Consider the following 57,671-nt stretch of genomic DNA (forward strand, 5'->3'; position numbering starts at 1 on the left):
GGACAGAATTCCAAAGATCCAAGACGATGCCAGTGGTCGTCGTGCCCAGCCGCGTCCGAAGTCGATGCCGATGCGGCCCGGGCCGGTGAACTGCAAGCCAAGTGCCATGGCGGTCATCAACAGCTGTAGTTGGAGGTTACTGGAGTCCTGGCCAACGATATTCACGCCATTGGCAGAGGTAGCCACATCAAACATGCTGAGGTAGGCGGACAATGCCAGCGCCAACGCCGCGGCCAGCGGTGTCGCGAGACCCAAGATGAGCAGGGCACCCGCGATGAGCTGAACCGTTGGGATGGCAGTGGCCATCACAGGGCCGAGGGCGAAGTTGTTCTGGCTAAACTGTGTCTCCAGCGCAGTAGTGCCACCGGAGTTTCCCCAGCCGAGCAGCGTTGTCAGGCCATGGACCAGCAGCAGCGCACCCAATCCAAGACGCAACAGCAGAAGGCCGAAGTCGGTGGTACCGCGACGGAACTCCGGTTCGTTGTCGTCGTAGAAGTCCGTGTCTTCATCGTCTTCAGCAGCGGAGGTAGTCGTAGCAGAAGTTGCCCCGGTGGCTCCTACGCCTGCTCCTGCAACACCAGCGGCACCAGCGGCACCAGCGGTATCGCGGGACACAGCCGGTTCAGCGAAATCTGATTCATCGAAATACTGAGTCTCAACTGCGGAATTGCGTGAAGAGTCATAGGTTGACTCCGCCTCATCGTCGAATGCTGGCTGTGCTTCCGACCTATTTGCAGTAGCTCCTGCTGCGGACGCTGCTGCCGCTTCAGAAGCCGAGAAGGCTTGCGTCGGCTGGCTGAAATCCTCGTCTGAATCAACGCGCTCACTCCGAGCTGGCTGCTCAAAGATTTCGGTTGCCTCTGACTCCGGGGCTACCTCCGACTCTTTATCGGCCGCGGGCGCCAATTCAGTTTCAGCCTGTTCATCCCGCGGCGAAGGCTTACCGGCAGGGCTAATCACCTGAGGTGCCGTGCGGCCTGCAGCGGCGTAGGCGTCGTAGCGCTTCTTCGGAGCTTCCTGAACTTCAGGCTCCGGTTCCGAGCTCGGCTCGACCTCTGTCTCTGCCTCTGTCTCTGATGCAGCGGTGGATTCCGGCGGCAGGTTTTCCTGGTCTGCCTCCGACTCCTCCGCTACGCGCTTTTCCGGCACACCCGGAAAAATCTGCGTTGCGGTGTTGTCGCTGTCATCGCGGTTGGTTTCTTCGTTCATTGGCTCAGCGAGCTTGCGGTAGGTCGGGACGTCGAGATCGTCATCGAATCCGTCCTCCACATTCTCGAGGGCGCGGTCGTTCGGGTACTTCTCTGAGTCGCTCACATCGTCCACATTAAAACTACTGCCTCACTTTTGGTCGCAGGCGTGGCCGTGAAACGAGGCTGTATTGTGTATGCCTATGAGATTCCACCTCGTCCACACCAGCAGTGCACAGGCTCGCGCTCGCGGGCGGCGTCGTCGTGCTGCGCTCGCCGCTGGTGTCATCGGGATGGTCTCTCTTTCCGGCTGCATGAGTGCGTCGAACGCCCTTGAGTTGCCGTTTACTGAAGACAAGTCAGAACCGACAGGCATTGCCATGCCGAAGTTTTCCTCCCCTGATTTGCCCTCTACCCCGGTCCCAACCGCGGAAAGCAAAGCCAAAGACAAAGGTCCCTGCGACCCCGACGATGTCACTCTCGCGGCCTGCCTACCGCTTACCACCGCGCTAGCTGCAATCGGCCCTGGGGAGGCTCTCGTCGCCACCGACGACGGTGCGCTCACCGTTGTCGCACCGGGTAAGACACCGCGTGAGGTCGCACGGCTCGGCGCCCCTGCAAAACAATTGCTGCCCAGTCCCTCGGTTGAAGAGGACCGCCAGGTCTTTATTTTGCGTGACGACGACACCATCGCGCGCGTCACCCTCGTAGACGGCGGCACCGCTGATGTACGCGAACTTCCGGACCTCAGCGAGCCGGGCATTCTGGGAATCTATTTTGACCGAACTTCGGGCGCGCTGTCCCCACGCAAATTGCTCGTGGGAGATCCCGGCATTGAGTTTCAGCAGTTCTGCCATGGTCCTGACGGAATGCCGCCGTTGGCAACCGCCATTCTCGACGGCACCCCACAGCTGGTTCAGCTCACCGGCCCTGTGATTAACCCCCTTGGCGGTGTGGACCTGAACGATTCCATCGGTGGGTGCGCAGTGATGGGTGACCGCGTGGTCATTGCCATCCCAGACGCGCAGAAGGTCATCTCCATGCCGGTTGGTCCGCAGTACACTGGGCCCGACGCGGCGTGGGAGGTCAAGGGTTCCCCTGAGGTGCTTGTCGACGGCGACTTCGGCCACATCTCGCATGTGGCGGCTGTCGCAGCGAATCAGGGTATTGAAGTTTGGGGTGCCACGACAAACAAAACCGCCGGGGCACAACCGTCCGAGTCCGACGAGCGCGTCGTCAGACTGCCGAGCGATGGTGCCGCCGGCGGTTCCCCGGATTAACTTTCGGGGAGGCTAACTCGGTGTTGCTAGCTTAGTTTCTTCGCAATCAGCTGGTTGACCTGAGCCGGGTCCGCCTTACCGCGAGTGGCCTTCATGACCTGCCCCACGATGGCGCCGACAACCTTCTTGTTGCCGGCGCGGTACTTCTCGACGATGTCCGGGTTAGCAGCCAGTGCATCGTCAACGGCCTTCTCAATAGCACCGTCGTCGCGAACGACCTCCAGGCCACGGGCAGCGACGACCTCATCAACATCGCCCTCGCCTGCGAGCACGCCGTCGACGGCCTTACGGGCCAGCTTGTTGGTCAGCTTGCCCTCTTCAATCAATGCAATCACGCGGGCGACCTGTACCGGAGTAATTGCGAGCTCAGCCAGCTCCACGCCTGCCTCGTTGGCCTTCTGAGCCAGGTAAGCGACCCACCAGGAACGAGCCTCAGCAGGGCCGGCACCAGCCTCAACGGTGTCGACAATCAGGTCGAGTGCGCCGGCGTTGACCAGGTCGCGCATTTCCTCGTCCTTCAGACCCCACTCTTCCTGGATACGAGCGCGGCGCACCCACGGCAGCTCGGGCAGCGTTGCGCGAATTTCCTCCACCCACTCACGCGGAGCGATAACCGGGGGCAGGTCTGGGTCATTGAAGTAGCGGTAGTCCGACTGCGACTCCTTCGGGCGGCCTTTGGAGGTCGTGCCGTCGGTCTCCTGGTAGTGGCGGGTTTCCTGAACGATCTCCTCGCCATTGGTAATCGCAGCAGCCTGGCGCTGCATCTCGTAGCGAACAGCCTGTTCAACAGACTTCAGGGAGTTGATGTTCTTAGTCTCGGTACGAGTACCGAACTCCTCCTGGCCAATTGGGCGCAGGGAAACGTTGGAGTCCACACGCATCGAGCCCTGATCCATACGGGCATCGGAGACACCGAGGGACTTCACCAGGTCACGCAGTGCAGAAACGTACGCACGAGCAACCTCTGGGGCCCGCTCGCCCGCACCGAGAATCGGCTTGGTCACGATCTCAATCAGCGGAATACCTGCGCGGTTGCAGTCCACCAGCGAACGCGTGGCGCCGTGAATACGGCCGTCGGCACCGCCCAAGTGCGTCAGCTTGCCGGTGTCTTCTTCCATGTGAGCGCGCTCGATTTCGACACGGAACTCCGTGCCGTCGTCAAGCTGAACGTCAAGATATCCGTCGTAGGCGATTGGCTCGTCGTACTGCGAAATCTGGTAGTTCTTCGGCTGGTCCGGGTAGAAGTAGTTCTTGCGCGCGAAGCGGGAGGACTCAGCAATCTCGCAGTTCAGCGCGAGGCCAATCTTGATGGCCCATTCAACGCCCTGACGGTTAACCACGGGCAGCGCACCCGGAAGGCCGAGGCTGCAGGGATCAACGTTGCTATTCGGCTCGGCACCGAAGTTTGCCGAGGAGGAGGAGAACATCTTGGTATTCGTCGAGAGCTCGACGTGAACCTCCATGCCCATTACCGGGTCAAAACGTTCGAGGACCTCATCAAAGTCCATCAAGTCATCAGCGTATGCAGCGGTCATGTTTGTAGAGTCTACTAGCGATGGCCTCGCGTGCGTGCCCTAGGGTATAACTCGTGCCCGGAGTTAACGAACACCCACCGATTCCACCGACGTCAGCACGCGATACGCCAACGTTCCGCGACGCCGCTGACCGCCACCGCGCAGGCGCTACTTTCGACAACGACCTGCAGGAAAGCGCCGACGGCGCCTCGGGCTACCACCGCGTGCGTCCCGGATATCCTCCAGCGGTCATCGATACGTTGACCCGCCTTGCACCGCGCCCACAGGTAGTCGCCGATATCGGCGCCGGCACTGGAAAACTCACCGCCTCGCTTGCCGACGTCTACCGCGATGCCACCCTGCTGGCACTCGATCCCTCCACCGCGATGCGGCAAGCACTGATGCACAATGTGCCAGCGGCGGAATGCCTGGACGGTACTGCGGAGCGCATGAGACTGGAGTCCGACAGCGTCGATGTAGCAACATGTGCGCAGACGTGGCACTGGGTGGACCCGACAGCTGCAAGTAGAGAACTCGCTCGGGTGTTACGTGCGGATGGCGTGGCTATGTTGGTCTGGAACACCTTGGATGTCTCCGTACCGTGGGTGCATCGGCTCAGCCGCATCATGCACGCCGGCGACGTGTTGCGCCCCGGCTTCTACCCCGAGGTTGGTCCAGAGTTGGAGTTAGTCGATGAGGTACGCCTGGCCTGGGAACAGACTCTGACTATCGAGGACATCGTGTTGCTGGCACGGACACGTTCCTACTGGCTTCGTTCCAAGCCCGCCACACGCGCCAAGGTGGAGGCGAACTTGCACTGGTATCTCCACGAACACTTGGGGCACACATACGAAGAAGGCATCGCCCTTCCCTACCGGTGCGATGCCTTCTATTTTCGAGCTGCCTAAATCTTCAAGTTGCCTAGTCGCGCTAGTTAGTTTTCTTTCTTCGACTTAGGGTGAGCCACGCGCTTGAATGCATTCTTAGTCTGTCCTGCCAATTTCTTCGGAGCGGTGTCTACGGCCTCGCCTGGGAAGGAGTTCTTCGCAGTCTCGCGAGGATTGTCCGCGTCAGAGGCCTCTTCAATTTCGGAGAGCTTCTCCAGCCGCTCATTGTCCTTTTCTACGATGCGCTCGGCGTCATCCTCAGTGAAGTCCACGTTATCGTCGCTGACCAATTCCTCGACGATGTCATCGCGAACGCTTTCCTGAAGGTCGACGTTGGAAATGTTGGAGTTAGCCAAAGCGCGATCGAGCTTCTTCTGATCCGCGGTGGTGAACTTTTTGTTCGGATGCATCTTCCGGCGAGCGAGCTTGCGAATACGGCCGCGGCGCTTCGACTCCTCCATCAGCTTGTTACGTCCAGTCAAGTACGCACCACACAGAACAACGATGAGAGCAATACCGACGTATCCAAGGGCCGGGTAGATGGAGCCGACCAAAGCCTTGAACCCGAAGAAACTCAGGCCAAAACCAATCAGCACGGTCACGATAAACACCAAGCGGAAGCGGTGCGGAGTATTGCGCGTCAGGCGGCGGCCCAGCGCGTAGAACATGCCAATGGCCGTGTTGAAAATCATGGCGTAGATGATGATCGCCATCACGGTACCCAGGACCGGGTGGATTTCATTGACGATTGCCAGAGTCGGCATATCCTCATGGCCAACGTCCTTGACCTTGAAGAAGAGGGCAAAGGTCACCAGGGTCAGCAGACCTGCGTAGATGCTGCCACCCATGAGACCACCTATGCCAGCTTCGCGCGGGTTCAGGTAGCTACCGCCGATGACGATGGACATCGACACGGCCACCATCACGCAGAAACCAACATAGTTCAGGGCAGAAATAGACCAGTGCGGCAGCGATGTCGACAGTTCATTGGTGTACTGCGCAGCCTCCGACATCGACGTGTCGGTGGTGACCAAAGTGTAGATACCGGCACCAAGCAAGAACACGATGATGAACGGAGTGATCATGCCAATCACGCGGCTGACCTTGTCGGCATCCAGCATGCCGACACCCAATGTCAGGGCAACCATGATGACGGCACCAATCCACACCTCAAGTCCGAACTGCTGGTTCAAGTTCGCACCGGCACCGGCGAACATGACGAAGCCGGTACAGAACAGCGTGATCATCACGGCGATATCCAAAATCTTCGAGACCCAATTGCGGGTGATTACGTCGAAGACCTCGGAGTGTTCGTCAGCCTGCAAATAGCTGGCAATTGACAGCACCGCCAGACCACTGGCAATCATCACGACGGAGGCAAGTATCACACCCCACAGTCCGTTGGTGCCGAATGCCACGAAGTACTGCATCATTTCCTGGCCGGAGGCGAATCCGGCACCGACAGTTAGGCCGACAAAGGCCATTGCAATTGTTGTGGCTCTTTTCCACATAGCGAGAAAATCCTAAATATTCTTCTATTTTTCAAAAAACTGGAACCCTATAAAACATACTGCCCGGGCTGGTGATTGAAACACCAACCCGGGCCGTACGCCTATTTTGTTATGAAGATGTGCCGAAATGTTTAGCAAAGCGTGCTTAACCAACGCATTTAGCCAAACAGCGCAGCAGCTGCGCGGTAACGCCCCTCAGGTACAACCTTCAGCTCGGAGACCGCATCATCGATGTCGATACGCTGAATGTCCTCGCCGTGGAGAGCAACAATCTTGCCGAAATCGCCCTCGTGGACCGCACGGGTCGCGTGGATACCGTAGCGGGTAGCCAGCACGCGGTCGTACGCAGTAGGCGTACCGCCACGCTGAATGTGGCCAAGCACCGTGGTGCGCACGTCGTACCCGGTGCGCTTCTTAATCTCCGCACCAATAACCTGACCAATGCCGTTGAAGGTTTGGTGGCCGAACTGGTCGACACCGCCCTCTTCGTAATCCATGGTGCCCGGCTTCGGGGTGGCGCCCTCGGCGACGACGATGATGCCGTACTTCTCACCCATCTGGAAACGGCGTTCCATCGACTTCACAATCTCATTGATGTCGAATGGCTTTTCCGGAATGACAATGTGGTGAGCACCACCGGCCATACCCGCATGCAATGCAATCCAGCCCACGTGTCGGCCCATGACCTCAACAATCATGACGCGCTGGTGGGATTCCGCGGTGGTGTGCAGACGATCAACCGCGTCGGTGGCAACGGCCACTGCAGTGTCGAAACCGAAGGTGTAGTCCGTACCATTGACGTCATTATCAATGGTCTTCGGAACACCGACGACTGGCACCCCGTTGTCCGAAAGCCACTTGCCGGCCTTCAGCGTGCCTTCGCCACCGATTGGAATCAGGGCATCGATGCCCGCATCAGCGAGGTTTTCCTTGATGCGGTCGAGGTTGGACATGAGAATGTCCGGGTGCACGCGGCCGGTGCCCAGCATCGTGCCGCCACGCAGCAGCATGCGGTCAATCCGCTCGTCGTCGTAAAGCTGAACCCTACGGTCTTCCATAAGACCAATCCAACCGTCCTCAAAGCCGACAACGGTTGAGCCGTACTCGCTCGAGCTGGTACGGACAATTGCACGGATAACGGCATTCAGACCGGGACAATCTCCACCGGAGGTAAGGGTCGCAATTCGCATGATGCCCACCTTAGTCGCGTTAGTCAGTTCGTGCTTGACAGCCTTGGTCAAAACTACTTCTGTAGGTACTCTTGCCCCGGCAGCTCGGATGGCAGCTCCATTTTCGTTGTCACCTCCGACGTCGGCATTAGACCATATTCTTCGAGTGCCTTGCGCACATACTCTGCGGCATCGATATTCAGCGGAGACTCCGTCCACAATGCAATTGGCAGGTTAATGAAGCGATTTTCCTTGACCGCCTCTAGATCCTTCGTGGCTGGGTTCGTGCGCAAAACTTTGATTTTCTCTTCAAAGGTCTGACCTGGGTAATCCACAAGCGCGATGAAGTCTGGATTCATCTCCGCGACATGCTCCCAGGAGGTCGTAGTCCAGGTGTCCTTAATAGACTCGGCTGCATTCGTCGCGCCGGCCTTTTCCAGGATGCCTTGAGGTGCGCCAAAGGCCCCAGAGGTAAACGGTGCTTCACCGGCAGAGTCAAAGAGGAAGCCCACCGGCTTCTTGTCGCCCTTCGGCGCGGCATCCAAGGCTTGCAGACGGTTATCTATATCTGCAATAACCTTGTCGCCCTCGCCATCATGGCCTGTCAAGGTTGCAATGTTCTTCAAATCAATCTTGACGGCTTCCCACGGATCCACCAGCCCACGAGTGTGACCCGGGTCGCCGCTGCCACCCTGGTCTGTCTTGCCTTCGGCACTGCTCCGGCAGGACTCCGTCAGGGTGTAGGCACCTATACCGTGCTCGGAAAGCGATTCCGGGGTAATGCCCTTGTCCTCGCTAAATCCATAGCCCCATCCCGCCAGCATCACATCCGGCTCGGCCGCAATGACCTGCTCCAGATTCGGGTATTCCTTCGCAACTTCTGGCTTCTGCGCAATTTCATCGCCGTAAGCGGCGGTCAACACCGGCAGGTGCGAGGCCATAGAGCTCACTGCAGTGATCTCGTCCGCGGCCCCCACAGCTAGCGCCAGCGAGGCGACGTTGCCGTCGTTGATGAGCAACTTTTTAGCTACACCCGGGTAGCTGACTTCTTCACCGCAGTTGGTGAGGGTTAAGCCTGACGACGAAGCCTGCGTTCCCTCATCAGAGCCACAGGCGGCAGCTCCGAATGCCAGTGCAGCCACTGCGATACCAGCTGCTGAGGCACGCAGGGGATGTCGGAAAGCATGTGCGTTATTCAAGGGAGTACTCCTAGTTGATGGTGGCAGCATCCAGCTCGCTATCGATTGCGAGATGGCGGCGGCCAGAGGGAGAATTGAGCTGACAGGATTCAACCTGAAAGATTTTGGCGACGAAGTCGCGGGTCAGCACGTCTACGGGGATGCCGTCGGCCGCGATACCGCCGTCCGCGACCACGATAACGCGGTCGAAGTGGTTCATCACCAGGTCCAAGTCGTGGATGGCGGCAATGATACACGCTCCGCTGGAACGGGCCAGCCGGAGGACGGATTGTTGATGGCGCACGTCGAGGTGGTTGGTGGGCTCGTCGAGAAGCATAATCGGCGAGTCCTGGGCGATGGCGCGCGCCAGACACACGCGACGACGTTGCCCGCCCGAGAGCTGCCCACACAGGCGTTGCGCGACTGTTTCCAGACCTACGAGCGCTAGCGCACGGTCGACGTGGGAGTTGTCCTCGGCAGTGTTGCCACCTAAAAGGCGCTGGTAGGGCAACCGGCCGAGGGAGACAAAGTCGCGCACACGCATTTCGGCGGGCGGAACCTCGTTTTGTGCCACGAAAGCGAGATCGCGGGCGCGGTGCTTCGAACTAATTGAGCTCATCGATTTGCCGTTAATCTCAACCTCGCCCGCAGCCGGTTTCGTAATCCCACCGAGCGCACGCAGCAAAGTGGATTTGCCCGCGCCGTTAACACCGACGATGGCGGTCATGGGCTCCGCGCCGAAGCTGAGGTTGATTCCGCTGACGATGGTGCGTCCGGCGATGTCACAGCGCACATCCTTAGCGGAGAGGACAGATTTTTGCGGGGCGCTCATTTATTCGGCACCTCCGTAGCTGTAGTGCGAGCGGCTCATGAGGTAGAGGAAAAGAGGTGCTCCAACCAATCCGGTGACCACACCCAGCGGCATTTCCTGGCTTCCGCCCACTACGCGCGCGATGATGTCCACCCAGATGAGAAATAGTCCACCCATGAGCGCAGCGACCGGTAGGACAACGCGGTGCGTGGCGCCTACCAAGATGCGGGTCAAGTGCGGAATCACCAGGCCGACAAACCCGATGCCGCCCGATACCGCCACGAGCGTGCCGACGAGAACAGCCTGGAGCACAAATACCTGCGTGCGTAGCCGAGTAACGTCAATACCTACGGCTGCTGCGGTGCTCTCACCAGTTGCCAGTGCATCCAGTTGACGGGCTTTGACCAGGAAAAACAACAGTACTGCGATGAGGACGATGAGCGGGAAGAGCGTCTTCACCCAGGTCGCACCGGCAACAGAGCCCAGCATCCAAAACATCACGGACTGCGCGGCCCTCGGGTCTGGCCCGGCGAAGACCATGAAGCTACTCAGCGCGGAAAACGCAGCGGAGAGCACAACGCCAGAGAGCACCAAGCGCAGCGGAGTCAGCCCACCGCCTGCAGTGGCGAAAGCACCGACTGCGAGGGTGGCCATGACTGCACCGAGGAGTGCGCCGAATGTCAGCGGCGCGATAGGGCTTCCAGAGAAAGCACCAAAGATGATCACCGCGGTCGCACCGGCGCCGGCACCTGCGGAAATACCTAACAGATACGGGTCTGCCAACGGGTTACGGACCAGTGTCTGCATAGCCACACCGGAGACAGCTAGCCCCGCCCCTACAATCGCTGCGAGAATTCCCCGGGGAGCGCGGAGATTCCAGATGATGGTGTCCGAACTGGCGGGCACGGATTCATCGAGCTCAGTGCGGAAGAGGTGATGCGAAATGACCTGTGTCGTGGTGGACCAGGTGATATCCGCCGAGCCGAAGACCACCGCAGCGACCAGACTGACCGCAATGGCTATGACAATGACCAGCCCATAAATCCAAGGTATAAACCGCGGTGGGTTTTTAATTCTGACTCTCTCCATGTTTGCGTTCCTGCGCATGTATGAAATTTCCCCAGATACGACAACAACCGCCGCTCTCTCACTTCAGTGAGCAAAACGACGGTTGAAGAAAACCGACTAACGCTTATTGAGCGACATTATGCAATCGGGCCGCGGACCTTTTCATAGGCAGCGCCGACCTTGTACAGGCGATCATCACCGTGGCGCGGAGCCATAATCTGCAGGCCCACCGGCAGGCCGGTGTCTTCAGCCAGGCCCGACGGCACGGACATGCCACACATGCCAGCCAGGTTGAGCGGCAGAGTACACAGGTCGAACATGTACATGCTCAGCGGGTCGTCAACCTTTTCGCCCAACTTGAACGCAGTGGTCGGAGTGGTCGGCGAGATTAAGACATCCACCTTTTCGAAGGCCCGCTCAAAGTCCTGCTGAATCAGGGTACGGACGCGCTGCGCCTGGATGTAGTAAGCGTCGTAGTAACCGACCGATAGCGCGTAGGTACCGATGATGATGCGTCGCTTAACCTCATCGCCGAAACCAGCGGCACGGGTCATAGCCATGACCTCATCGGCGGAGTGCGTACCGTCATCGCCAACACGCTGGCCGTAACGCATGCCGTCGAAACGAGCCAGGTTGGAGCTGACCTCGCACGGCAGAATCAGGTAGTACGCGCTCAGTGCGTGGTCGAAGTTCGGGCAATCGACCTCGACAACCTCCGCGCCAGCTTCCTTAAGCTTGTCGACGGCCTCGTGGAAGCTGTCCAGTACGCCAGCCTGGTAACCCTCGGTGCGGTCGAACTGCTTGACGATGCCGACCTTAACCCCCGTGAGGTCACCGGTAGCTCCTTCCTTGGCAGCAGCAACGACATCGGCAATCGGCTGCTCCGTGGAGGTCGAGTCGTTCTCGTCGTGACCAGCAATGATTTCGTGCAGCAGCGCGGTATCCAGAACGGTACGAGCGGTCGGGCCACCCTGGTCCAACGAGGAGGCACAAGCGACCAGGCCGTAGCGGGATACCGTGCCATAGGTCGGCTTCACACCGACCGTTGCGGTCAGAGCTGCTGGCTGACGAATCGAGCCACCGGTGTCAGTACCGATAGCCAGCGGAGCCATACCGGAGGCCAGCGCCGCGGAAGAGCCACCACCGGAACCGCCTGCGGTGCGCTCGACATCCCACGGGTTGTGAGTCGGGCCATAAGCGGAGTTCTCAGTCGACGAGCCCATGGCGAACTCATCCATATTGGTCTTACCCAGGATTGGGATACCAGCTGCACGCAGCTTGGCAGTAACCGTTGCGTCGTAAGGGCTCATGTAGCCCTCGAGCATCTTGGAAGCGCAGGTGGTCGGCGCATCGGTGGTAGTGAAGACATCCTTCAGCGCCAGCGGAACACCGGCCAGCGCGGAGGCCGGCTCCTCGCCAGCATCCAGCGACTCATCGACCTTGCGAGCTGCAGCCAGGGCCTCTTCGGCACCGACGTGCAGGAATGCGTGAATGTCCTCATCAATTGCCGCGATACGGTCGAGGAACGCCTGGGTGACCTCTACCGAGGTCAGCTCACGAGCGTGAATCTTCTGTGCGAGCTCAAAAGCGCTGAGCCCCAGAATCGGATCCTCAGCAACAGCGGCATGCAGGTTCGGGTTAGCTGCAGTCATTTCTTCCACGTACTCCTACTCGCCGAGAATCTGGGGAACTTCGAAGCGCTGGCGGTCCTGCGACGGCGCCTGATCCAGCGCCTGCTCCGCAGTCAGCGTCGGCTTGACGACGTCCTCGCGCATCACACCGGATAGCGAAGAGGGGTGACTCATCGGTTCAACATCATCCGCAGCCACCTTTTGAACGGCCTGGACGTGGTTAATAATGCCGTCGATCTGACCGGCGAACTCGTCGAGTTCCGCGTCAGTCAGAGCCAGACGGGACAATCGCGCTAGGTGGGCGACCTCATCGCGTGAGATAGCTGGCACGCTAGTACCCCTTTCATTTCTTCGTACGAAGCTAGTGCACAGAAGTTTAGTTGAAACTGTTTTTGAACCGCGAGAGCGGGCTGTACTTGCCAACAGTAGTCGTTGTCGCCAAGCAGTTGTCCGCAGGGTCTTACATTTCAAAGGTTTACCCTGTAGCCTAAATCACTACTTCTATAGTTACACCGCAAGAATCACTATCAATTATTCGAAAGGTTGTGTACACAGCCATGAGTTACCTCCTTCGCATCCAGCTTCCCGACGAACCAGGCGCGCTTGGCTACGTCGCGGCTGCCCTGGGCGAAGTAGAAGGTGATATTCGCAGTGTCGATGTTGTAGATCACGGCGCTAGTGGCGTTGTTGTCGACGACATTGTGGTTGACCTGCCCATGGGCCTGCTACCAGACACACTGATTACAGCGGCTCAGTCCATTAGCGGAGTGGAAGTCGATTCAATTAGGCCTTTCTCCGGCTCGGTCGACCGCCGCGGACAGATTGCGCTGCTGGCCAAGTTCTCACAGCACACAAAAAACTTGGATCGTGCCCTCGGAGATGTCGTCGACGGCCTGCCTCAGACTATGACTGCCGGCTGGGCTATCGTCCTCGGCGAACAGAGCAATGGCCGGTGGGTACGTCGCGCTTCCTCTACCGCTGCTCCAGAGGATAACGGCCGGGCTCTGCCGGAAGCCCCGATTGACTCGCCGCGAAACCTGGATCCGGACGAGGAAACGTGGCTGCCGGAGGACTGGACGGTTATGGACTCCTCCATTGCCGCTACTCCAATGGGCAAGGGTCTCGTTTTAGTCATTGGCCGGCCCGGCGGGCCGGACTTCCTACCAAGTGAGGTTGAGCACTTGGGACGTATTGGCACGATTGTCGGCGCGATTATCGACTAGCAGCGGCTAATGGGCTGCCCCCCTGTGGGCTGCCATACTTCTGCACGAAGTTCTTACGCTATGGCTCCTCCCCTATGGAGCGCAGTGATTCACGCTTAGCGGTAAAGTCTGGAAATGATACCAGTCAATAAGGAGCTTCTTTGATGTCGAACTTGAGTGACCTCGTCGGATCCCACATTCGTGCCGAGTCCGGCCGTGTCCCCCAGTCGTCCACTGAGATGGAATTCTGGTCCGGTCTGTCACGGGTTGTTGTCGATGACCTAGCGGACAACTGGCAGCGCACCACGGAGGCATACGCTGCTACCCGCCAGCAGCACTATTTCTCCGCCGAGTTCCTCATGGGTCGCGCCCTGCTGAACAACCTGCTCAATGCAGGTCTGGTGGATGAGGCCTCTGCTGCCGTGGAAAAGTACGGCAAGAATCTGACAGACGTGCTCGAGGCTGAACACGACGCCGCTCTCGGTAACGGTGGCCTGGGTCGTCTGGCCGCCTGCTTCCTGGATTCCTGTGCCACGCAGAATCTGCCGGTGACGGGTTATGGCATTCTCTACCGCTACGGCCTGTTCAAGCAGACCTTTGAAGATGGCTTCCAGGATGAGCACCCGGATCCGTGGATGGAAGAGGGCTACCCCTTCGTCATTCGTCGCGAGGAACTGTCCAAGATTGTCACCTTTGATGACTTGGTGGTGCGCGCTGTTCCATATGACATGCCAATTACCGGCTACGGCACCGATAACGTCGGCACGCTGCGCCTGTGGCACTCGGAGCCGATGCGTGAGTTCGACTACGACGCCTTCAACTCGCAGCGCTTCACCGACGCCATTGTCGAACGGGAGCGCGTCCATGACCTGTGCCGCGTGCTCTACCCGAATGACTCGACCTATGACGGCAAGGTCCTGCGCGTTCGCCAGCAGTACTTCTTCGTCTCGGCTTCGTTGCAGACGATGATTGATTCTTACATCGAGAATCACGGCGAGGACCTGCGCGATTTCCACAAGTACAACTCCATTCAGCTCAATGACACCCACCCGGTGCTCGCTATCCCAGAGCTGATGCGTCTACTCCTGGATGAGCACGATATGAGCTGGGACGACGCCTGGAACGTCGTGTCCAACACCTTCGCCTACACCAACCACACCGTTCTGGCAGAGGCCCTGGAGACCTGGGAATACTCCATTTTTGACTGTCTCTTCGGCCGCGTTCTGGAGATCACCCGTGAGATCGACCGCCGCTTCCGCGAAGATCTGGCGGAGCGTGGCTTCGACCAGGGCAAGATTGACTACATGGCGCCGATTTCCCACGGTCGTATCCACATGGCGTGGATTGCCTGCTACGCCGCGTACTCCATCAACGGTGTGGCTGCCCTGCACACGGAAATCATTAAGCGCGAAACGTTGAAGGACTGGCATGATATCTGGCCGGAGCGCTTCAACAACAAGACCAATGGCGTCACCCCGCGCCGCTGGCTCAACCAGTGCAACCCGCGCCTGTCGGCACTGCTGACTCGCCTGTCGGGTTCGGACGCCTGGGTCACTGACTTGGACAAGCTCGCTGAGCTCGAAAAGTTTGCTGACGACGAGGCCGTGTTGCGTGAGATTCTCGACATCAAGCACGAGAACAAGAAGGACTTCGCCACCTGGCTGGAGCACCGCCAGGGTATTTCGGTGAACCCGGACGCCATCTTCGATACCCAGATTAAGCGTCTGCACGAGTACAAGCGCCAGCTTCTCAACGCGCTCTACATCCTGGATCTCTACTACCGCATCAAGGAGGATCCAGCGCTGGACGTGCCACCGCGCGTGTTCATTTTCGGTGCCAAGGCCGCCCCAGGCTACGTTCGCGCAAAGGCCATCATTAAGTTCATCAACGCTATCGCGGACAAGGTCAACAACGATCCGGACATGGAAGGCCGCCTGCAGGTCGCCTTCGTTGAGAATTACAACGTCACCCCGGCAGAGCACATCATCCCAGCCACCGACATCTCCGAGCAGATTTCCACTGCCGGTAAGGAGGCTTCGGGTACCTCGAACATGAAGTTCATGATGAACGGTGCACTGACGCTGGGCACCATGGACGGTGCAAACGTCGAAATCGTCGACGCCGCCGGCGAAGAAAACGCCTACATCTTCGGTGCGCTGGAAGAGGAACTGCCGGAGCTGCGCCGCACCTACAGCCCGCGTGGCACTTACGAAACGGTGCCGGGGCTCAAGCGCGCTGTCGATTCGCTTGTCGACGGCACTTTTGCTGACGGTGGCAGCGGAATGTTCCACGACCTGCACTTCTCGCTGCTGGAGTCCAACGGGTACGAGCCAGCCGATGTCTACTACGTCCTCGGCGACTTCGCTGACTACCGCGAAACCCGCGACCGCATGGCCGAGGACTACCGCGACGAGCTGGCGTGGGCCAAGAAGTGCTTCCTGAACATCATCCGTTCGGGCCGCTTCTCCTCCGACCGCACCATCCGCGATTACGCCAATGAGGTCTGGAAGCTGGAAGAGACCAAGATTTAGGCCCCGGCTGAGCTAGGCTCAGCTAGGCCTGACCAGTTTCCAGCAACCGCTTGAACCCATCCTCATCGAGGATGGGCAAGCCCAGTTCCTCGGCCTTTGTGGCCTTGGAGCCGGCGTTTTCGCCAACCACCACGTAGTCGGTCTTCTTCGACACCGACCCCGCGGCCTTACCGCCACGGGAGATAATGGCTTCCTTCGCGCTATCGCGCGTGAAGTCCTCCAAAGAGCCGGTGACTACCACGGTCAATCCCTCAAGCACCTGATCTGGGCGATCGGTAACTTCATCGGCCATGCGCACACCCGCGGCTTCCCAGCGCTCGACAACCTCGCGGTGCCAGTCCACTTCGAACCAGTCAGCCACGGAATCGCCGATGATTTCACCGATGCCATCGATGGCCGAAATCTCCTCGCGGCTGGCAGCCCGGAGCGCTTCCATCGAGCCGAACTTCTGTGCCAAGGTCCGCGCCACCGTTGGGCCCACATGACGAATGGACAGACTGACCAACACCCGCCACAGCTCTTTGTCCTTGGCTGCGTCGATATTGGCCAGCAGCTTCTTACCATTGGCATTTAGCGACTTGCGCGAAGCCGTGGTGTAGACCTCAGTGCCGAGCAAATCTTCCTCGGTGAGGTCGAAGAGGCGGGACTCGTCGTCAAGCACGCCGCGATGAATCAAATCGGCAGCACCCCTCTCCCCCAGGTTTTCGATATCAAACCCGGAGCGGGAGGCGAGGAATTCGATTCGGCGACGCAGCTGACCTGGGCAGTAGCGGGTATTGGGGCAACGCCAATCGGCATCGCTGTCCTTTGCCGGAGCCAAACGAGTACCACACTCGGGGCAGAGAGTCGGGTAAATGTACTTTCGCTCGCTGCCATCTCGGAGATCGGCCACGGGGCCGAGCACCTCTGGGATCACGTCACCGGCCTTGCGGATAGTCACGCGGTCACCGATGAGCACACCCTTTCGGTGCACCTCGGAAGGGTTGTGTAGCGTCGCCATCTCGACAGTTGACCCGGCCACGAAGACCGGCTTCATCACGGCATATGGCGTCGCACGACCAGTTCGGCCAATGGAGACTCGAATGTCCAGCAGGTCCGTGGTGACCTCTTCTGGCGGGTACTTATACGCGATCGCCCAACGCGGCGCCCGCGAGGTCGCGCCCAGCGCGCGCTGCTCAGAAAGGGAGTCAACCTTGACCACAAGCCCGTCCATCTCGTGGATGGCATCGTGGCGGTGCTCGCCCCAGTACTGCATCTGCTTGACGACGTCATCCGCGGAATGCACCTGATTTGTATACGGCGACACGTGGAAACCCCACTCGCCCAAGGCACGATAGGCCTCGTGCTGAGACTGTGGACGCCAGCCCTCGATATGACCAATTCCATGGCAGATCATGGACAAGCGACGCTTCGCCACTTCTGCAACATCCTTCTGTCGCAGGGAACCGGCGGCGGCGTTACGGGGGTTGGCAAACGGCTTCTGGCCTGCGTCGACGCGATCGGAGTTGATGCGTTCGAACTCCTCCAACGAGATAAAGACCTCACCACGTACCTCAAGCACGTCGGGGACGTTCTCGCCGCTGATTTCATGCGGAATATCTTCGATGGTGCGCGCATTGGCGGTGACGTTCTCCCCCACTCGGCCGTCTCCGCGGGTGGCCGCCCGGACAAGTCGGCCCTTCTCATAGACCAGGTCGATAGACAGGCCATCGATTTTCAGCTCGGTCAGATACGTGCTGGCCGGGGTGCGGGCCAGCCAGCCGCGCAACTCCTGCTCATCGAAAACATTGTCCAAGCTGTAGAGACGTTCGAGGTGCTCAACGGGCTCGAATACTTCCCCGTCGGCAGGCGCTTCGACCTGTGCGCCGACCTGCTGAGTGGGACTGTCCGGCACCACCAGATCGGGCCACTGTTCCTCTAACTGCTGCAGTTGACGGAACATCTCGTCGTACTCAGCATCGGAGATAACCGGCTGCGCGGTGTAATACAGCGCAGCGTTATCACGAATGCGAGTTGCTAGCTCTTGCCACTTCTCCCGGACGTCCGCCGGCGCCGGCTCGGAGGCGGGGGCGCTGGAAAACGAGGACAAATCAGAGGTTGACAGGTCGGAGTTCTCATCGGTCGAGGAAGTCACGTCGCTCATTCTATGTCATTGCCCGGATACGCCGGGAGACACGGAAATTCTCTTGACCTTGTTCCTGCCCCTCAGCGAATCCGCACTCTCCGCTACAGTTGAGACATGCATAATTTCGATCCGCGACGCATGCTCGCGTTTGATCTGGAGACTACCGGCACGGATCCTCGCACCTGTAAGATTGTCACTTCCGCACTGGTTCGACTGACTGAGCAGGGCAAAGATTCCACCATCATGCTCGCTGATCCCGGTGTCGAAATTCCGCAAGCTGCGTCTGATGTGCATGGCATCACCACTGAAAAAGCTCGCGCGGAGGGGCGTCCGCACGATGAAGTGCTAGCAGATACCATTGCGGGTCTTAAAGCTGCCTGGCGCGATGGGCTGACGGTAGTGGCCTATAACGCGGCCTATGATCTGACGGTACTGCGCTCACAGGATCCCAATTTTACTGTTGATGGTCTCGTCGTCGACCCCTTTGTGCTGGATAATTACTTCGACCCGGATCGTCGTGAAAAGCGCACTTTGACTGATGTCTCCCGCCATTATCAAGTGCGCCTGGACGGGGCACATGATGCCACCGAAGATGCCCTGGCGGCTGCGCGTATCGCATGGGTGATGGCGCGCCACTACCGGGAGCTGACCGAAAAATCGGGAGAAGAACTGATGGAGCTGCAGGCCGTCGCGTACTACCAGTACAAGAAGAACCTGCAGCTCTATCTGGCGGATAAAGGCCGTGACGTATCCGACTTTACTTTCGGATGGCCGACCGACGTCACCGACGCTTAGGGTCGTCCACCCACTGCCCTCTAACTCTCCGCGGAGGCTGCTTCCACCTCTGTCTGTGCCCCTGATTCGACGGGCAACGTGCTCGGCTTTGTCGGCCACAGTGCATTGTCGCCAATCAGTCGGACAATGGCCGGGACAATGAAGGGTCGAACCACGAAGGTATCCAGCAAAATGCCCAGCGCTAAGCCCAAACCGAACTGGTAGAGCTCACGGATTGGCTGAGTCATGAGCACCGCGAAGGTAGCCGCGAGAATCAGGCCAGCCGAAGAGACCACGCCACCTGTACGGGCAACAGCAATCTTCATTGCCTCACGCACATCGTGGTGCTTCAGCTCCTGCCGAAGTCTGCTCATCACAAAGATGGTGTAGTCCACGCCCAGCGCGATCAGGAACACCAGAATGTAGGCAGTAACGCGGTTACCGATGCCCTCATCTCCCTGCATATTGAGGGCAATTAGGACAGTCAGACCCATCGTCGCTGCAAACGACAACAACAGTGTTGCAGCCAAGTACAGCGGTGCTAGCAGGGATTTGAGTAGCACTGCCAACACGATTGCGACGATGGCAATCATCACTGGTACGAGCATCTTGATGTCGCGATCGAGGTCGGCGCGGACGTCGCTAAGCTCAGCGGTTTCGCCAGTCGCAGTCACTTCGGTGTCGGCGGAAGCACCAGCTGTCTTCAGTGCATCGCGCACATCATTGCTGATGGGTTCCAGTGCTTCCATGGATTCTGTGATGTATGGATCCTGATTGAGGACAACAGTCATGCGTGCTGTCTCACCGTCATCGGTGACATCACGGGAAGTCACGCTGATTCGGGCGATATTCGCAGAATCTTTCTTTGCCACTTCTTCAGCTGCTTGCTGCAGCTGTGGCAGGTTTAGCTCCTGGCCTTCGATAAGCAACGTGGTCGGAGCGATTTCGCCCGCTCCAATATCGCGGGCCGCAATCTCCTGCCCTGCAGCAGAGTCGGTGTCCACGCGGAAGCCAGTGAGGAAGTTGAAAGACTCCTTGTAATTCAACGCTCCCAGCGACATCACAATCAACAGCGCCAGACCTGCGGCCAAAACGGCCTTCGGCTTCTTATCGACGGTATTGGCGACCTTCGTCCACATCTTCGAGTCGACCCGCTGGAGTGCCTTGTCATATCCGCCCGGCCAGAATGCAGCCTTCCCCACAGCAATGAACAACGCTGGCAGGAACACGGCAGCGACGATGGCCATTGAGGCCACACCAATAGCGAGGTATGGACCGAAGCCTTGCAATGCTGGCGACTTGGTGAACAGCAGCGCCATCATTGCCAGGATGATGGTGCCTGCGGAGCTAGCGAGAACCTCGCCAGTACGGCCCATTGCGTCCACCATGGCAGCATTACGGTCTAGCTCTTGTCCCTTTTCTCGCTGGGCAGCCAGTGCTTCACGGTAACGGGCATTGATAATCAGCGCATAGTCAGTACCGACGCCGAAGAGCAGCACTGTCATAATCGATGCGGTCTGCGAGCTGATCTCAATGGCACCGGCATCTGCGAGCAACGCACCGACGCTCTGTGCCAGCCGCATTGCGACGCCAACGGCCAACAGAGGCAGGATTGCGAGTACTGGCGAGCGATAGACCAGCAGCAGAATAACCAGTACCAAGAGAATAGTTCCGAGCATGAGCACTCGGTCACCAGAGGAAAAGACCTTGACCGTATCGGTGACGATGCCCGCTGGGCCGGTTAGGTGCGTTTCCACGTTGCCGTTTTTGTCGGCATTATCAGCGATTGCGGCAATATCCTCGCGCAGTGCATCAATTTCATCGCGGTAGGACTTCTCAGTAGCGTCGCCCATGATGGGAACGACGATGGTTACAGTCTTTCCATCTTCGCTCCGGGTTCCTTCCGGTGAACCCGGGATGCACTTGCCTTCACGAAGCACCTGGCTTCCCAGGCTGGTACACACGGGACTAATCGGTGCCCGCGTAAAACCGTCGTCCCGCTCAGCCAAGTCAGCGAGGACGTCGTGCGCGGCCTTCTCAGTGGTCTTCGCAGAGTCTGACGTCAACACTACGACGGCAGGCAGAAGATTTGGTTCTGTGGGAAACGCCTCTTGGAGACGCTTCTTCGCTTCCACTGACTGCGCAGTTTCCGACGGACCGTCGCCGGAATTCGTCTTAACATCGTCTACGGAGGGCGCGATGGCTGACAGAAGCCCCACTACCAGCAACGAAACGACGATAGTGAGCCACATGCGTCGTTTAGTGCCAAATAAAGCGGCGTTAAATCGCCGATACATGACGCGGGTGTCCTTTCTAGGTGGATATCTGCATTTTTCTTGTGGATTCTCTCCAGTTCCTGAGATTATGAGAACACCGCGACTTATAAAATCAGCGGACCGAATGTTCCGTTCTTTCTCAGAATCCAAGGATTTCGCCATGCCTAGAATTTCTGCAGCCACCGTTGTCGAACACCGTCGACAAGTCAATGAAAAGCTGATGGATGCCGCTAGCAGCCTGCTCGCAAAACAAACAGTTAGCGACATCGAGGCACCCCTTAAGGTGGGTGAGATCGCAAAGGAGGCCGGAATTGCTCGGTCCAGTTTTTATCGCTACTACAACACCGTCGATGATCTGGTTGCAGCGCTCGTCCTACGTGACTTCCCCGAATGGAAAGTTACCGTCGCCACGTCGGTGAAAAAGGCAAAAGACCCTGTTTCTGCAGTTCGCGCATTCGTCCGCGCCAACATCAGCATGGCTAGCGACTCGAAGCACGCTTGGCGGACGGCTGTCTTTTCCTACCATTTTCACCAGGATGCACAGCGCGAAATCAGTGCGATTCACGCCGAACTGCACGACATTCTCGTCGTCGCAATCACGGAACTCGACAGCCTCGCCGAATCTCACGGATATCTCGTCGCACGCACGATTCAAAACATCGTCAACTCTGCCGTCACCGCCGTAGAGACACTTTCACTTAACGACGAACAGTTGGATACCTACATTGCGTGGCATGAAGAAGCTGTGGAAGCGATATTGGTCTCCGCCTCCACGCGGGCTACAAATCCCCCGCCGCGCGACGCATCAACTCAGCCGCTTCCCGACCCGCGCGAAGCTGGGCAATAGTTTCATCGACATCGCTGTGCTCGAATCCGGAAACAGGGGCAATAGAAAGCTTGCTTGCGCGGTCCTGATGGGAAAAGCCTAATTCCTCCCATAGCCGTGCAGCTTTCTCAGCTACTCCTCGCGGAGCGCTCCCGATAGCTGCTCCGGTAAACTCGTCCCGCTCGGCTACATGCACGGGCACGATGCCACAGAGGATGCACTGGCCACTGCCCGCATTGCGTGGGTCATGGCTCGTCACTACCCAGAGATTACGGCCAAGCCCGGTGAAGAGCTGATGGAGCTCCAGGCAGTCACGTACTACCGGTACAAGAAAAACTTGCAGCAGTACCTGGCCGAAAAGGGTAAGGATACGTCGGACTTCACCTTCGGGTGGCCGATGGACTAAGCAGCGGGTTCTCCCCCACCCTCCCCGGCCCTCCCAATATCCAGAGTTTTGTGATTATCCAATGGAAACCGAATATCCAAAATTCGGCGGAGTATCCAAGTTATCCAAGCCGATGTGGATTATCCATTGCTATGATTGATGCGTGACCACTCGCAGCGACAAGGCCATCACCATCCCGCGCAATCCTTTCCACCCCACATTCGGCCGATCCCCGGCCGTCATCGGTGGGCGCGATGTCGAGCTGGACTCGTTTGAGCTGGCTCTGGCGGAAGGCCCCGGTAATCCCTGGCGAACCGCGCTAATTTCCGGTACCCGCGGAATCGGCAAGACGGTACTTCTCAACGAGTTTGAAACCGCAGCAAAGCAACTGGGATGGATTGTGCTGCGTGCTCACATCGGCTCTGAAATGATTTCTGAGCTCACCGATGTCACCATTCCGCGCGCTTTCAGTGCCATTGACAGTGCACCGACGGGCAAGGGCCGTCACCTCACCGGCCTGTCCATCGCCGGCATTGGCGGGTTTAAGACGGAAGTCAGCACTTCTCAGCCCGAGCCCGGCAGGAATCTGCTCAGCCAACTTCAGGATCTCTCGGCTCTCCTCATGCCACAGGAATCCGGCATCTTGCTCACTCTCGACGAGGTGCAAAGTGCAGACCCCGCACAGCTCAACGAAATTGCCCATGCAATCCAGGACCTCAATCGCGACGATGCGGAGATTGCCTTTGTCGCAGCCGGGCTGCCCAGCGGTATCGAGGACTTGCTCCAGCTAGAGGGCGCAACATTCTTACGCCGTGCCGAGCGCGTGTCTCTGGGCCGATTGGACTTGGAGACCACCAAGGACATCATTCGCAGAACTGCAGAACTCGGCGAACGCGCGATGACCGAGGATGCCGTCGAGCTGGCCTCTGAACTCAGCCACGGCTACCCGTATCTCATACAGACCATTGGCTCAGTCGCTTGGGCTAAGGCCAGGTTGGCCCACTCGGACACCATTACCGCTCAGCATGTCTCGGATGCCGCAGCGGAATCCATCCGCCGCATCGGGCTGCAAGTTCATGCGCCCAGCCTGCGGAAAGTGCCACCTCGCCAGATTGTTTTTCTCAAAGCGATGGCTCGCCTCTCCCCCAATGGAAAGCCCGTGGCCACGAGCGCCATCGCAGAGACCATGGGACGCAAACTCTCTGGCATCTCACAGCTTCGCCATGACCTGATTTACCGCGAGTTGATTGTGTCAGCGTCGACGGGATACGTGGAATTCACACTTCCCTACTTCGCCGACTACCTCAATACGCTGGTGGAATAAGGTCGCTATTCGTCGCGAGCCAAGTCACCGGCTGCCCGACGAAGAAGTTCCGTGGCATTACGGCCTGCGCCGAGTTGCGCCTGTGCTTCTTCATTGGAGCTGGCAGCAAAGCCGCCCATCGGCGCCAGATTCAGGCTCTCAGCAATCTGTAGGCGCGAATAGCCCAGCTCATCCCAGAACAGCGCTGCTTGCTCAGCGAGTGCTCGAGCCGGTGTCGCCACCGGGACGCCCGTGTGCTCTTCTCGCTCCGTGACCGTAACTGGCACAATACCCAGCTCCAGGGACATATCGGCACCGACCACGGCAGCCGCAAAATCCAGTTGCTGCGTGGTGGTCAGTTCTTTGCGAGGTAGCCACACTCCGGCCGCACCGGAATCCGCCAAGGCCTGAACAGCCAGGCCATCGGGGATCGACAGCGCGATGGTCACTTCGATGTCGTCGTCACGCAGCGGCCCCGTGACCTCGCGGAAGATCTCCGCGATCTCGCGGTGCCCCTGGGCGGGGAGATAGCCCGCGTTGCCCATCAGCATGGACGGGGCCTTGATTTTGCCCTGTGCGACTGCACCGAGTGCGGGTTCTGCCAGAAGTACCTCGATGTCGCTGTCGAAACGCTGACGGACATCGGCGATGTGGGAAGCCAATCCCGTGGCTACCGACTGCGCGAAGTATTTCACGGCGCCGCGGTCAACGGCGATGAGATGGCCTGCGGCATTTTCCACCGAAGTCGCCATCGTCCATGGGCCGAGAGAGGTCAGGCGAATCTTCTGCGGGGTGCGTCCCCACGCTTCCTCGCACGCGTCGATGTCGCGGTGGAGATAATCAGTGGCCAAGGCACTCGCGCGACCACGACGGTCGGCGACTTTCCAGGAGCGCGCTCCCCTATCCACGACGAGGTCAGCCATGAGGGCGGCCGTGCGACCCACGGCATCGGCGCCGAGCCCACGGGCGGGCAACGTCGGTAGCGTGACGTGACCTTCCAGGCATTCGCCAATGACAATCTCTGCCGCCTCGTGTGGATTGTGGCCCGGCATCGGACCAAGGCCGACAAAGGAGGTCACGACAAGTCCTCTTCCCGGGCGGTCGAGACAATCGTGCCGGAGCCCAGCACGTAGTCGCCCGCAGTGTCAGTGTGGTACAAAACAGCGGCCTGGCCAGGAGCGACACCACGAAGCGGCTCGCTCAGGTGCAGCCGGAAGGTGCCACCGCGTCCGGTGACGTCATCGTCAGGTCCTGCCAGCACTTCAATGCGGCAGTCGATGGGGCGACCGTGCGCACGCACCTGCACCTGCAGCTTGCCGGCCTCCGAGGCAACGAGTACCTCATCCGGGTTGGCCAACCAGATGGCGCGGTCCGCCTGCAATACGTTGACGTTAAGGTCATCAGCGGTGCCAATGGTTACCGTTGCGGTATCCGCATCGATTCCAGTGACATAGCGTGGCTTGCCGTCAGCCATCGGCCCGGGCAGGCCAATGCCCTTGCGCTGGCCAATGGTAAACCCATAAACACCATCGTGCTCAGCGACGGTATCGCCAGTTTCCTTATCGACGATAAGGCCCGGCCGACGCCCAATTTTAGCGCCCAGAAAAGCCTGGGTATTCCCATCCGGAATGAAACAAATATCGTAAGAATCTGGCTTATTTGCAGTACCCAGCCCCATATCGCGTGCTTCTTCGCGAATCTCGGGCTTTTCGGTATCGCCGACCGGGAAAAGGGAGTGGCTGAGTTGCTCGCGGTCGAGCACTCCAAGGACGTAGGACTGATCCTTTTTCATATCGCGGCCACGGCGCAACAGACCATCGTCGCCAAGCAAAGCGTAGTGACCAGTCACCACCGCGTCGAAGCCGAGCGCCAGACCTCGTTCCAACAGGGCTGCGAACTTAATCCGTTCGTTGCAGCGCAGGCAGGGGTTGGGAGTTTCGCCGCGTTCGTATGAGTCATAGAAGTCGTCCATGACTTCTTCTTTGAAACGCTCGGAGAAATCCCACACATAGAAAGGAATTCCCAGTTCATCACATACCCGTCGTGCATCACCGGAGTCTTCCAGGGAACAGCACCCTCGGGAGCCTGCGCGGACGGACTGCGGATCCTTCGACAGCGCTAAGTGCACACCGACAACCTCGTGTCCTGCTGCCAATGCGCGAGCAGCTGCCACCGAAGAATCGACGCCACCGCTCATAGCCGCCAAAACACGCATAGTGAATCCTTTCTGTGATCTGTACACATAGCCTTGCCACTGATGGAAAGCTCGTGTCACCGTACCATCGTTGGGCGTTCCCTTAGTGGTCCGCGCCTGTAACTACGAATCACTAGCACTTTCCGCGGCCTGAATGCTAACAGTTACGCCATGCCAGCCTTGCGTGCTCGCATCACAGTATCTGGCAGTGCTGCGATAACTGCGTCGACGTCGTCCTGGGTCGACGTCCACCCCAAGGTAAAACGGATGGCAGAACGCGCCTCAGGCTCGCTCACGCCCATGGCAGAGAGCACATGAGAAGGACGATTAACACCCGCATTACATGCCGAACCAGTCGAGCAATCAATACCGGCGGCATCGAAAAGCATAATGAGGCTATCTGCTTCTGCACCGGGGAAACTGGCATATACGTGTCCAGCTAATGCCGGCTGAGTTGTGTGCACGATTGCCCTCTCAATACCCGCAATCGCATGAGTTAGCTGTTCAGTGAGATTCTTTACCCGGTCATGCTCGGCTTGCATCTCGGAGATTGCCGCACGTAAACCAGCCGCCATGCCCGCTGCCGATGCGACATCCTGGGTGCCGGACCGCAAACCGCGCTCCTGTCCGCCACCATTGTTGTGTGGACAAAGCGTAATGTCACGACGCACTAACAACGCCCCGATGCCGCGAGGTCCGCCAAACTTATGTGCCGAGATAGCCATCGTCGCAGCACCCGAGGCATGGAAATCAATCGGCACATGACCTGCGGCCTGCACCGCGTCGATATGGAAAGGAACCCGTGCCTTCCTAGCGAGTGCTGAAATTTCGCTAACTGGCTGTACAGCCCCCGTTTCGTTATTGGCCCACATACAAGTGACCAGTGCAGTGGAGCTCCTGTCCAGCGCGGGAAAGGCCTCTAAATCCACTCTTCCAGAGGCGTCCACCGGGGCTGAGACAATTCGCGCCCAGTGTTCCTTTTCCAAATGACGGCACGTTTTCAACACGGCGTCGTGTTCAATGGGCGGAACCACAATGTCTGAGCCTGCCGCCTTGAAGTACAAGCCGGAAACGGCCAGGTTGTCAGCCTCCGTGCCGCCAGAGGTAAAAACTACCTCGATGGGGTCAGCACCAAGCAGCTCCGCAATCTCTTCGCGAGACTCCTCCAGTACCTTCTTGGCAACGCGAGCGGTTGCGTACTGCCCCGAAGGATTGGCCAAATCTAGGTTGTCGACCATAGCTGCGCGTGCTTCTGGACGCAATGGCGTAGTCGCAGCATGATCCACAAAGTGGCGTGGCTTCGCGGAAGACTTCACGTCACTCTTTTTACGCGGAACGGCTACATTGCGGTCATTAGACATGCAGGCAGTATAACGCCGGGCACGCCTAAAACTCACTACGCATCATCACCGAGGTCCTCTTTCCACACGAGGTGAGATCAGTGGCGAATAATAACCGTCCCATACAAATATGCTCGGGGCGGGAACAGACGTGGAAGTCTGTGCCCACCCCGAGTAGGTAGTTACTAGCCGCCTAAAGGCAAGTGCGTATTACTTCAGGTTCTCGATAGCCTGCGGGACAACATCGAACAGGTCACCGACGACACCGAAGTCAGCAATCTCGAACAGCGGAGCCTCTTCGTCCTTGTTGACCACAACGATGGTCTTGGAGGTCTGCATACCTGCCTTGTGCTGGATAGCACCGGAAATACCGAGTGCCAGGTACAGATCCGGAGAAACGGTCTTGCCGGTCTGACCAACCTGGAACTGACCCGGGTAGTAGCCGGCATCAACAGCGGCACGGGAGGCACCAACAGCAGCACCGAGAACATCTGCCATCGGCTCAACAACGTTCTTGAAGCCGTCCTCAGAGGCGACTCCGCGACCGCCGGAAACAATCAGCTTAGCTTCGGTCAGCTCCGGACGATCACCGCCTTCAGCCGGCGCGAAGGAGACAATCTCAACTGCGTTGTTGCCAATCTCCGGGAACGAGATCTCGGTGACTTCAGCAGAGCCAGACTTTTCCTCTGGGTCAACGGAACCCGGGCGCAGAGCGTAGACCGGGGATGCACCGTAGCCGACACCGTCGACGATGTACTCGCCACCGAAGATGGAGTACTTAACGGATGCGTCGTCATTGATAGCAATGACATCGGACAACAGGCCAGAACCGGTCAGGGCTGCGACGCGGCCAGCAATTTCCTTGCCGGTTGCGGAAGCCGAAACCAGCACCGGAACCTCACGCTCGGAGGCCAGGCCGACGAGAACGTCAACCTCAGGGGTAATCAGGTACTTAGCGGCATCGTCGGACTCAGCAGCGAGAATCTCGCCAGCGCCGTAGGAAGCCAGGGTGTCTGCGAAGCCAGCAGCGGTGCCCGGGGCACCTACGACAACTGCAGCCGGGGTACCGAATGCGGAAGCGGCGGTCAGCAGTTCAGCGGTGGTGTTCTTCAGCTCGCCATTTGCGTGCTCGACGAGAACGAGGACGTCGGTCATAGTGATCTTTCTCCTACTTGTGTCTCTATTTGTCTTCTATTCGCGTCAAGCGCCTTAGATGAACTTCTGGGCCTTGAGGTACTCGGCCAGCTTGACGCCGCCGTCTCCCTCATCGTTAATGCGCTCACCAGCGGTCTTAGCCGGCTTCGGAGTGGAGCCAGTGACACCGGTAGCAGCGTTTTCGAGACCGACCTGCTCTGCCTCAGCAGCAACATCGTCCAGAGTCAGCTCGGTGACCGGCTTCTTCTTAGCGGCCATGATGCCCTTGAAGGATGCGAAGCGCGGGCTATTAGCCTTCTCAGTGACGGAAACGACTGCCGGCAGGGATGCCTTGAGCTGGTAGATGCCGTCTTCGACCTCACGCTCACCGGTGATGGAGTCACCGTCGATAGCGACAGAGCGCAGGTGAGTCAGAACCGGCAGGTCGCGGTAGACACCGAGGATAGCCGGAACGGAGCCGGTGCCACCGTCAGTGGAGGCGTTGCCGGTGACGATGAGGTCAACATCCTCGAGAGTGTCGATGACGTTGGACAGAGCCCATGCGGTCTGAACAGCGTCGGAGCCCTCAAGCGCGTCGTCCGAAAGAATGACGGCGTCGTCTGCACCCATGGACAGAGCCTTGCGCAGTGCCTCGATGGCACGATCCGGGCCAACAGTTGCGACGGTAACGTTTCCGCCGTGCTCTTCCTTCAGCTGCAGGGCAGCCTCAACAGCGTTCTCATTAATTTCGTCGAGAACTGCGTCTGCAGACTCACGATCGAGGACAAACTTGTCATCGGTGAGCTTACGCTCGGACCAGGTGTCCGGAACCTGCTTGACCAGAACCACGATGTTCGGCATTTTTCTGTCGTCCTTACTGGTTGATTACTGGTGAACGTTTATCTGACCTTACTTCGCAAGCCGCCTCACAATAAAGTGAACCAGACCACGCTCTAGGTCGTCTGTGTTGAAGATAACAGAACCCATCGCTAATGCGAAGGTGATCCAGATAACAATGTCGTTATTTTTTTAAATTTTTTTCTACACCACGAGCGCACCACACCCGCCAACATGCCATTTCCGCATGTCAGACGTTAATAGTACGCAATCAACTGCAGCTGCCTCCGCAGTATTCGCCAACAGCAAACACCGATCCCCAACGGGCTACCCCCACTAATTTTCCGTCGTAAAGCGGTCCTCAACCAATCTCCCTAGGCTGACAGATAAACGCCGTCGCGCTCCTTCCGATGCGCGTGACCACCACCGCCAATGCCCTGGAGCCCCTAAGCTTCCACTGCTTGCGTAACGCGTCGGGGTTGACGTCTACGCCGCGCACGAGAATCTCCACCGATCCGCAATCCAACGCTGCCAGTGCCTTGCGAACCAGTTTCAACCCCACTTGCTCAATAACTTCGAACCCGGCAATCCCCTGCGGCAAAACATCGCCACTGACGTGCGCAATCCGCTCATCGAGCTGCCACAGCCCATGCGCCGCCGCAAAATGCCGCACCAGCCCGGCGCGCACGATCGCCCCATCCGGATCAATGATGTACCGACCGGCAGCGCGCACATCGACGTCGTCAGGCATGGTGTCGTCGTAGGTCTGCACGTCCACAGCCGACAACTCCAACGGCCTGTGCTTATCGACGGTCTGGATAACCATCGCCGATCGCATTACGGGTTGCCCATCGGTAACTCCGACCAGCCCTGGCGTATATAAACACGCCTCCTTGACCGCACCGTCCACCGAAGTGACCGCCACTTCCCCGCTCCACTCGCTGAAGTCGAGCCCCGGCGCGCATTTGATAGCTAATTCTTTGCCGGGCCAAGCGGCTATGAGCGCCGGCAGCGACGGGAGCAAGTCCTCCGGATTGGTGATTCTACGACCACCGGCGCGGCGGGCAGGGTCAGCGACAATGACGGGTGCATCAAAGGCCGGTTGCAAGGCATCGGCCTGCGCGAAGATATTCTTGCCGACGTTATGCCGCGCCATGGCCAGGCGTGCAAGGTCGAGATCAGACCCGACAACGATCAGGCCCTCGTGGTCAATTGCCGCCACCTCAGTACCAATGGAGCAGGTCACATCGGCCACTGCTTCGACACCGAGATGTGCAAGCCTGCGTGCGCGAGCCAGAGCGACGACAAAGGGCGTGGCCTGTTGCGCTGCTTCGGAAGAGAAGAGCCAGTCCCCTGGCAGTTTGCTGACCGCCGAACGCCGGGCTGCTGCGACTTCAATGACCGCGCGACCAAACTCGCCACAGTGTTGGCGTAGATGCGCGGAGTCTGCGATCAGAGACTTTTTGGTGAGCGCGAGCTGGTCGGCCTCATCTAACCACTCCGGGTGAGCCGCAACAGCGGCCACCTCTGCAGCGGACAGGGACACTCGTTTTCTCCTTCCAGATAGGAGTTAGCCGGTTAACGGTGCGGGTAGCCGACTAACGGTTCATACCTTTGCGCAAATGCCCCATGTGGGTGGCAACGGCAAAGTACTCATCCATAAAAGGTTCCCCGAGGAAGTCACTACTGGTGCGTCGCACCGGAGTGTTTTTGGCTGCCTCGAGAGCCTCCGCCACAGTACTGACACCGTCCAAGCGAGTCAGTTGCGCCCAGGTCGGAGGCATGAGGCCAAGTAGCCCACGGCGCCATCCATCCAAAATCGTCGTCGGGCGGAACCAACCTGAAGATGATGCCTCAGAGGTGTCACCGTCGGCCCTTTGACCGTCGGGAAGCGCGGCGAGGAAGAAATAGGTGTCGTAGCGAATGGGGTTGGATTCGGGTGTCACCCAGTTAGCCCAAGGACTGACGAGTTCGGCATCGAGCGCCAGATTTTCATTGCTTAGGAAATCCGTCAATGACAACTCGTGGGCTTCCAGCTGTCGTCGCTGACGGTGGAAGCGGTGGCCATCTGCGACAATCTCACCGCCAGCATCGCGAACCAACAGAGTGCCTGTTTCCTCAAAGGTCTCACGCACGGCCGCGCAGGTGAGCGCGTGCGCCCGCGCGGGGTCGACGTTAAAAGCCTGCGCAATCCGCGACTCGGGGTCGGCTTCCGACGGCTCGGTCACGGTCAAGCCCTCATTCGCGACAGCGGGGAAATCACGTCGGTCTACTCCACCGCCGGGAAACACGGTCATATTGGCCGCAAAGCGCATTGAGGATACGCGTTCTTGAACGTAGACCTCGAGTCCGCAGTGGGTGTCACGGAGCAGCAACACAGTCGCTGCCAGTTTCGGTGACGCGGGCAAATTCGGGGTTTCAGGTGTCGGAACCGCCATGAGCGTTTACTTCTTCCGGTGCTTTCCAGCAGGCCGTGCCCGGCGCGCAAAGTAGCGATCATCGATGCGATCGACAACGATTTCCTGGTGGAACGCCTTGGTCAGGTTCTCACTGGTCAGGACGTCGTCAATAAGCCCCTGTGCGATGACATTGCCTTCGTCGAGGAGCATCGCATGGGTGAAGCCGTACGGAATTTCTTCCGGGTGGTGCGTAATCATCACCATCGCCGGCGCATCCGGGTCGAGCGCGAGTTCACCTAAGTAACCGACCAGGTCCTCGCGACCGCCGAGGTCGAGCCCAGCTCCCGGCTCGTCGAGAAGCAGCAATTCGGGGTTGACCATCATGGCTCGTGCGATGAGCACGCGCTTGCGCTCTCCCTCGCTGAGAGTGCCCCAGGTGCGGTCTGCAAGATGCTCAGCGCCCATGCGCTCAAGCATCTCGGAGAGCTGTTCGAAATCCATCTCTTCATAGGTCTCACGCCAGCGACCCAAGACGGAGTAACTGGCGGAAATAACAAGGTCCGCGACCTTTTCGTCATTGGGAATGCGGTGAGCAATCGACGATGACGTCAAACCAATCATGGTGCGCAGATCACGCATGTCTGTGCGCCCGATCTGCTCGCCCATCACATGGGCCACCCCTGAAGACGGGAACTCCTCCGCTGCAGCAATGCGCATCAAAGAAGTTTTGCCTGCACCGTTCGGACCCATAATGACCCAGCGCTCATCGAGTTCTACTTGCCAATCCACCGGCCCGACCAGCGTACGGCCACCACGGATGAGGTTTACGTCGCGAAAGTCGAGTAGCAGATCTTCGTTAAAGTCTTCTTCCAATTCAGCCACACATCCATGGTGCCCTAACTTTGCCCAAATGTGCGCTTGGACATTCTCATCTATCCTCGGTAGAGAGCAAATCGAGTTCACTCGAGATGGCTTTTGCTTCGATTTTCACACTTCGATTTTCACCTAGCTCGCCGACAATTAGGAGAACGTCTTTTATGACTGGTCGAATCGGTATTGATGACATCCGTCCTCAAATCAACGGTGGTGCAACTCCATCGAAGGCCGTAGTGGGTGAAGTCGTCCCAACCTTCGCCGTCATTTGGCGAGAAGGCCACGACGCGATGAACGCCACGCTCAACGTCAAGGGGCCGAAGGAATCAGCTTTTGCTTCCCGCTCACAGCGCATTCCAATGCACTTTTCTGACCATGATCCAAATCAGGTCAACGCCACCTTCGTTCCAGACGTTCCCGGACTGTGGACCATTCGCATTGATGCCTGGTCCGACCCGATGGCAACGTGGCGCAACGCTATCACCAAGAAGTTCGAGGCCGGTCAAAGCGAAGCTGAACTCGCTAATGATCTGGAAATTGGCGCCGCTCTCTTCGACCGCGCCGCCGCTGGTGCCGCTGCTATCCACCGCAACCACCTACGCTCCATCGCCGCAGGTCTGCGCGGCGACGGCGATCTTCGCGCCCGCATTGCAGCCGCGCTTTCCGACGAGACCCGCGCCATTTTGCAGGCGCACCCGGTGCGCGACCTTTTGACCCGCGGAAAGACCCGCAAGATCAAAGTTGACCGCCGCGAAGCCCTGTACTCCTCTTGGTATGAGTTCTTCCCCCGTTCCAACGGTGGTTACGGCGAAAATGGCGAGCTGCTGCACGGCACATTCAAGACTGCGGTTGCACAGCTTGATCGCGCTCAGCGCATGGGCTTCGACACGGTCTATCTGCCGCCGATTCATCCAATCGGTGAAATCAACCGCAAGGGTCGCAACAACACCCTTACCCCGGAACCGGGCGATGTCGGATCTCCGTGGGCGATCGGCTCCGCAGAAGGTGGCCACGACGCCATCCACCCGAGCCTCGGTGACGAAAAGGACTTCAAGGAGTTCATCAAGGCTGCTAAGGAGCGCGACCTAGAGGTCGCTATCGACCTTGCGCTCCAGTGCGCACCGGACCACCCGTGGGCTAAGGCTCACCCGGAGTGGTTCACCGTACTGCCGGACGGCACCATTGCCTACGCCGAGAATCCGCCGAAGAAGTACCAGGATATCTATCCGCTGAACTTCGACAACGATGCCAAGGGCCTGTACGCAGAGGTACTGCGTGTAGTGAAGTTTTGGGTCAAGCGTGGAGTCAAGGTCTTCCGCGTGGATAACCCTCACACCAAGCCGGGCAACTTCTGGGAATGGCTGATTGAAACCGTTCACGAAACTAACCCGGAGGTCATCTTCCTCGCCGAGGCCTTCACCGCCCCGGCCCGCCTCTACGGTCTGGCCAAGGCTGGCTTCACTCAGTCCTACATCTACTTCCCGTGGAAGACTACGAAGGAAGAGTTGACCGAATTCGGCGAGGAGATTACCCGCCATGCGGACATCGCTCGACCATCCCTTTGGGTTAATACCCCAGATATTCTGCATGACTTCCTGGTCAAGGGCGGCCGTGGTGCCTTCGCTATCCGCGCCGCGCTGGCTTCAACCCTATCTCCGCTGTGGGGCATGTACTCCGGCTTCGAGCTATTTGAAAGTGTCCCGGTCAAGGAGGGCTCCGAGGAGTACCTCGACAGCGAGAAGTACCAGCTCCGCAGCCGCGATTACGACCAGGCACTAGCCACCGGCAACTCGCTGGAACCGTTCATCGCCACACTGAACAAGATTCGTCGGGAGCACCCTGCTCTGCAGCAGCTGCGCAACCTGCACTTCCACGACATCGACAATGACAACCTGCTGGCTTACTCGAAGCTCGATCCGGTCACCGGCGATGCCATCCTCGTTGTTCTCAACCTCGATCCGTGGAATGCCCAGGAAGCTACCGTGCACCTCGACATGGATCGCATTGGGCTCCGCAACCACGACCGCATGGATGTCACTGACCTGATTACCGGCAACCAGTTCAACTGGGGCAAGGACAACTACGTCCGCCTGGCGCCGTGGGAAAACGTTGCGCACATCCTCAAGCTGCCGGAAATCGATGTCAAGCTCCGCCACAAGTTGGCTTGGCGCGACGTCCCCGACTACGAGGGCTAGAACGCTTGCTGGGAGCTTTCGGGGTTAGTGGGCCGCTGACCTGACCACTGTCGCAACGATTCGTCGTTAGGCTAGCGGGTGAGTTAGCAGCCCACTGTCCCCTACCTCCCTCTATTTCTTTAGAACTGAACTCAACAACTTCACATTCACCTACCTAGAAACGCTTCGGAAGGACCCTCCATGGGAGCCCACACAGATCCCCGCCTCGCAATTGATTCCGGCGATATGGATCGCCTGCGCTACTGCACCCATCACGATCCGCACAGTATCTACGGCGCACACGTCGTGGACGGTGACACGGTTATTCGCACGAGGGTCTTCGGCGCTCAGGCAGTTACTATCGTCAGCACTCGCGGCGAGTTTGAGGCGGAAAACCTGGGCGACGGTTTCTTTACCGCCCTCGTCCCAGGCGGCGATGACTTCGACTACCGCCTGCGCATTACGTGGGACTCCGGCGAAACCGTAGAGCGTGCCGACGGCTACCGTTTCCTCCCCACTATTGGCGCTGGTGACCTGCACCTCATCGGCGAGGGACGTCATGAGGAACTGTGGAAGGTTCTCGGTGCTCACCTTCGCAGTTACGACACCGAGTTGGGTACGGTCGAAGGCACCTCGTTTACGGTCTGGGCTCCGAACGCACGCGGCGTCGCCGTGGTCGGTGACTTCTGTATGTGGAACGGTGCGCAGTACCCAATGCGCTCTATGGGTGGCGCAGGTATCTGGGAACTGTTCATCCCGGGTGTGGGTGAGGGCGATGTCTACAAGTTCGCCATCACAACACCGGAGGGACAGCGCCGCGATAAGGCCGACCCGATGGCGCGTGCGGCTGAACTGCCACCGGCAACTGGGTCGATTGTTACGAGCTCCGACTACACCTGGGGTGACCAGGCGTGGATGGAAAAGCGTGCCAACACAGACTGGACCGAAGAGCCCATCTCTATCTACGAGGTCCACTTGGGTTCCTGGAAACAGGGCCTGAGCTACGAGGTTATGGCGGAGAAGCTGGTGCGCTACGTGGTCGACATGGGCTACACCCATGTGGAATTCATGCCAGTATCTGAGCACCCGTTCACCGGTTCCTGGGGTTATCAGGTTTCCGGCTACTACGCTCCGACCAGCCGCTACGGCACCCCAGATCAGTTCCGCGGTCTTGTTGATGCCTTCCACGCCGCTGGCATCGGTGTCATCATGGACTGGGTTCCGGGGCACTTCCCGAAGGACGAGTTCGCACTTGCCCGCTTCGACGGCACGGCTTGCTACGAGCACCCGGACTGGCGCCGCGGCGAGCAGCGCGACTGGGGCACCTACGTTTTCGACTTCGGCCGCAACGAGGTACGCAACTTCCTCTACGCCAACGCACTGTACTGGGCGGAAGAGTTCCACATCGACGGTCTGCGCGTCGACGCAGTGGCTTCCATGCTGTACCTGGACTACTCCCGCAATGAAGGCGAGTGGCTGCCGAACCAGTACGGTGGCCGTGAAAACCTCGATGCTGTTCAGTTCCTGCAGGAATTCAACGCCACTGTACACAAGCACAACCCGGGCTTCCTCACCGTGGCCGAAGAATCCACTTCTTGGCCGGGTGTGACCGCACCTACCGAACACGGTGGCTTGGGCTTCTCTATGAAGTGGAACATGGGCTGGATGAATGACACGCTGGAGTACTTCAGCAAGGAGCCGATTTACCGCTCCTACCACCACCATGAGCTCACCTTCGCTATGGTCTACGCCTACTCGGAAGAGTTCATTCTGCCGATTAGCCACGACGAGGTCGTGCACGGCAAGGGCTCGCTGTGGGAGCGCATGCCGGGCGGTGACTGGGATAAGGCCGCAGGCCTACGTACTTTCCTGACTTTCATGTGGGCGCACCCGGGCAAGCAGCTTCTATTCCAGGGTCAGGATCTTGGCCAGAACCACGAGTGGAACCATGATGAGTCCGTGGCTTGGGACAACCTCGAAGGTTGGGGCGGCGAATTCCACCGCGGCATTCAGCTACTGGTTAAGGACATCAACGCCATCTACAAAGAAAACCCGGCGTTCTACACCCAGGATGACCGCCCCGAGGGATTCCAGTGGATTAACGCGGATGATTCCACAAACAATGTCGTGTCCTTTGCCCGTTACGGCACAGATGGATCGGTCGTCGCCTGCGTCTATAACCTGTCGGGAACCACGCAGGAAATCTACAAGATTGGTGTACCGCGCGGTGGCCAATGGAGGGAGATTCTGAACACAAACGCATCGCGTTACGAGGGCTCCGGCTACGGTGAAAACGGTACTGTGACCGCAGTCGAGCACGGTTGGAACGGCCAGGCTCACTCGATTGATTTGGTGCTACCGGCCAACACCGCCGTTTGGCTGAAGTGGCAAGGCTAGTCTCGAATCCAGCCAAACAGAAAACAATCAAATAGGAATTGCCCGTGTTGCACGGTTTTCAGTGACCTGAGTTTCGGCCTGAAAACCTGAAACACGGGCAGTTTTGTCCTGGGGAGCGTATCCAGGTCCTATCCTCGGAACGGATTGAACCAGTCAGCTTCCAAAGATTCGTTGTAATTCGCAGGATCTGAATCATCGTTGTACGCGGATCCATCCATGCTGTCGGTTCCGATGCGATCCGGAATGCCGTCGCCATCCTCATCTGCGCTCCACGTCGCAGCCTGCTTAGCAGTCAGTGGCTTGCCATCCTTACCAAGGCGATTGTAATCCGGCAGAAGCGGGGCTATTTGGGAACCCAGCTGGCCGAGCAGGCCGTCGGTAAGCTCATTGAGCGGCACTTCATCAAAGCGCGTCGTAATTGCGTAAGCGATGGGTCCGGCCGCGGTGTACAAAATACCGTGGTCATTAACGCCCTCGGCAGTGTCTCCGGTCTTCTGTACCGCGGAGCCGACGTACATTACAAACTTCTGCGAACCACCGTAAGTGAGGTAGGTCAATGCAGTTTGTGCCGTGTCTTTGGTAATGAAGTTGTGCTTTGAGGTGCCATCGGCCACTTCCTGGAGACGTGCCATGAACAGCGCGGCCTGAGAGGGAGTAAACCAGGACCGATCACCGCTGGGATTGGGGATGTTGAACTTGTTGCCCAGGTGGTAGCGCTTGTCGTCAACACCGGCTTCCTTAATGGTTTTGTTGACCTCGTCGAAACCACCGACAGCGTCAATTAACCCGTTCGCCGCGGTGTTGTCCGAATACCGCATCACGTACTGTAACAGCCCGTCGAGCGTGTATTGCCCCGGACCAATCACGCTTCCGCCAACACCGTTGTCCCAATCGACCGTCACCGTCTTGTCTAGGTCATCGCCGAATTTCTTCAGCACAGTAACCACCAACGGAGCCTTGATGGTCGATGCGGAATACTCCTTCGTATCCTCGCCTACCGACGCCGTGAGCCCCTTGTACGGACCGTCAATGACGCGCAAATAGGCACCCAAATCAATGTCATAGTTGTCGGAGAAATTCTTAGCCGCAGTTTCGAGGACATCCTGTGCATCAGACCAGGCGACTTCCTCAGAAGCATCCCAACCGTTATCTGGAACATTTGGTTTTGTGGTAGCAGTGGTGGCCTTGGACCCGGTAGTGCTTGGGCCATCGATGGTGCACCCCGCCAACAGAGTCGAGGCTGAAAGCACAACAATGGCCAAGGCGGAAATAGCGCGAAGGGCATTGGGGCGAAGTCGCATGCATAGCTCCTGGTTGCAGAAAACTAAAGACCAAAGGCACCTAGCGCAGTATGGACTGTCCAAGGTGTACAGGGCTGAGAGGCAGTGGTAACTGCTGTAAACCACTAAGAACTTTTGGAAGATTACCACCTTCCGAAAAATCTCGTTGCACTGGGGCGCAACTTTTGTGCAACAATGGATTAAATATAGACATGATTAAAAGAGTCAATGTCCAACGGTGCACCCAGGCAGTTGAGCTGCACATTTGATGCTTAATGCTTCGACAATGCCTCGTTCGAGACCGCTACTAGGAGTACTGCACGGCACCGAAAATCGGAGGAAGTGAATCGTAATGGAGGAAAAGGTGCATCGCTTGATGGACCGCATGCAGATTCGCCATGCCCATATGCGCAACACCTGGTACGGGCCGGTACTCTCCCCGGTTCTTCTCGTCGTAGGCTTCGCACTGCTCATTGTTGGCATTATCATTTTGCCAACTCCTGCTCCCGGATGGCTCTGCATTTTTGTTGCACTGGGAATTCTCTCGTTGGTGCACCCGCCGACACGTCGCCTGAACATCTGGTTGGCAGCAAAATTAGACGCCTTTTACGCCTGGTATGCGGAGCGTCATGTGGCGATGAAAGCAACGCTTTTCCTGTTGCTGATGGCGTTTATGGCCGCTGTAATGGGCAGCGTCTACTACTTCATGGCTCCGGATGCCTGGCCATACACCGACGCTTCAAGCTAGGAGCCTGTGCTTTCAAGGCTCCTAGTACAGTGCTCCTAGTACAGTGCGCTAGCCATCCTCCGGCGCGCATCCAATGCCACTGGATCTGCGGTATCGAATAGCACAAGCAGCTCTAGTAGACGCGACTTGATGGCCTCACGATCATCGCCAAACACCTGCGGGAGCAACTTCAACAAACGATCGAGCGCCTTCGCCGGGTCGTCGACAAGCATCGTGACATCCGCGGCATCGAGGGCGAGCGCGACGTCCTTCGGCGCTGCGTCGGCTTTTGCAATTGGATCTGCACTGCGATCAATTTTGGCAGCGCGGGCGAAGAAGGACACATTCGCGTGAGCGCGCTTCAGACCCTGATTTGCGGGCTCGGACTGCAGCATAGCGTCATACAGCTCCAACGCCCCGTCGAAATTGCCCTCCTCGAGCAACTCTTCAGCCTGCTCCAAACGCGGGTCATCGGTGGGTACGGGATTGCCGAAGAAGTCAGTCGGCTCGGGAGCCTCCGGCTCGCTGCCCTCCCCAGCCATACGAGTTCCCGCCGGCAACCCCTTGAGACGCCCCCGAGTAGCCTCCATAACCTGCGCCAGCCACTGTTCCAGCCAATCCCTGGTTTTCTCGCCTACAAACATGCCAATGGGACTGCCCATAGCCACGGCCGTGACTGTCGGCACTGCCTGCACACCGAATGCCTGGGCCAGCTGCGGATGCTCCTCAGCATCTGCCCACGCCAGAATCCAGTTCAAATTGGCCTCACGGGCCATGCCTTCTAGCTCAGCCCGAAGACGCAGTGAATCAGCTGCTCCAGCCATACCGATCAAGACAATAACCGGTACCTGCTCCGAGCGCAGAACGACTTCTGCCTCAAGGGTCTGCGGGGCAATCTCAACTACAGGAGGAAGCCCTTCTCCCTGATCACTGGTTGCCCGCTCGATCTCCTCTCGGCGCTTACGTTCGGCTTCGGCGCGCTGGTGGAGCTGCTCCAAATCAACCGTGCCGGGCGGTGGTGGCGGAGTCGAGCACTCGCGGTGACCGTGTGCTCCATGCGAGTGACCATGAGAATGGCCGTGTGTGTGACCATGTCCAGCTGGCATCGTAAAAGGGTTCCTCTCCAGTGTCGTCGTAAAGCCTATGTAGAAACCTATGTAGAGCCTACGTGTCCGAGCCGAACAAGAGACTAGTCGGTGGCTTTTAGCGCATTCTCGACCGCATCTACTTTCGCTCGCAGCTGCCCAGTGTATCCGTTGCGAATGTCCGCCTTGATGACCAGAGAAGTACGCGGACTGACACGGCTGACTGCTTCCGTAGCTCGCTTAACGACGTCCATCACCTCATCCCATTCGCCTTCAACAAGGGTGAACATGGCATTGGTCTCGTTGGGCAGGCCAGATTCACGTACAACACGCACGGCTTCAGCAACGGCCTCAGCCATTCCCTGCTCAGGATCGGAGAATGTGGGGGCAACAGAAAATGCGACAATCATGGCGCCGATAATAGCGAGTACCCTGGAAACTATGAGTGAGACACAGATTCCCGTTCCCCATAAGTACGTAGTCGCGGTTGATCACGTCGGCGTCGCAGTCCCGGATTTTGATGCCGCTATTGAGTGGTACCGCGCAAACCTTGGTTTCATCAACTACCACGATGAAGTCAATGAAGAGCAGGGTGTCCACGAGGCCATGGTCGGCCCGGCTGACAAGGTTGAAGGTGGCACTCTCGTGCAGATTCTCGCGCCACTGAATGACCAGTCCACGATTGCAAAGTACCTGGACAAGAAGGGACCAGGAATTCAGCAGTACGCAGTTCGCGTCACTGACCTGGAGGCACTGATGGCGCACCTGAAGGAACAGGGCACCCGCGTGCTGTACCCGGAGCCGAAGATCGGTACCGCAGGTTCGCGCATCAACTTCATCCACCCGAAGGATGCCGGTGGCGTCCTGCTGGAGCTCGTTGAGCCGGCTAAGTAAAACTATCCCCAGCGGCGCGTAATAGTGCGGTGAGCTCTATTGCGCCAGCAGTTGGTGTGCCAATGGCGCCGGTCATCGGCGCCTGCACCATAATCCTGCGGCCAAGCCACGATGTGCGAGGTCCCGGGCATGATTTCCTGGTCACACCCAGGACAGCGATAGACCTTGTTCGACTGGCCAGCGCTGATGTTACGCACCGCAAAGTCCACGTCCTGCCAACCGGCAGGCCCGGATTCAGTGCGGGTGTTTTGAAAAGAACTGCCAAATGCGGGCAGGCTGCCGCGATTCTGGGCGTGGTTATTACGCCCGCCGCGTTGATTGCCGCGTCGCTTGTGGTTTCGCCTTGGCATGGCTAGAACAACCGCAATTCGTTGGACTCCAGGCCACGCAGGGCGTCGTAATCCACGGTCACACAGCGAATCCCGCGATCCTCTGCCAGAGTCTTGGCCTGTGGCTTAATCTCTTGGGCAGCAAAAATCCCTTCCACCGGTGCCAGCAGCTCATCGCGGTTCAGCATCTCCAAGTAACGCGTTAGCTGCTCAACACCATCGATACCGCCCCGACGCTTAACCTCTACTGCAACGGTGGCGCCGTTTTCATCGCGCCCAAGCAGATCTACTGGCCCGATCGGGGTGGGGTATTCGCGCCTAATCAGGGTGTAGCCCTCGCCAAACGTCGTGAACTGATCTGCAAGTAGCTCCTGTAGATGCGCTTCTACCCCGTCCTTCTCCAGGCCAGGGTCCTCTCCCAGTTCGTAGGTGCTATCAGCCAGCACCTTGCCGATAGTGATACGAAGCTGTTCGCCCTTCTTATTCTCAACGACCCAAAGCTTTTCACCAGTATCTTCACCCGACTCGTCGAGAATATCCTTCTCCGTCAGCGTACACGGCGGTGTCATCCAGTTCAGGGGCTTATATGCACGGTCGTCGGCATGCACAGAAACTGACCCATCTGCTTTCACCAACAGCAAGCGCGGAGCATGAGGCAAATGGGCATTCAAGCGACCGACATAGTCAACGGTGCATTCAGCAATCACAAGGCGCATTCCCCTACCCTAACGTGACTGCCGCGCGGGAGAAAACAATACCCACTAGAGCCTTAGCAATAGCCTGTCGTAAGAGCCTAGTACTGACTTCCCCGGCCACGGTAATGAGCCGAACGGAAACGTCGCTCAATGTCAGTAGGAAACTCACGAGTCTGGCGTGACGACGGCTTCGACTCCACCCACGCCACCAGCGCGGTGTCCGAGGACGAGTCCACAGCAAACTCCCATTCGGTATTTTCCCCCGTTCTAATCCTGACTACCCGAAGCCCGGGCGCGAAAAAACCCGCCTCGATGTCAGTCGGATCTCGGCGATCCACAATAGAGACATCGTGACGGGCAATTTCGGCATCACTGCCAGGACGCAGCGAACGTAGCTTGTACATCTTCAACGTCGACTCTGAATAAACCATGACCCCATGGCGCCAATGACTGCCATCACCGGCAGGAAGACGACGAGCAATAACAGGGGTACCTTTTGCATGCAGGCTGGCGAAACGCCACAGGGCAAGGACCCCGCCGACGATCAACATCGCACCGATAATCATGAACGTGATTGACATCATGGTTACGCTTGAAAACACTATCTGCCAGCCTCGCATCCGGGTGAATAGACGACGAACCTCGATTCAAAAGCGCATTAGAGGCTTTTTACAAACCCTACCCGATTGTTGCACTGACATGAAAAATAACTAAGAAAAACGGGGCGGGGAGCTGGCAAGATTTCTCTTGCCAGCTCCCCGCCCCGTTTAAAGAAGCAGGAAGAATACGGTCGTGCGACCGGATGTTCAGGCGAACAGACTAGTTGGTGGAAGCGCGACGAGCCGCGCGGACCTCCGACTCAGCCTGAGCCTTTACTGCAGGGTCATCCGAAGTCAGGTTGGACTCGGCCTCGGAGAGGTTAACCTCGTCAGCCCAGATTGCCTTATCCGCGAGGATCGAAACCTTCGAGGTAGACACGGAAATGAACCCACCCTGTACCGAAGCGACAAGAACCTTGCCGTCTGCGGTGTTGATGGTCACCGTACCGTTGTTGACCAGCTGGCCAAGCAACGGCTGGTGTCCGGGCAGCACGCCGATCTCACCCTCGGTGGTCTGGGCAGAGACCAAAGTGGCCTTGCCCTTCCAGAGCGGTCGCTCAACGGCAACCAGTTCAGCGGTGATTTCAGCCATGAGGATGCCCCTTACTTCTTCTGCATTTCAGCGTACTTCTTCTCGACATCGTCGAGGCCACCCAGGCCGTCGAAGGCCATCTCCGGGTAGTTGTCGAAGTCGCCCTTGCAGATGCGGTCGAAGGCAACGATGGTGTCCTTCAGCGGTACGTACGAACCAGGCAGACCCGTGAACTTCTCAGCAACGAAGAAGTTCTGACCCAAGAATCGCTGGATACGACGTGCACGCTGCACGGTCACCTTGTCCTCCTCAGACAGCTCGTCCATACCGAGGATGGCGATGATGTCCTGGAGTTCCTTGTTCTTCTGCAGGATGTTAATAACCTGCTGAGCAACGCGGTAGTGCTCCTCACCGACGATCGACGGCTCGAGGATACGAGAAGTCGAAGTCAGCGGGTTCACTGCCGGGTAAATACCCTTCGATGCGATCGAGCGGTCGAGCTCGGTGGTTGCATCGAGGTGGGCGAAGGTCGTTGCCGGAGCCGGGTCGGTGTAGTCGTCGGCAGGCACGTAGACGGCCTGCAGAGAGGTAATCGAACGGCCCTTGGTGGACGTAATGCGCTCCTGCAGAACACCCATCTCGTCAGCCAGGGTCGGCTGGTAACCCACAGCGGAAGGCATACGACCCAGCAGGGTCGAAACCTCAGAACCGGCCTGGGTGAAACGGAAGATGTTGTCAATGAAGAGCAGCACGTCCTGGTGCTGAACATCGCGGAAGTACTCCGCCATGGTCAGACCCGACAGCGCGACGCGCATACGGACTCCCGGAGGCTCGTCCATCTGGCCGAAGACGAGGGCGGTGTCCTGGAGAACGCCCATCTCTTCCATTTCCAGGAAGAGGTCGGTGCCCTCACGGGTACGCTCACCAACACCGGCGAAGACCGAAGTACCGGAGAACTCGCGTGCAATACGAGTAATCATCTCCTGGATCAGAACGGTCTTACCGACACCGGCACCACCGAACAGACCAATCTTGCCGCCCTTAACGTACGGGGTCAGCAGGTCGATGACCTTAATACCGGTTTCCAGAATCTCGGTCTTACCCTCGAGCTGGTCGAAGGCCGGTGGCTCACGGTGGATGCCCCACTGCTCACCATCACGACCCAAGCCCGGCTCATCCAGGCAGTCGCCCATTGCGTTAAAGACGTGACCCTTGACGACGTCACCAACCGGAACCGAAATCGGCTTACCGGTGTCCTTGACCTCTGCACCGCGGACAAGTCCGTCGGTCGGGGCCATAGCAATGGTACGAACCATGTTGTCACCGAGGTGCTGTGCAGTCTCGAGGACAATGGTCTTAGCGACCGAAGGAAGGGTAACTTCCACGGTCAGCGCGTTGTAAAGTGCCGGCAGTTCGTTACGCGGGAACTCCACGTCGACGACGGCACCGATGACACGCACAACACGGCCCACAGCCGTGGTGGTGTTCTGCTCACTTAGAGCTGTGCTCATATCTAGTCACTCTCTCCGCTGTCGTCGAGCGCACCGGCGCCACCGACGATTTCTGTGATTTCCTGGGTAATCTGTGCCTGACGTGCCTGGTTAGCAACACGCGAGAGGTCCTTGACCAACTCGGTAGCGTTGTCCGTCGCAGACTTCATAGCGTTACGACGGGCAGCGGACTCAGAGGCAGCGGCCTCGAGCATCACTGCGAACAGGGTGCGGGACACGTACTGGGGCAGAAGCTCTGCCAACAGGGTGTCTGCATCAGGCTCGAATTCATAGTCCGGCTTGAGGTCATCTGATCCATCGGACAGCATGTCCTCGCCCTGAGCAATCTCGACATCCTCGTACACAGGCTCAATCGGGAGCATCTGGTGTGCACGCGGAATCTGAGAAAGCATGGACACGAATTCCGTGTAGACAACGTGGACCTGGTCGAAGCCCTGAACGGCCTCGCCGTTGGTGCCACGCAGGCCTTCGCGGTACTTGGCAGTGCCCTCGGCCGTAGCGTTGAAACCATCAATGAGGTGACGACGCACGTCGTGGGTTGCGGCGTAGTCCGGATCCTGGGAGAAGCCCTCCCACGTACCGGCGAGCTCGACACCACGGAAGTCGTAGTAGTCGGTGCCCTTACGGCCAGTCACGTAGAGAACGACCTCATGCCCCTGCTCTTCCAGAGCGGTACGCAGCTCTGCAGCCTTCTTCAGGACGTTGTGGTTGTAGCCGCCACACATGCCGCGGTCACTGGTGACAACCAGGACTGCAACACGCTGGTTACCCTCACGCTTTACGAGCATCGGGTGATCCAACGACGAAGCCGATGCGAGACGTCCGATGACCTTCTCGATTTCGTCGGCGTACGGCTGGGAGTCTGCTACGCGACGCTGCGCCTTAGTAATGCGCGAGGTTGCGATAAGCTCCTGGGCCTTGGTGATCTTCTTTGTCGAGTTCACCGACTTGATTCGGGCTCGAAGTTCACGAAGATTCGCCATGTCCTATTCCCTCCCTTCAATTGCGAAAACGGTCATTGAGTAGCTCAACCTGCCTAGTTCTGGGCAGTCTTGCGGGAGACCGTAATCTGCTGCTTCTTGAGCTCGCCCTCGTCGAGTGCCTCGACCGGAGCCTCGGAAGCCAGCGGTGCACCCTCAGAAGTCTGGAAGGACTTCTTGAAGTTAGCGGTAGCGGACTTCAGAGCAGCCTTGGACTCGTCAGAGAAGGCAACGCCGCCGTCAATCTGCTCGAAGACTGCAGGCTGAGTGTCCTGCAGGTGCTCAAGCAGCTCGGCCTCGAAGCGACGGACATCCTCAACGGGGACATCGTCGAATTCGCCCTCACCAGCGAGGTAGATGGAGGTCATCTGGTACTCGACCGGCTGCGGGTGGTTTTCCTTCTGCTTCAGCAGCTCGACCAGACGCTGACCGCGCTCCAGCTGACGCTTGGAGGCATCGTCCAGGTCGGATGCGAACATTGCGAATGCTTCCAGGTCGCGGTAGGACGCGAGGTCCAGACGCAGGTTACCGGAAACCTTCTTCATGCCCTTGGTCTGAGCGGCACCACCAACACGGGAAACCGACACACCGACGTTAATAGCCGGGCGGACACCCTGGTTGAAGAGGTCGGACTCGAGGAAGACCTGGCCGTCGGTAATGGAAATGACGTTGGTCGGAATGAAGGCCGACACGTCGTTTGCCTTGGTCTCGATGATCGGCAGTGCGGTCAGCGAGCCTGCACCCATGTCGTCGGAGAGCTTTGCAGCACGCTCCAGCAGACGGGAGTGGAGGTAGAAGACGTCACCCGGGTAAGCCTCGCGTCCCGGCGGGCGACGCAGCAGCAGCGAGATGGCACGGTATGCCTCTGCCTGCTTAGTCAGATCATCGTAGATAACCAGGACGTGCTTGCCCTGGTACATCCAGTGCTGACCCAGTGCGGCGCCCGCGAATGGTGCAAGCCACTTGAAGCCTGCGGCATCCGACGCCGGGGCAGCAACGATGGTGGTGTACTCGAGTGCGCCCTGCTCCTCGAGGGTCTGGCGCACACCAGCAATGGTGGAGCCCTTCTGACCGATAGCAACGTAGATGCATCGCACCTGCTTGCTCGGGTCACCGGACTCCCAGTTAGCCTTCTGGTTCAAGATGGTGTCCAGGCAGACCGCGGTCTTACCGGTCTTACGGTCACCAATGATCAGCTGACGCTGACCACGACCAATTGGGGTCATTGCGTCGATGGCCTTAATACCAGTAGCCATCGGCTCTTCAACCGGCTGACGCTGCAGCACGGTCGGTGCCTGCAGCTCGAGGACGCGGTCCTCTTCAGCCTCAATGTCGCCCAGGCCGTCAATCGGCTGGCCCAGGGGGTTAATTACGCGACCGAGGAACTTGTCCCCGACCGGAATCGAAAGGACGTCACCCGTCCGCTTTACCTCGTCACCCTCTTTAAGCGACTCGAAGTTACCCAGCACCACAACGCCGACCTTGTCGGTGTCGAGGTTCTGAGCGACGCCAATAACGCCGCCCGGGAACTCCAGAAGCTCATTCGTCATGACCGACGGCATTCCCGAAACCTGGGCGATACCATCAGCTGCACTGATAACAACGCCAACCTCCTCACGGGAGGCCTCCGGGGAGTAGCTCGAGGTGTAGTTCGCAATCGCGCTACGGATCTCGTCGGAGGAGATCGTCAGCTCCGCCATGTTCTTCCTGCTCTCGGTAATATTCTTCCAGTGATTAATCGTCTAAACCATCCGTCAGCCGAGGCCGACGCGCAGCTTCTCAAGCTTTGTTGAAAGGCTACCGTCGATGACCTCGTCGCCAACCCGGATGACCAGTCCACCGAGAATCGACTTATCGATCACGGTGTGGATGGACATCGCCTTGCCGTAGACTCGGCCGAGCTTGTCCGCCAGTGCTCGCTCTTGCTCGTCAGAGACGACCGTGGCACTGGTCACGCGAGCGACGACGTGGTTCCGCAGGCCGGCGGCTAGCCGGGACAGGGAGTCAATGTCGTCCGCGGGGCGCTTGGATGGGCGACCAACAGCCTGCAGTGCCAGGGTCTCGGTCACGGAAGTGACCTTGCCGTACAGCACAGAGGCGAGGAGCCCACGCTTGGCTTCGGGGGTTGCGGCCTTGTCGGCCAGCAGCTGTTCAAGCTGCGACTGCTCAGCCAGGATGTGTCCCAGTTGGAACAGCTCAGACTCAACAGTCTCAAGCTGTCCCTGGCCTTCGGCAGAGCGAAGTAGGGCTCGACGGCCCAGCTCTACCAAACCCTCACGCATTTCACGCGGAGTGGACCATACCTGCGCGGCAGCATCCACGACGAGGTTAAGAGTCGTCTCAGATACCTTGCCCGCGAACAGGCTCCGGACAAGGCCGGAACGCTGTTCCGCAGTCGCCGAGGTGTCGGCGACAGCGACACGCAGGCCGCGGTCGGAGTCCAGGACCTCGACGATGTCGAAAAGCTCGGAACCAGTCTGAGCAGCCTGAGCAACAGCGACATTGTCGCCACCGATAGCGGCGTCCAGACGCTGGCTAAGGGCTGCCAAGGATTCGCGGCTTGCTGCGTGCATGTCGCCTACTTTCCGGCCGGGGCCACGGTGTCAAGGTTGGACAAGAAGTTGTCAATCGTCGACGAGTTACGAACGTCGTCGGAAAGCTGCTCGCCCAGAAGGCGCTCAGCGAGATTGATGGAGTTCTGGCCCATTTCCTTGCGCAGCTCTGCGACTACCTGCTCACGCTGGGCAGCGAGCTGCTTTTCACCGGACTCGATGATTCGTGCGCTCTCGTCATTGGCCTTAGTCGTAGCGTCTGCAATGATGCGCTGACCCTGTGCACGGGCTTCGTCGCGAATCTTTGCTGCTTCAGTACGGGCCTCTGCGAGCTGACTGTTGTACTTTTCCAGAGCGGCCTTCGCCTCGGCCTGTGCAGCCTCAGCGCGCTCAATGCCGCCCTCAATCCGGTCCTCCCGCTCGGTCAGGACCTCCTGGAACTTCGGAAGAACGAGCTTCCAGAAGAGAACCAGGATAACTACCAGCGGGACAACGGACCAGACGATGTCATAGGTCTTTGGCAGCAGCGGGTTAATGGACTCTCCCATCGGGAGGTCACCCGCAGCTAGCAAAAAGGTGAAATCTGTCATGGTTTACGTGTTCTCCGCCTGAGGTCCGGACTTAAACAAAAACGAAGCCTGCGACCAGGCCGATCAGGGCGAGAGCCTCAGTGAAGGCGATACCCAGGAACATGGTGGTACGCAGCTGGCCGGCCATCTCAGGCTGGCGTGCCATACCCTCAACGGTCTTACCGGCGACGATACCGATACCGAGGCCCGGGCCCAGGGTGGACAGACCGTAACCGATGGTCTTCAGGCCAGCGTTGGTGTCGACAGCCTGGACAGCGTCCTGGGCGGAGAGGATGACGTCGTTCATTATGAACCGTTCCCTTTCTTAAAGGATGGCCCCGGATTAAAGATTGTTCTAAGTAGGCCCGGGGCTTTGTGGGTCAAGTGGGTCTTGATATTAAATTTGCGAGGCCTTGTTGCCGAATTTGCGGCCTCTTTAGTTATGGGTTAGTGCTCGTCTGCGTGCAGCGACAGTTCGATGTAGACGGCGCTCAGCAGGGCAAAGATGTATGCCTGCAGGAAAATCACCAGCATCTCGAACAGCGTGAATGCTACCGCAGCGACAAGGGTCAACCCGGACAAGGCGGTCCAACCATTCAGCTGCCAGAAGAAGAAGTTCGTGGCACCGAACAGTAGGACTAGAACCATGTGGCCCGCCAGCATGTTGGCCATCAGACGGATGGTCAGCGTAACTGGGCGGAGAACGAAGTTGGAGAAAATCTCGATCGGCACCACGATGAGGTGGAGTACCGGTGGCAAGTTCGGAATAACGACTGCCGACTTCACAAACTTGAAGAAGCCCATCTTCTTCGAGCCCGCGTAAATGAAGGCAACGTAAGCGAACAGGGCCAGAACCAGTGGCATACCGATTCGGGCGTTCGGCGAAATATTGAGGCCAGGAATAATAGCCGCAATATTCATCGAGATAACAAGGAAGAAGATGGTGGCCAGAACCGGAAGGAAACGACGCCCCTCCTTCTTACCCAGAATCTCCTCCGCGATGTGGATGCGGACGAAGTCCAGCATCAACTCCGCAACGTTCTGCAGACCAGTCGGCACGAGCTTCGGACGACGCATTGCGACGACGAAGAACACGGCGACGATCACGGCCATCAAAAGACGAACAATCATCAGGCGGTCCATGGCGTACCAGTCGCCACTGTCACCTAGGATGAAGCCATATTTGCCGATTTGTTCGCCAAGTTCACCCGGGAAATACTCCTCCTGCAAGTTGGGTGAGTGAAACTCACCCCGCATCTCGGCAAGTGTTGTAACGCTCAGCGTTCTCTCCCGTGATTGGGCCGCTAGAACTATTGTCAAGCGGTGCGAAGGACGTCATTTAACGTGTCGCGCCGCGGATTCCATTCGCTCATCAGCACGGCGCTCACGGGGACCGTACCTGTGGAAATGATAGTTATTTCGATACAGGCCGTCTTACCCGAAACTCAGGATAACAGTTCTGACTCATTTTCCCCACCCGGTACACCCCCGCGTTTCCGACCCCGAAACCAACAAAAAGGCCGACCCCCGCTGTGGGTTTCGGCCTCTATCTGTGGCATCTTCTGCACAAACTCGGCAATATGCTTATTACCTGCGGTTTTAGAGGCGCATTACAGCCTCTCAGCAGGTCAACAAGTTATTAACGAGCTATTCGTCCTTCATTGGTTGCACATAAGTGAGGTTAGATTGCGACATTCCCCACACTTCTGCACCCAGCGTCACCATCAGCGTGAGTACAACAGTGACGAAGAAAGTCATGTTGTCATAAAACTCAAGATTTCTAATAACAACAAGGACACCGATTAGTACGACAATCTTCAACAACCAGCCACCCAATACAACGGCAAGCGTGACGGACGGCGAAGTTCGAGCAGTAAAGAGGATGCCTAGAACGGTAAGCAATACGAAGCTTCCGCTAATGCCCGCTCCAAGAAGTACGCCCCAGACGCCGGGCATACCGTTTTTGCCACCCCAGACCAGCAGCGAAAGCACGGTAATCACAGCGAGCGCGATTGCGCCCGAGCGAGCAGCAGCCAGCAGCGGTCGCCGCGAATCGTCGTATTTAGACTCGGGCTCCGGAGTTGTTTTTTCAGTCACGGTCGAAGATTGTACCTTCTGCGTCCACGTCGACGTCTTATAACCTGCCGGACCCCACTACGACTTCTGGGACGCGCTCCCCTTGAACGGTCGTCGGCAAGCGCATTACGACGACGGAGGGTGAATACAACCGCGATGATAAGCAGGATCCCGAAGGTGAGAGCGACAAATTCAAACGGGAAAATTGTAGTGGCGACGGCGGCGTATGCGACGACCGACACCCATAGGTAAAGCACTAGCACCACACGGCGATGACTGTGCCCCATCGACAGGAGGCGGTGGTGAATATGCATTTTGTCGGGTGAGAAGGGTGACTTACCCTGGCTGACGCGGCGAACAACAGCGAGAAGTAGGTCGAGCATTGGCACGCTAATTGCTGCGATGACGACCACAATCGGCGAGATCAGAGCGATGACGTCGGCAGTGCCGTACATGGAGGGCGCGATGCGACCCGACGCCGACACCGATGCAGCAGCGAGCAGCAAACCGATCATCATGGCGCCGGAATCGCCCATGAAAATGCGTGCGGGTTCGAAGTTGTGTGGCAAGAAGCCCAGACAAGCGCCGAGGAGACACGCGGAAATCATCGCGGGTGGATAGGCAGAGACAGTACCGCCTTGGTCATGGAGCATGACCATCGAATAGACAAGGATTGCAGCTGCGGCAATCATGCCGAGTCCAGCTGCGAGACCGTCGATGCCGTCAACAAAGTTGAAGGCGTTAATCAATGCCACAGTAAATAGGACAGTCAAGACTGTGGACATGATTGGGTCGAGAATGAGCGTAGTACCGCCACTAAAAGGGATATAGAGCAGATACCAATTGACACCCATAAATGACATCAAAAGTGCCGCCGCGACCTGCCCCACCAACTTCGTGAGGGCATCTAAGTCAAAGAGGTCATCCCAAATACCGACGATTAGCAAGAGCGACGCGGCCGCCACAACTGCCCTCATATCTGGAGTCATGGGCGGAAAACCACGGTTGAGGGCCGGCATCACCGAGGCAAGGGCGATAGCTGCGACCACCCCGGAGTACATCGCCACACCTCCGAGCCTGGGCTTCGGAATATCGTGGACATCGCGCGTGCGGGGCGCATCTAACCAGCCCGAGCGAACCAGCACATAACGCACTACTCCAGTGAGCAAATAGCTGACAGCAGCGGAAACTAAAACGAGCATGGCGAGCTCGCGGATGGGCACACCTGCCCCACCCGACTGGGCTGCCAATAAGCTCATGTCCGCCACTAGGTACTACTCACCCACACAATCGCTGCAGATACTAAACAGGAAAGACTTTAAGTAGCCAAGACTACTGTCCCAGCAGTCGCTCGGGCGTAGTACTCAATACCTCGGCAACCGCCGCTGCTGACACAGCGCCTTCGCGCAGAATCCGCGGCACTGGAGTCGAGATATCGACAATCGTCGATGGGGTGCCAATCGTTGCTTCGCCGCCGTCGACGTAGACAGCCGCTTCCCCACCGAGCATCTGCTTGGCACGCACGGCATTGGTGGCCGGTGCCTGGCCGGAGATGTTCGCACTGGACACTGCCATCGGACCGGTGCGGCGCAGAATCTCGATGGCGATTGGGTGCAGCGGCATGCGCAGCATGACCGTACCCGCAGTATCACCAAGGTTCCACGGCAAGCTCGGCGCTTGGTTCACAACCAGCGACAGTCCGCCCGGCCAGAAAGCCTCCACCAGCGTGCGAGCAGCTGGTGAGTATTCGCGGACGAGCCCCTCAATCGTGTTCCAGGAACCCACCAGCACCGGTACCGGCATATCCGGGCCGCGGTGCTTGGCACGCAGCAAGGAGGCAACGGCCTGGTTATCGAAGGCATCACAGCCAAGGCCGTAGACGGTATCGGTAGGCATAACGACCAGCCGTCCTGCCTTCACAGCATCTACTGCTGCTGCAATTGCGCGTTCGCGGTTTTCATCTGTGCTGCAGTCCATAATCCTGCTCATCAGATTTTTGCTCCTGCTTCAAAGTTTGCTTTTAAGATCAATTCTTGCGTCCCACCGTAAAACGATCACGGCCTGCAAAGTCACGGCGGACCTCTACATCAGCGTAATCCCAGGTGTCCTTCAGCAGTGAACTGACATCGTCTCCCGAAGAGTCATCGTGCTCAATGCCGATGACTCCACCCGACCGCACCAGCGCATCCACTAGGTTCATCATAGGTCGAATGACATCTAGCCCATCGTCGCCGCCAAAAACCGCAGAGTGCGGATCAGCTCTCACCTCGGGGGTAACCTCGGTGTCTTCGGGCACATATGGAGGGTTGGACACAACAATGTCGGTCTCGCCTACCCAATCTGCGAGCTCACCACCATCATCAATCAGCTGATCATCCGTAACATCGCCAGCAATCAGACGCACACGCCCATCGCCGTACGTCTCGATATTCTTCGCAGCCCACGCCCGTGCCCGCTCAGAGAGCTCCACAGCCACCACGTCCGCTTCGGGTACGGCATCGGCAATCGCCAACGCCAACGCACCGGATCCAGTACACAAGTCAACGATTTTCGGCTTGACGACGCCACTTGCGACCAGTTCACGGGCTCGATCGATCGCCCACTGCGCAAGCAGTTCCGTCTCCGGCCGGGGCACAAAAACACCGGGCCCAACCTGTAGTTCCAAGCTCATCATCGGCGCCGTACCGAGGATGTGCTGCAGTGGCTCACGAGCCACTCTGCGGACCAGCATCTCGGCCAGATGCTTGCGACCGGCCTCATCGGTGTACGGTTCGTCTCCACGGAAGATGATGTCTGCCGGTCCCGCATTGACTGCGGCTGCGAATAGCGCCCGTGCGTCGGCATCCGGAGAAGCCAGCGCCGCGTCGTCAAGCGTGCGACGCGCATAGCGAAACAGCTCGCCGAGAGTACGGACGGAATCCGGTAACGTCGGCGAGCTATTTTCTGCGGGCGTGGGATTACTCGGCTTCAAGACGCTCAGCGCGCTCCGCGTCGTGGAGGGCCTTGAGCAGGTCATCCATGTCGCCGCCCAGCACCGAGTCCAGGTTGTGAGCCTTGTAGCCGATGCGGTGATCGGAAACGCGGTTCTCAGGGAAGTTGTAAGTGCGGATGCGCTCGGAGCGATCCATGTTGCGTACCTGAGACTTACGCTGGTCAGAGGCGGCCTCGGCAATCTCCTCTTCCTTCATCTGCTGCAGTCGAGCAGCAAGGACCTGCATAGCACGGGCCTTGTTCTGAATCTGAGAGCGTTCCTTCTGACAGGTAACGACGAGACCAGTCGGCAGGTGCGTGAGGCGAACGGCGGAGTCAGTGGTGTTAACACCCTGACCGCCCTTACCGGAGGAGCGGTAGACGTCGACACGCAGATCCTTTTCGTCGATCTGGATGTCTTCGACTTCGTCGGGCTCCGGGTAGACCAGAACACCAGCGGCGGACGTCTGAATACGCCCCTGCGATTCGGTGACCGGCACGCGCTGCACGCGGTGGACACCACCTTCAAACTTGAACACGCTCCACGCACCGTCGCGGGACGGAGTCTTAGCTCGGATGGACATAGTCATGTCCTTCACGCCGCCGAGATCAGACTCGGACAGCCCGAGGATTTCGGTGGTAAAGCCGTGCTTTTCGGCATAGCGCTGGTACATGCGAGCGAGCTCACCTGCGAAGAGCGCTGCCTCCTCACCGCCGGCACCGGACTTGAGCTCCATAACGATGTCATCGCTATCATGCGGATCGCGCGGAGCCAGCAGGTCGGCGAGCTTCTCCTCGAGTTCCTCTGCCTCGGCGGCGAGGCGCTCAGCCTCTGCTGCGAATTCGGAGTCCTCGTATGCCATTTCGCGAGCTGCCTCCAGATCATCCTGGACTTCGGTCAGCTTTTTGTGAGTCTGAATGACCGGCTGCAACTCATTGAAGCGCTTGCCGACCTTTCGGGCAGCCTTCGGGTCGTTGTGCAGTTCGGGGTCAGCCAGCTGCGCCTCGAGCCCGTGATATTCGGAGAGGATATCGTCAACTGCGGAAACCTGATTAGCCATTGAATATTCCTTCAGATTGTGATGGGGAAATGCTAGTTGGTGTTGTGGTTTGCGGCTAACCCCAGCTAAAGCATGTCGTCCACATCAACGTCGGCGGCCATCGGCGCGGAGGAAGCCACCTGCATCAGGAATTCCTTATTGTTCCGAGTCTTCTTCAGCTGCTTAATCAGCAGGTCGATAGCAGCCTGCGACTCCAGCGCAGAGAGGATGCGGCGCAACTTGTGCATAATGCGAGCCTCCTCCGTGCTGAGCAGCAGCTCATCCTTACGAGTACCCGACGGGTTGACATCCACTGCCGGGAATACGCGGCGCTCGGAGATCTTACGGTCGAGCTTCAGCTCGGCGTTACCGGTGCCCTTGAACTCCTCGAAGATGACGGTGTCGCCTGCGGAACCGGTCTCCACCATCGCAGTGGCGATGATGGTGAGGCTGCCGCCTTCTTCGATGTTTCGGGCAGCACCCAAGAAGCGCTTCGGTGGGTACAGAGCGTTGGAGTCCACACCACCGGAGAGGATTCGTCCCGATGCCGGCGACGAGTTGTTGTACGCACGGCCAAGGCGAGTGATGGAGTCGAGCAGTACGACGACATCCTGCCCCTGTTCCACCAGACGCTTTGCGCGCTCAATAGCCAACTCGGCCACTGCCGTGTGATCTGACGGCGGGCGGTCGAAGGTAGAAGCAATAACCTCGCCACGGACACTGCGCTGCATGTCGGTGACTTCCTCCGGGCGCTCGTCGACAAGCACGACCATCATGTAGCACTCGGGGTTGTTCGTCGCGATAGCGTTCGCAATGTTCTGCAGAATCGTGGTCTTACCGGCCTTCGGCGGCGAAACGATGAGCGCACGCTGACCCTTACCAATCGGCATAATCAGGTCGATGACGCGAGTGGTGAGAATCTTCTGCTCGGTCTCCAGACGCAGGCGACGGTTCGGGTACAGCGGGGTGAGCTTAGCGAAGTTCGGGCGCTGCTTTGCCTGCTCCGGATCGAGGCCGTTTACGGTTTCGACCTTGACCAGCGGGTTGTACTTGCGCCGATTACGGCCGTTGCCATGAGTGACCTGGCCTGAGCCATTCTCGCGCGGCATGCGGACCTGCCCCGTGACGGCATCGCCCTTGCGCAGGCCGTACTTACGAACCATTTGCGCGGACACCAGCACATCGTTAGAGCCCGGCAGGTAGCCGGACGTGCGCACGAATGCGGTCTTGTTATCCAGCACATCGACGATGCCAGCCACCGGCTGGAGAACGTCGTCCTCGCGGATCTCATCCTGACCGCCGTGTCCCCCACCGTTGTTATCGCGTCCGCGACGGTCGCGGCGATTGCGACGGTTGCGGCGGTTGCGGTTGCCACGACCGTCATCGTCATGGTTGTTTCGGTCGTTATTGCGATTGTTGTTGCGACCGCGACGGTTGTTGCGGTTGCCGCGGCCGTCATCGTCATTGTCTCGATCGCGGTTGTTGCGATCGTTGCGGTTATTACGGTCGTTGCGGTTGTCGCGGTTGTCGCGGTTGTCGTTACGCTCACCGCGGTCATTGCCGTTATCGGAATCGTCGCGGCTATCGTTGCTGCGATCGTCCTGATTCTCCTGCTCGCGCTGGCGAGCACGGTTACGACGATTTCGACGCTGCTGAGAGCGGGACATCTCCTCGCGGCCTTCCGCGTTGGCGTCGTCACGCTTGTCGTTGCCCTTGGCGCTCTTGTCGGCGTCCTTACCGGAACCCTTATCCGCGCTTTCCGACGGCGATTCCTTGGCATCCTTCGCTTTGGAGCCGGTATCCGCAGCCCCAGCCGCAGCCTTCTTCGCGCGGGATTTCCGAGCTGGAGCGGAACCAGCAGCCGGGGCACCATTCTTAATGGCCTCAATCAACTCATGCTTGCGCATGGCGGAGATGCCGCGAATGCCCTTGCTGGAAGCGATTTCACGCAGTTCTGCCATTCGGAGGGCCGCTAGATTCCCTGGGCCGCCTGCCGTGGCAGTGGTGTCCGTATCGGTCACGGATGTCCTTTCATCGACCTTCCCTGCAGTCACTCTCTACAGGGGTCTATGTCATTGACACTTTTTCGTTCTTACTGCCCGCCACCGTGTGTGCTCCGTCGTCGAACCTTTACCACGGGCGGAAAAGTATCCGCTGCTGACGGGAAATTATCGAAAAAGCCAGGCAAAAGACCTCGACGTTGAAACTAAACCGAGGCATCTTGCCTACATTATTTCCGCATCTCAAACCCGAGCGTCCGGGCTGAAGATGGTTAGGAAATTTTAGGTCCACAGCACCGCAAGACTATGTAGTCGCACTACTGATTTATGTGTTTTCAATGTCACGTTGCGCCATCGCGTTGTGTGAGCAACAGCGAAGGTCAACGGCATGCGGAGTACATGAAGAAGTACGTATCTAGCCGCGTATTGAAAACGACCTATTGACCAAGGATAGTCACCAAATAGTCAGGTGGCAACACTAGTTCTCACCTGCGTTTCGCTAGGTCGCGGGGCTGCGAGTCGGTACTGTAGAGCTCATGCGCAGTACGATGCCTCATATTGCTCTCAATATCGCTCAGATCGTGGAATATGGTCGCACCATTCACGGTCGGACTCCGGTGACCTCCTGGAACAGTGACGGACCCGAGACCACCACTTTTTCCGCCATCGCTGCGCGCGCTAGTGCGCTGGCACATGCACTTCGCGATGAGCTCGGCATCGACGGTGACCAGCGCATCGCTACCCTGATGTACAACTGCGCCGAACACTTCGAGGTCTTCCTCGGCGTTGCCTCCATGGGCGCGGTATTCCAGCCGCTGAACAAGCA

52 protein-coding genes (2 of these 52 only partly in view) are annotated in these 57,671 nt (G+C 58.4%); 13 read left to right on the forward strand and 39 right to left on the reverse strand.

Translation table 11 applies throughout. From position 1 onward, the window contains the following. Positions 1-1,314 carry the 5' portion of a DoxX family membrane protein gene (locus tag CORAM0001_RS01025; RefSeq protein ID WP_244261957.1) on the reverse strand. It extends 60 nt beyond the left edge of the window, so 1,314 of the gene's 1,374 nt are visible here — the first part of the coding sequence; the start codon lies at positions 1,312-1,314; its stop codon lies off the left edge, out of view. A 76-nt stretch (positions 1,315-1,390) separates the two neighbouring features. Here CORAM0001_RS01025 and CORAM0001_RS01030 point away from each other — a divergent pair, with 76 nt between their 5' ends. Then, entirely contained in the window at positions 1,391-2,467 is a 1,077-nt protein-coding gene (locus tag CORAM0001_RS01030) for a glucose dehydrogenase (protein ID WP_244261958.1), read from the forward strand. Between the two features lie 26 nt (positions 2,468-2,493). On the opposite strand, the gene gatB is transcribed toward CORAM0001_RS01030, so the two are convergent. Next, positions 2,494-4,002 carry an Asp-tRNA(Asn)/Glu-tRNA(Gln) amidotransferase subunit GatB gene (gene gatB, locus CORAM0001_RS01035; RefSeq protein WP_005509604.1) on the reverse strand — a complete coding sequence of 503 codons (1,509 nt, stop codon included), beginning with the start codon at positions 4,000-4,002 and terminating at the stop codon, positions 2,494-2,496. A gap of 53 nt (positions 4,003-4,055) precedes the next feature. Here gatB and CORAM0001_RS01040 point away from each other — a divergent pair, with 53 nt between their 5' ends. Further along, on the forward strand, positions 4,056-4,889 hold the full coding sequence (locus CORAM0001_RS01040; RefSeq protein WP_005509706.1) for a class I SAM-dependent methyltransferase: 834 nt from the start codon (positions 4,056-4,058) through the stop codon (positions 4,887-4,889). Positions 4,890-4,915: 26 nt separating this feature from the next. Here the strand turns inward: CORAM0001_RS01040 and CORAM0001_RS01045 are convergent, their stop codons facing one another. The 7 genes from CORAM0001_RS01045 to gatC all read right to left on the reverse strand — a co-directional run bounded on the left by CORAM0001_RS01045 (position 4,916) and on the right by gatC (position 12,566). After that, positions 4,916-6,379, reverse strand: a complete 1,464-nt coding sequence (locus tag CORAM0001_RS01045) for a YkvI family membrane protein (protein WP_005509357.1) — start codon at positions 6,377-6,379, stop codon at positions 4,916-4,918. A 158-nt stretch (positions 6,380-6,537) separates the two neighbouring features. Next, positions 6,538-7,569, reverse strand: a complete 1,032-nt coding sequence (locus CORAM0001_RS01050; RefSeq protein WP_005509630.1) for an ATP-dependent 6-phosphofructokinase — start codon at positions 7,567-7,569, stop codon at positions 6,538-6,540. 53 nt (positions 7,570-7,622) lie between these two features. Continuing rightward, the gene (locus CORAM0001_RS01055) at positions 7,623-8,747 is read right to left on the reverse strand and encodes an ABC transporter substrate-binding protein (protein ID WP_005509481.1); all 1,125 of its coding nucleotides are present in this window, start codon (positions 8,745-8,747) and stop codon (positions 7,623-7,625) included. A 10-nt stretch (positions 8,748-8,757) separates the two neighbouring features. Continuing rightward, on the reverse strand, positions 8,758-9,558 hold the full coding sequence (locus tag CORAM0001_RS01060; protein ID WP_005509336.1) for an ABC transporter ATP-binding protein: 801 nt from the start codon (positions 9,556-9,558) through the stop codon (positions 8,758-8,760). Further along, on the reverse strand, positions 9,559-10,626 hold the full coding sequence (locus tag CORAM0001_RS01065) for a FecCD family ABC transporter permease (protein ID WP_005509712.1): 1,068 nt from the start codon (positions 10,624-10,626) through the stop codon (positions 9,559-9,561). 116 nt (positions 10,627-10,742) lie between these two features. Beyond that, the gene (gene gatA, locus CORAM0001_RS01070) at positions 10,743-12,257 is read right to left on the reverse strand and encodes an Asp-tRNA(Asn)/Glu-tRNA(Gln) amidotransferase subunit GatA (protein WP_050773565.1); all 1,515 of its coding nucleotides are present in this window, start codon (positions 12,255-12,257) and stop codon (positions 10,743-10,745) included. A 15-nt stretch (positions 12,258-12,272) separates the two neighbouring features. Next, on the reverse strand, positions 12,273-12,566 hold the full coding sequence (gene gatC / locus CORAM0001_RS01075; protein WP_005509328.1) for an Asp-tRNA(Asn)/Glu-tRNA(Gln) amidotransferase subunit GatC: 294 nt from the start codon (positions 12,564-12,566) through the stop codon (positions 12,273-12,275). Positions 12,567-12,793: 227 nt separating this feature from the next. On the opposite strand from gatC, the gene CORAM0001_RS01080 reads away from it, so the two are divergent. Together CORAM0001_RS01080 and CORAM0001_RS01085 are read left to right on the forward strand one after the other, a co-directional pair. Then, positions 12,794-13,459: an ACT domain-containing protein gene (locus CORAM0001_RS01080; RefSeq protein WP_005509662.1), complete on the forward strand. Its 666-nt coding sequence runs from the start codon at positions 12,794-12,796 to the stop codon at positions 13,457-13,459. 143 nt (positions 13,460-13,602) lie between these two features. Beyond that, positions 13,603-15,969 carry a glycogen/starch/alpha-glucan phosphorylase gene (locus CORAM0001_RS01085; protein WP_005509533.1) on the forward strand — a complete coding sequence of 789 codons (2,367 nt, stop codon included), beginning with the start codon at positions 13,603-13,605 and terminating at the stop codon, positions 15,967-15,969. A gap of 22 nt (positions 15,970-15,991) precedes the next feature. Here CORAM0001_RS01085 and ligA read toward each other — a convergent pair whose 3' ends face one another. Next, positions 15,992-18,112: an NAD-dependent DNA ligase LigA gene (ligA, locus tag CORAM0001_RS01090; RefSeq protein ID WP_100066755.1), complete on the reverse strand. Its 2,121-nt coding sequence runs from the start codon at positions 18,110-18,112 to the stop codon at positions 15,992-15,994. Positions 18,113-18,208: 96 nt separating this feature from the next. Here ligA and CORAM0001_RS01095 point away from each other — a divergent pair, with 96 nt between their 5' ends. Beyond that, complete coding sequence (locus CORAM0001_RS01095) at positions 18,209-18,889, forward strand: 3'-5' exonuclease (protein ID WP_005509386.1); 681 nt, start codon at positions 18,209-18,211, stop codon at positions 18,887-18,889. A 20-nt stretch (positions 18,890-18,909) separates the two neighbouring features. Here the strand turns inward: CORAM0001_RS01095 and CORAM0001_RS01100 are convergent, their stop codons facing one another. Then, positions 18,910-21,120, reverse strand: coding sequence for an MMPL family transporter (locus tag CORAM0001_RS01100; RefSeq protein ID WP_050773566.1), 2,211 nt, complete (start codon positions 21,118-21,120; stop codon positions 18,910-18,912). Positions 21,121-21,304: 184 nt separating this feature from the next. Between CORAM0001_RS01100 and CORAM0001_RS10860 the strand changes: the two genes are divergently transcribed. From CORAM0001_RS10860 to CORAM0001_RS01115, 3 genes are all read left to right on the forward strand, one after another. Continuing rightward, on the forward strand, positions 21,305-21,991 hold the full coding sequence (locus CORAM0001_RS10860) for a TetR/AcrR family transcriptional regulator (protein WP_005509547.1): 687 nt from the start codon (positions 21,305-21,307) through the stop codon (positions 21,989-21,991). Between the two features lie 169 nt (positions 21,992-22,160). Then, the gene (locus CORAM0001_RS01110) at positions 22,161-22,376 is read left to right on the forward strand and encodes a 3'-5' exonuclease family protein (RefSeq protein ID WP_005509603.1); all 216 of its coding nucleotides are present in this window, start codon (positions 22,161-22,163) and stop codon (positions 22,374-22,376) included. Positions 22,377-22,518: 142 nt separating this feature from the next. After that, positions 22,519-23,679 carry an ATP-binding protein gene (locus CORAM0001_RS01115; protein ID WP_005509509.1) on the forward strand — a complete coding sequence of 387 codons (1,161 nt, stop codon included), beginning with the start codon at positions 22,519-22,521 and terminating at the stop codon, positions 23,677-23,679. 5 nt (positions 23,680-23,684) lie between these two features. On the opposite strand, the gene CORAM0001_RS01120 is transcribed toward CORAM0001_RS01115, so the two are convergent. From CORAM0001_RS01120 to CORAM0001_RS01155, 8 genes are all read right to left on the reverse strand, one after another. Then, complete coding sequence (locus CORAM0001_RS01120) at positions 23,685-24,737, reverse strand: uroporphyrinogen decarboxylase/cobalamine-independent methonine synthase family protein (protein WP_005509557.1); 1,053 nt, start codon at positions 24,735-24,737, stop codon at positions 23,685-23,687. Next, positions 24,734-25,873, reverse strand: a complete 1,140-nt coding sequence (mnmA, locus tag CORAM0001_RS01125; protein ID WP_005509637.1) for a tRNA 2-thiouridine(34) synthase MnmA — start codon at positions 25,871-25,873, stop codon at positions 24,734-24,736. Before mnmA ends, CORAM0001_RS01120 begins: the two co-directional genes overlap by 4 nt. Positions 25,874-26,016: 143 nt before the next feature. After that, the gene (locus tag CORAM0001_RS01130; RefSeq protein WP_005509355.1) at positions 26,017-27,213 is read right to left on the reverse strand and encodes a cysteine desulfurase family protein; all 1,197 of its coding nucleotides are present in this window, start codon (positions 27,211-27,213) and stop codon (positions 26,017-26,019) included. A gap of 189 nt (positions 27,214-27,402) precedes the next feature. After that, the gene (locus tag CORAM0001_RS01135; RefSeq protein ID WP_005509469.1) at positions 27,403-28,347 is read right to left on the reverse strand and encodes an electron transfer flavoprotein subunit alpha/FixB family protein; all 945 of its coding nucleotides are present in this window, start codon (positions 28,345-28,347) and stop codon (positions 27,403-27,405) included. Positions 28,348-28,401: 54 nt separating this feature from the next. Further along, on the reverse strand, positions 28,402-29,187 hold the full coding sequence (locus CORAM0001_RS01140; RefSeq protein ID WP_005509558.1) for an electron transfer flavoprotein subunit beta/FixA family protein: 786 nt from the start codon (positions 29,185-29,187) through the stop codon (positions 28,402-28,404). Between the two features lie 337 nt (positions 29,188-29,524). Continuing rightward, a complete protein-coding gene (locus CORAM0001_RS01145) occupies positions 29,525-30,709 on the reverse strand; it encodes a THUMP-like domain-containing protein (RefSeq protein ID WP_005509642.1) in 1,185 nt (394 codons plus the stop codon). A gap of 52 nt (positions 30,710-30,761) precedes the next feature. After that, the gene (locus CORAM0001_RS01150; protein ID WP_005509667.1) at positions 30,762-31,601 is read right to left on the reverse strand and encodes an NUDIX hydrolase; all 840 of its coding nucleotides are present in this window, start codon (positions 31,599-31,601) and stop codon (positions 30,762-30,764) included. Between the two features lie 6 nt (positions 31,602-31,607). Beyond that, positions 31,608-32,444 (reverse strand): ABC transporter ATP-binding protein, encoded by an 837-nt coding sequence (locus CORAM0001_RS01155; protein ID WP_005509491.1) that lies wholly within the window; start codon positions 32,442-32,444, stop codon positions 31,608-31,610. A gap of 155 nt (positions 32,445-32,599) precedes the next feature. On the opposite strand from CORAM0001_RS01155, the gene CORAM0001_RS01160 reads away from it, so the two are divergent. Both CORAM0001_RS01160 and glgB read left to right on the forward strand, forming a co-directional pair. After that, positions 32,600-34,630, forward strand: a complete 2,031-nt coding sequence (locus CORAM0001_RS01160) for an alpha-1,4-glucan--maltose-1-phosphate maltosyltransferase (RefSeq protein WP_005509373.1) — start codon at positions 32,600-32,602, stop codon at positions 34,628-34,630. A gap of 180 nt (positions 34,631-34,810) precedes the next feature. Beyond that, positions 34,811-37,006 (forward strand): 1,4-alpha-glucan branching protein GlgB, encoded by a 2,196-nt coding sequence (glgB, locus tag CORAM0001_RS01165; RefSeq protein WP_005509344.1) that lies wholly within the window; start codon positions 34,811-34,813, stop codon positions 37,004-37,006. A gap of 128 nt (positions 37,007-37,134) precedes the next feature. Here the strand turns inward: glgB and CORAM0001_RS01170 are convergent, their stop codons facing one another. Further along, the gene (locus CORAM0001_RS01170; RefSeq protein ID WP_005509677.1) at positions 37,135-38,307 is read right to left on the reverse strand and encodes a serine hydrolase; all 1,173 of its coding nucleotides are present in this window, start codon (positions 38,305-38,307) and stop codon (positions 37,135-37,137) included. Between the two features lie 331 nt (positions 38,308-38,638). On the opposite strand from CORAM0001_RS01170, the gene CORAM0001_RS01175 reads away from it, so the two are divergent. After that, the gene (locus CORAM0001_RS01175) at positions 38,639-39,034 is read left to right on the forward strand and encodes a TIGR02611 family protein (RefSeq protein ID WP_005509616.1); all 396 of its coding nucleotides are present in this window, start codon (positions 38,639-38,641) and stop codon (positions 39,032-39,034) included. 35 nt (positions 39,035-39,069) lie between these two features. Here CORAM0001_RS01175 and CORAM0001_RS01180 read toward each other — a convergent pair whose 3' ends face one another. Together CORAM0001_RS01180 and CORAM0001_RS01185 are read right to left on the reverse strand one after the other, a co-directional pair. Next, positions 39,070-40,119 (reverse strand): co-chaperone YbbN, encoded by a 1,050-nt coding sequence (locus CORAM0001_RS01180; protein ID WP_005509414.1) that lies wholly within the window; start codon positions 40,117-40,119, stop codon positions 39,070-39,072. Positions 40,120-40,202: 83 nt separating this feature from the next. Then, a complete protein-coding gene (locus tag CORAM0001_RS01185; protein WP_005509339.1) occupies positions 40,203-40,508 on the reverse strand; it encodes a thiamine-binding protein in 306 nt (101 codons plus the stop codon). A gap of 31 nt (positions 40,509-40,539) precedes the next feature. Between CORAM0001_RS01185 and mce the strand changes: the two genes are divergently transcribed. Beyond that, positions 40,540-40,992, forward strand: a complete 453-nt coding sequence (gene mce / locus CORAM0001_RS01190; protein ID WP_005509354.1) for a methylmalonyl-CoA epimerase — start codon at positions 40,540-40,542, stop codon at positions 40,990-40,992. 2 nt (positions 40,993-40,994) lie between these two features. Here the strand turns inward: mce and CORAM0001_RS10960 are convergent, their stop codons facing one another. From CORAM0001_RS10960 to rho, 17 genes are all read right to left on the reverse strand, one after another. Continuing rightward, positions 40,995-41,342: an ATP/GTP-binding protein gene (locus tag CORAM0001_RS10960; RefSeq protein WP_100066756.1), complete on the reverse strand. Its 348-nt coding sequence runs from the start codon at positions 41,340-41,342 to the stop codon at positions 40,995-40,997. Between the two features lie 2 nt (positions 41,343-41,344). Then, positions 41,345-42,037 carry an endonuclease NucS gene (nucS, locus tag CORAM0001_RS01200; protein WP_005509457.1) on the reverse strand — a complete coding sequence of 231 codons (693 nt, stop codon included), beginning with the start codon at positions 42,035-42,037 and terminating at the stop codon, positions 41,345-41,347. A gap of 77 nt (positions 42,038-42,114) precedes the next feature. Further along, positions 42,115-42,600 carry a DUF2550 domain-containing protein gene (locus CORAM0001_RS01205; protein WP_244261959.1) on the reverse strand — a complete coding sequence of 162 codons (486 nt, stop codon included), beginning with the start codon at positions 42,598-42,600 and terminating at the stop codon, positions 42,115-42,117. 235 nt (positions 42,601-42,835) lie between these two features. Beyond that, positions 42,836-43,207 (reverse strand): F0F1 ATP synthase subunit epsilon, encoded by a 372-nt coding sequence (locus tag CORAM0001_RS01210; protein ID WP_005509319.1) that lies wholly within the window; start codon positions 43,205-43,207, stop codon positions 42,836-42,838. Positions 43,208-43,218: 11 nt separating this feature from the next. Continuing rightward, entirely contained in the window at positions 43,219-44,658 is a 1,440-nt protein-coding gene (gene atpD, locus CORAM0001_RS01215; RefSeq protein ID WP_005509621.1) for a F0F1 ATP synthase subunit beta, read from the reverse strand. Positions 44,659-44,660: 2 nt separating this feature from the next. After that, complete coding sequence (locus CORAM0001_RS01220) at positions 44,661-45,641, reverse strand: F0F1 ATP synthase subunit gamma (protein ID WP_005509705.1); 981 nt, start codon at positions 45,639-45,641, stop codon at positions 44,661-44,663. 53 nt (positions 45,642-45,694) lie between these two features. After that, positions 45,695-47,338 (reverse strand): F0F1 ATP synthase subunit alpha, encoded by a 1,644-nt coding sequence (atpA, locus tag CORAM0001_RS01225; RefSeq protein WP_005509387.1) that lies wholly within the window; start codon positions 47,336-47,338, stop codon positions 45,695-45,697. A gap of 54 nt (positions 47,339-47,392) precedes the next feature. Then, complete coding sequence (locus CORAM0001_RS01230; RefSeq protein WP_005509718.1) at positions 47,393-48,211, reverse strand: F0F1 ATP synthase subunit delta; 819 nt, start codon at positions 48,209-48,211, stop codon at positions 47,393-47,395. Between the two features lie 5 nt (positions 48,212-48,216). After that, on the reverse strand, positions 48,217-48,780 hold the full coding sequence (locus CORAM0001_RS01235) for a F0F1 ATP synthase subunit B (RefSeq protein WP_005509352.1): 564 nt from the start codon (positions 48,778-48,780) through the stop codon (positions 48,217-48,219). 31 nt (positions 48,781-48,811) lie between these two features. Next, positions 48,812-49,066: an ATP synthase F0 subunit C gene (locus tag CORAM0001_RS01240; RefSeq protein ID WP_005509463.1), complete on the reverse strand. Its 255-nt coding sequence runs from the start codon at positions 49,064-49,066 to the stop codon at positions 48,812-48,814. Between the two features lie 140 nt (positions 49,067-49,206). After that, complete coding sequence (gene atpB / locus CORAM0001_RS01245; protein WP_040360721.1) at positions 49,207-50,016, reverse strand: F0F1 ATP synthase subunit A; 810 nt, start codon at positions 50,014-50,016, stop codon at positions 49,207-49,209. A gap of 390 nt (positions 50,017-50,406) precedes the next feature. Beyond that, complete coding sequence (locus tag CORAM0001_RS01250; RefSeq protein WP_005509564.1) at positions 50,407-50,856, reverse strand: Cg1360 family ATP-synthase-associated protein; 450 nt, start codon at positions 50,854-50,856, stop codon at positions 50,407-50,409. Further along, positions 50,853-52,085 (reverse strand): MraY family glycosyltransferase, encoded by a 1,233-nt coding sequence (locus CORAM0001_RS01255; protein ID WP_244261969.1) that lies wholly within the window; start codon positions 52,083-52,085, stop codon positions 50,853-50,855. The genes CORAM0001_RS01250 and CORAM0001_RS01255 overlap by 4 nt, the downstream gene beginning before the upstream one ends. Positions 52,086-52,167: 82 nt before the next feature. Further along, complete coding sequence (locus CORAM0001_RS01260; RefSeq protein WP_005509411.1) at positions 52,168-52,824, reverse strand: L-threonylcarbamoyladenylate synthase; 657 nt, start codon at positions 52,822-52,824, stop codon at positions 52,168-52,170. A gap of 37 nt (positions 52,825-52,861) precedes the next feature. Continuing rightward, complete coding sequence (prmC, locus tag CORAM0001_RS01265) at positions 52,862-53,806, reverse strand: peptide chain release factor N(5)-glutamine methyltransferase (RefSeq protein WP_005509472.1); 945 nt, start codon at positions 53,804-53,806, stop codon at positions 52,862-52,864. Next, positions 53,793-54,866 carry a peptide chain release factor 1 gene (gene prfA, locus CORAM0001_RS01270; RefSeq protein WP_005509382.1) on the reverse strand — a complete coding sequence of 358 codons (1,074 nt, stop codon included), beginning with the start codon at positions 54,864-54,866 and terminating at the stop codon, positions 53,793-53,795. Before prfA ends, prmC begins: the two co-directional genes overlap by 14 nt. Before the next feature lie 65 nt (positions 54,867-54,931). Then, positions 54,932-56,866: a transcription termination factor Rho gene (rho, locus tag CORAM0001_RS01275; protein WP_005509366.1), complete on the reverse strand. Its 1,935-nt coding sequence runs from the start codon at positions 56,864-56,866 to the stop codon at positions 54,932-54,934. A 515-nt stretch (positions 56,867-57,381) separates the two neighbouring features. Between rho and CORAM0001_RS01280 the strand changes: the two genes are divergently transcribed. Beyond that, on the forward strand, positions 57,382-57,671 hold the start of the coding sequence (locus CORAM0001_RS01280; RefSeq protein WP_005509674.1) for a long-chain fatty-acid--CoA ligase. The gene runs 1,429 nt beyond the window's last position; only the first 290 of its 1,719 coding nucleotides appear in the window; it begins with the start codon at positions 57,382-57,384; its stop codon lies off the right edge, out of view.

The sequence above is a fragment of the Corynebacterium amycolatum SK46 genome, from assembly GCF_000173655.1.
GTDB lineage: Bacteria > Actinomycetota > Actinomycetes > Mycobacteriales > Mycobacteriaceae > Corynebacterium > Corynebacterium amycolatum_A.

What these genes read in the sequence shown, in the direction of transcription:
- CORAM0001_RS01140 (WP_005509558.1), bottom strand. Translation starts at nt 29,187, where the DNA reads ATGCCGAACATCGTGGTTCTGGTCAAGCAGGTTCCGGACACCTGGTCC.
- CORAM0001_RS01045 (WP_005509357.1), bottom strand. Translation starts at nt 6,379, where the DNA reads ATGTGGAAAAGAGCCACAACAATTGCAATGGCCTTTGTCGGCCTAACT.
- CORAM0001_RS01205 (WP_244261959.1), bottom strand. Translation starts at nt 42,600, where the DNA reads ATGATGTCAATCACGTTCATGATTATCGGTGCGATGTTGATCGTCGGC.
- CORAM0001_RS01080 (WP_005509662.1), top strand. Translation starts at nt 12,794, where the DNA reads ATGAGTTACCTCCTTCGCATCCAGCTTCCCGACGAACCAGGCGCGCTT.
- CORAM0001_RS01065 (WP_005509712.1), bottom strand. Translation starts at nt 10,626, where the DNA reads ATGGAGAGAGTCAGAATTAAAAACCCACCGCGGTTTATACCTTGGATT.
- CORAM0001_RS01185 (WP_005509339.1), bottom strand. Translation starts at nt 40,508, where the DNA reads ATGATTGTCGCATTTTCTGTTGCCCCCACATTCTCCGATCCTGAGCAG.
- CORAM0001_RS01210 (WP_005509319.1), bottom strand. Translation starts at nt 43,207, where the DNA reads ATGGCTGAAATCACCGCTGAACTGGTTGCCGTTGAGCGACCGCTCTGG.
- CORAM0001_RS01095 (WP_005509386.1), top strand. Translation starts at nt 18,209, where the DNA reads ATGCATAATTTCGATCCGCGACGCATGCTCGCGTTTGATCTGGAGACT.
- CORAM0001_RS01230 (WP_005509718.1), bottom strand. Translation starts at nt 48,211, where the DNA reads ATGCACGCAGCAAGCCGCGAATCCTTGGCAGCCCTTAGCCAGCGTCTG.
- atpB (WP_040360721.1), bottom strand. Translation starts at nt 50,016, where the DNA reads ATGCGGGGTGAGTTTCACTCACCCAACTTGCAGGAGGAGTATTTCCCG.
- CORAM0001_RS01260 (WP_005509411.1), bottom strand. Translation starts at nt 52,824, where the DNA reads ATGAGCAGGATTATGGACTGCAGCACAGATGAAAACCGCGAACGCGCA.
- CORAM0001_RS01130 (WP_005509355.1), bottom strand. Translation starts at nt 27,213, where the DNA reads ATGTCTAATGACCGCAATGTAGCCGTTCCGCGTAAAAAGAGTGACGTG.
- CORAM0001_RS01100 (WP_050773566.1), bottom strand. Translation starts at nt 21,120, where the DNA reads ATGTGGCTCACTATCGTCGTTTCGTTGCTGGTAGTGGGGCTTCTGTCA.
- CORAM0001_RS01180 (WP_005509414.1), bottom strand. Translation starts at nt 40,119, where the DNA reads ATGCCAGCTGGACATGGTCACACACACGGCCATTCTCATGGTCACTCG.
- CORAM0001_RS01240 (WP_005509463.1), bottom strand. Translation starts at nt 49,066, where the DNA reads ATGAACGACGTCATCCTCTCCGCCCAGGACGCTGTCCAGGCTGTCGAC.
- CORAM0001_RS01050 (WP_005509630.1), bottom strand. Translation starts at nt 7,569, where the DNA reads ATGCGAATTGCGACCCTTACCTCCGGTGGAGATTGTCCCGGTCTGAAT.
- CORAM0001_RS01150 (WP_005509667.1), bottom strand. Translation starts at nt 31,601, where the DNA reads ATGGCGGTTCCGACACCTGAAACCCCGAATTTGCCCGCGTCACCGAAA.
- CORAM0001_RS10860 (WP_005509547.1), top strand. Translation starts at nt 21,305, where the DNA reads ATGCCTAGAATTTCTGCAGCCACCGTTGTCGAACACCGTCGACAAGTC.
- CORAM0001_RS01060 (WP_005509336.1), bottom strand. Translation starts at nt 9,558, where the DNA reads ATGAGCGCCCCGCAAAAATCTGTCCTCTCCGCTAAGGATGTGCGCTGT.
- CORAM0001_RS01030 (WP_244261958.1), top strand. Translation starts at nt 1,391, where the DNA reads ATGAGATTCCACCTCGTCCACACCAGCAGTGCACAGGCTCGCGCTCGC.
- nucS (WP_005509457.1), bottom strand. Translation starts at nt 42,037, where the DNA reads ATGCGCCTTGTGATTGCTGAATGCACCGTTGACTATGTCGGTCGCTTG.
- CORAM0001_RS01110 (WP_005509603.1), top strand. Translation starts at nt 22,161, where the DNA reads ATGCACGGGCACGATGCCACAGAGGATGCACTGGCCACTGCCCGCATT.
- ligA (WP_100066755.1), bottom strand. Translation starts at nt 18,112, where the DNA reads ATGAGCGACGTGACTTCCTCGACCGATGAGAACTCCGACCTGTCAACC.
- CORAM0001_RS01175 (WP_005509616.1), top strand. Translation starts at nt 38,639, where the DNA reads ATGGAGGAAAAGGTGCATCGCTTGATGGACCGCATGCAGATTCGCCAT.
- CORAM0001_RS01085 (WP_005509533.1), top strand. Translation starts at nt 13,603, where the DNA reads ATGTCGAACTTGAGTGACCTCGTCGGATCCCACATTCGTGCCGAGTCC.
- CORAM0001_RS01235 (WP_005509352.1), bottom strand. Translation starts at nt 48,780, where the DNA reads ATGACAGATTTCACCTTTTTGCTAGCTGCGGGTGACCTCCCGATGGGA.
- mnmA (WP_005509637.1), bottom strand. Translation starts at nt 25,873, where the DNA reads ATGCGTGTTTTGGCGGCTATGAGCGGTGGCGTCGATTCTTCGGTGGCA.
- glgB (WP_005509344.1), top strand. Translation starts at nt 34,811, where the DNA reads ATGGGAGCCCACACAGATCCCCGCCTCGCAATTGATTCCGGCGATATG.
- gatB (WP_005509604.1), bottom strand. Translation starts at nt 4,002, where the DNA reads ATGACCGCTGCATACGCTGATGACTTGATGGACTTTGATGAGGTCCTC.
- prfA (WP_005509382.1), bottom strand. Translation starts at nt 54,866, where the DNA reads ATGGCTAATCAGGTTTCCGCAGTTGACGATATCCTCTCCGAATATCAC.
- atpA (WP_005509387.1), bottom strand. Translation starts at nt 47,338, where the DNA reads ATGGCGGAGCTGACGATCTCCTCCGACGAGATCCGTAGCGCGATTGCG.
- CORAM0001_RS01220 (WP_005509705.1), bottom strand. Translation starts at nt 45,641, where the DNA reads ATGGCGAATCTTCGTGAACTTCGAGCCCGAATCAAGTCGGTGAACTCG.
- CORAM0001_RS01160 (WP_005509373.1), top strand. Translation starts at nt 32,600, where the DNA reads ATGACTGGTCGAATCGGTATTGATGACATCCGTCCTCAAATCAACGGT.
- CORAM0001_RS01135 (WP_005509469.1), bottom strand. Translation starts at nt 28,347, where the DNA reads ATGACCGACGTCCTCGTTCTCGTCGAGCACGCAAATGGCGAGCTGAAG.
- atpD (WP_005509621.1), bottom strand. Translation starts at nt 44,658, where the DNA reads ATGAGCACAGCTCTAAGTGAGCAGAACACCACCACGGCTGTGGGCCGT.
- CORAM0001_RS10960 (WP_100066756.1), bottom strand. Translation starts at nt 41,342, where the DNA reads ATGCCAAGGCGAAACCACAAGCGACGCGGCAATCAACGCGGCGGGCGT.
- CORAM0001_RS01170 (WP_005509677.1), bottom strand. Translation starts at nt 38,307, where the DNA reads ATGCGACTTCGCCCCAATGCCCTTCGCGCTATTTCCGCCTTGGCCATT.
- gatA (WP_050773565.1), bottom strand. Translation starts at nt 12,257, where the DNA reads ATGACTGCAGCTAACCCGAACCTGCATGCCGCTGTTGCTGAGGATCCG.
- mce (WP_005509354.1), top strand. Translation starts at nt 40,540, where the DNA reads ATGAGTGAGACACAGATTCCCGTTCCCCATAAGTACGTAGTCGCGGTT.